The 57,671-nt window shown below is 46.2% G+C and carries 53 protein-coding genes (1 of these 53 running past the window's edge); 26 read left to right on the top strand and 27 right to left on the bottom strand.

All coding sequences use genetic code 11. The features are described from left to right. Nucleotides 1-409 carry the 5' portion of an elongation factor P gene (efp, locus tag F0231_RS18315; protein WP_126575776.1) on the bottom strand. 158 nt of this gene lie to the left of the window's left edge, so only the first 409 of its 567 coding nucleotides appear in the window; its start codon is at nt 407-409; its stop codon lies beyond the left edge, outside the window. Between the two features lie 32 nt (nt 410-441). On the opposite strand from efp, the gene epmB reads away from it, so the two are divergent. From epmB to F0231_RS18295, 4 genes are all read left to right on the top strand, one after another. After that, nucleotides 442-1,464 (top strand): EF-P beta-lysylation protein EpmB, encoded by a 1,023-nt coding sequence (gene epmB / locus F0231_RS18310; RefSeq protein ID WP_171761138.1) that lies wholly within the window; start codon nt 442-444, stop codon nt 1,462-1,464. A gap of 2 nt (nt 1,465-1,466) precedes the next feature. Then, nucleotides 1,467-1,955, top strand: coding sequence for a type II secretion system protein (locus F0231_RS18305; protein ID WP_171761137.1), 489 nt, complete (start codon nt 1,467-1,469; stop codon nt 1,953-1,955). 76 nt (nt 1,956-2,031) lie between these two features. After that, nucleotides 2,032-2,538, top strand: coding sequence for an MgtC/SapB family protein (locus tag F0231_RS18300; RefSeq protein WP_171761136.1), 507 nt, complete (start codon nt 2,032-2,034; stop codon nt 2,536-2,538). 173 nt (nt 2,539-2,711) lie between these two features. Beyond that, nucleotides 2,712-4,037 (top strand): anaerobic C4-dicarboxylate transporter, encoded by a 1,326-nt coding sequence (locus F0231_RS18295; RefSeq protein ID WP_171761135.1) that lies wholly within the window; start codon nt 2,712-2,714, stop codon nt 4,035-4,037. 83 nt (nt 4,038-4,120) lie between these two features. Here the strand turns inward: F0231_RS18295 and pfkA are convergent, their stop codons facing one another. The 3 genes from pfkA to F0231_RS18280 all read right to left on the bottom strand — a co-directional run bounded on the left by pfkA (nt 4,121) and on the right by F0231_RS18280 (nt 6,874). Further along, the gene (gene pfkA, locus F0231_RS18290) at nt 4,121-5,083 is read right to left on the bottom strand and encodes a 6-phosphofructokinase (RefSeq protein WP_171761134.1); all 963 of its coding nucleotides are present in this window, start codon (nt 5,081-5,083) and stop codon (nt 4,121-4,123) included. A gap of 270 nt (nt 5,084-5,353) precedes the next feature. Continuing rightward, entirely contained in the window at nt 5,354-6,262 is a 909-nt protein-coding gene (gene fieF / locus F0231_RS18285) for a CDF family cation-efflux transporter FieF (RefSeq protein ID WP_171761133.1), read from the bottom strand. Between the two features lie 108 nt (nt 6,263-6,370). Further along, complete coding sequence (locus F0231_RS18280; protein WP_171761132.1) at nt 6,371-6,874, bottom strand: CpxP family protein; 504 nt, start codon at nt 6,872-6,874, stop codon at nt 6,371-6,373. Between the two features lie 189 nt (nt 6,875-7,063). On the opposite strand from F0231_RS18280, the gene F0231_RS18275 reads away from it, so the two are divergent. The 4 genes from F0231_RS18275 (at nt 7,064) to trmL (ending at nt 10,407) form a co-directional block, all read left to right on the top strand. Next, nucleotides 7,064-7,756 (top strand): response regulator, encoded by a 693-nt coding sequence (locus F0231_RS18275; protein ID WP_171761131.1) that lies wholly within the window; start codon nt 7,064-7,066, stop codon nt 7,754-7,756. Further along, complete coding sequence (gene cpxA / locus F0231_RS18270) at nt 7,756-9,141, top strand: envelope stress sensor histidine kinase CpxA (RefSeq protein WP_171761130.1); 1,386 nt, start codon at nt 7,756-7,758, stop codon at nt 9,139-9,141. The genes F0231_RS18275 and cpxA overlap by 1 nt, the downstream gene beginning before the upstream one ends. Before the next feature lie 74 nt (nt 9,142-9,215). Then, a complete protein-coding gene (locus tag F0231_RS18265; protein WP_171761129.1) occupies nt 9,216-9,833 on the top strand; it encodes a superoxide dismutase in 618 nt (205 codons plus the stop codon). Nucleotides 9,834-9,930: 97 nt separating this feature from the next. Next, entirely contained in the window at nt 9,931-10,407 is a 477-nt protein-coding gene (trmL, locus tag F0231_RS18260) for a tRNA (uridine(34)/cytosine(34)/5-carboxymethylaminomethyluridine(34)-2'-O)-methyltransferase TrmL (protein ID WP_171761128.1), read from the top strand. A gap of 68 nt (nt 10,408-10,475) precedes the next feature. Here the strand turns inward: trmL and trpS are convergent, their stop codons facing one another. The 12 genes from trpS to pilM all read right to left on the bottom strand — a co-directional run bounded on the left by trpS (nt 10,476) and on the right by pilM (nt 21,799). Further along, the gene (trpS, locus tag F0231_RS18255) at nt 10,476-11,513 is read right to left on the bottom strand and encodes a tryptophan--tRNA ligase (RefSeq protein WP_171761127.1); all 1,038 of its coding nucleotides are present in this window, start codon (nt 11,511-11,513) and stop codon (nt 10,476-10,478) included. Nucleotides 11,514-11,644: 131 nt separating this feature from the next. Then, nucleotides 11,645-12,325: a phosphoglycolate phosphatase gene (locus F0231_RS18250; RefSeq protein ID WP_171761126.1), complete on the bottom strand. Its 681-nt coding sequence runs from the start codon at nt 12,323-12,325 to the stop codon at nt 11,645-11,647. Between the two features lie 4 nt (nt 12,326-12,329). Continuing rightward, the gene (gene rpe, locus F0231_RS18245) at nt 12,330-13,001 is read right to left on the bottom strand and encodes a ribulose-phosphate 3-epimerase (protein ID WP_171761125.1); all 672 of its coding nucleotides are present in this window, start codon (nt 12,999-13,001) and stop codon (nt 12,330-12,332) included. 105 nt (nt 13,002-13,106) lie between these two features. After that, a complete protein-coding gene (locus F0231_RS18240; RefSeq protein ID WP_171761124.1) occupies nt 13,107-13,934 on the bottom strand; it encodes a Dam family site-specific DNA-(adenine-N6)-methyltransferase in 828 nt (275 codons plus the stop codon). A 93-nt stretch (nt 13,935-14,027) separates the two neighbouring features. Further along, a complete protein-coding gene (locus tag F0231_RS18235) occupies nt 14,028-15,539 on the bottom strand; it encodes an SPOR domain-containing protein (RefSeq protein WP_171761123.1) in 1,512 nt (503 codons plus the stop codon). Nucleotides 15,540-15,634: 95 nt separating this feature from the next. Next, entirely contained in the window at nt 15,635-16,723 is a 1,089-nt protein-coding gene (aroB, locus tag F0231_RS18230) for a 3-dehydroquinate synthase (protein ID WP_171761122.1), read from the bottom strand. Nucleotides 16,724-16,748: 25 nt separating this feature from the next. Then, nucleotides 16,749-17,267, bottom strand: coding sequence for a shikimate kinase AroK (gene aroK / locus F0231_RS18225; protein WP_171761121.1), 519 nt, complete (start codon nt 17,265-17,267; stop codon nt 16,749-16,751). A gap of 176 nt (nt 17,268-17,443) precedes the next feature. Further along, nucleotides 17,444-19,126, bottom strand: coding sequence for a type IV pilus secretin PilQ (locus tag F0231_RS18220; protein ID WP_171761120.1), 1,683 nt, complete (start codon nt 19,124-19,126; stop codon nt 17,444-17,446). Between the two features lie 24 nt (nt 19,127-19,150). Then, nucleotides 19,151-19,666 (bottom strand): pilus assembly protein PilP, encoded by a 516-nt coding sequence (locus F0231_RS18215; RefSeq protein WP_171761119.1) that lies wholly within the window; start codon nt 19,664-19,666, stop codon nt 19,151-19,153. Further along, nucleotides 19,656-20,246 carry a type 4a pilus biogenesis protein PilO gene (locus F0231_RS18210; protein WP_171761118.1) on the bottom strand — a complete coding sequence of 197 codons (591 nt, stop codon included), beginning with the start codon at nt 20,244-20,246 and terminating at the stop codon, nt 19,656-19,658. Before F0231_RS18210 ends, F0231_RS18215 begins: the two co-directional genes overlap by 11 nt. Next, complete coding sequence (locus F0231_RS18205) at nt 20,239-20,814, bottom strand: PilN domain-containing protein (RefSeq protein WP_171761117.1); 576 nt, start codon at nt 20,812-20,814, stop codon at nt 20,239-20,241. The genes F0231_RS18210 and F0231_RS18205 overlap by 8 nt, the downstream gene beginning before the upstream one ends. Further along, nucleotides 20,804-21,799 (bottom strand): type IV pilus assembly protein PilM, encoded by a 996-nt coding sequence (gene pilM / locus F0231_RS18200; protein WP_171761116.1) that lies wholly within the window; start codon nt 21,797-21,799, stop codon nt 20,804-20,806. The genes F0231_RS18205 and pilM overlap by 11 nt, the downstream gene beginning before the upstream one ends. Before the next feature lie 139 nt (nt 21,800-21,938). Between pilM and F0231_RS18195 the strand changes: the two genes are divergently transcribed. After that, nucleotides 21,939-24,455: a PBP1A family penicillin-binding protein gene (locus F0231_RS18195; protein ID WP_171761115.1), complete on the top strand. Its 2,517-nt coding sequence runs from the start codon at nt 21,939-21,941 to the stop codon at nt 24,453-24,455. 69 nt (nt 24,456-24,524) lie between these two features. On the opposite strand, the gene oxyR is transcribed toward F0231_RS18195, so the two are convergent. Beyond that, on the bottom strand, nt 24,525-25,415 hold the full coding sequence (gene oxyR, locus F0231_RS18190) for a DNA-binding transcriptional regulator OxyR (protein WP_171761114.1): 891 nt from the start codon (nt 25,413-25,415) through the stop codon (nt 24,525-24,527). A 164-nt stretch (nt 25,416-25,579) separates the two neighbouring features. On the opposite strand from oxyR, the gene F0231_RS18185 reads away from it, so the two are divergent. Then, entirely contained in the window at nt 25,580-26,308 is a 729-nt protein-coding gene (locus F0231_RS18185; RefSeq protein ID WP_171761113.1) for a redoxin family protein, read from the top strand. 72 nt (nt 26,309-26,380) lie between these two features. Here F0231_RS18185 and F0231_RS18180 read toward each other — a convergent pair whose 3' ends face one another. After that, a complete protein-coding gene (locus F0231_RS18180; protein WP_171761112.1) occupies nt 26,381-26,743 on the bottom strand; it encodes a RidA family protein in 363 nt (120 codons plus the stop codon). A 65-nt stretch (nt 26,744-26,808) separates the two neighbouring features. Here F0231_RS18180 and F0231_RS18175 point away from each other — a divergent pair, with 65 nt between their 5' ends. After that, nucleotides 26,809-27,066, top strand: a complete 258-nt coding sequence (locus F0231_RS18175; protein ID WP_171761111.1) for a DUF3624 domain-containing protein — start codon at nt 26,809-26,811, stop codon at nt 27,064-27,066. A 197-nt stretch (nt 27,067-27,263) separates the two neighbouring features. Here the strand turns inward: F0231_RS18175 and argH are convergent, their stop codons facing one another. From argH to argC, 4 genes are all read right to left on the bottom strand, one after another. Then, nucleotides 27,264-29,138 carry an argininosuccinate lyase gene (gene argH / locus F0231_RS18170; RefSeq protein ID WP_171761110.1) on the bottom strand — a complete coding sequence of 625 codons (1,875 nt, stop codon included), beginning with the start codon at nt 29,136-29,138 and terminating at the stop codon, nt 27,264-27,266. Nucleotides 29,139-29,384: 246 nt separating this feature from the next. Next, nucleotides 29,385-30,599 (bottom strand): argininosuccinate synthase, encoded by a 1,215-nt coding sequence (locus F0231_RS18165; RefSeq protein ID WP_171761109.1) that lies wholly within the window; start codon nt 30,597-30,599, stop codon nt 29,385-29,387. A gap of 115 nt (nt 30,600-30,714) precedes the next feature. Continuing rightward, on the bottom strand, nt 30,715-31,506 hold the full coding sequence (gene argB, locus F0231_RS18160) for an acetylglutamate kinase (RefSeq protein ID WP_171761108.1): 792 nt from the start codon (nt 31,504-31,506) through the stop codon (nt 30,715-30,717). A gap of 22 nt (nt 31,507-31,528) precedes the next feature. Then, on the bottom strand, nt 31,529-32,533 hold the full coding sequence (argC, locus tag F0231_RS18155) for an N-acetyl-gamma-glutamyl-phosphate reductase (RefSeq protein WP_171761107.1): 1,005 nt from the start codon (nt 32,531-32,533) through the stop codon (nt 31,529-31,531). A gap of 155 nt (nt 32,534-32,688) precedes the next feature. Here argC and argE point away from each other — a divergent pair, with 155 nt between their 5' ends. Next, nucleotides 32,689-33,825: an acetylornithine deacetylase gene (argE, locus tag F0231_RS18150; RefSeq protein ID WP_171761106.1), complete on the top strand. Its 1,137-nt coding sequence runs from the start codon at nt 32,689-32,691 to the stop codon at nt 33,823-33,825. 70 nt (nt 33,826-33,895) lie between these two features. Here argE and F0231_RS18145 read toward each other — a convergent pair whose 3' ends face one another. After that, nucleotides 33,896-37,324: a hybrid sensor histidine kinase/response regulator gene (locus F0231_RS18145; protein ID WP_171761105.1), complete on the bottom strand. Its 3,429-nt coding sequence runs from the start codon at nt 37,322-37,324 to the stop codon at nt 33,896-33,898. Between the two features lie 94 nt (nt 37,325-37,418). Next, nucleotides 37,419-38,603 (bottom strand): 3-phenylpropionate MFS transporter, encoded by a 1,185-nt coding sequence (locus F0231_RS18140; protein ID WP_171761147.1) that lies wholly within the window; start codon nt 38,601-38,603, stop codon nt 37,419-37,421. Nucleotides 38,604-38,800: 197 nt separating this feature from the next. Between F0231_RS18140 and F0231_RS18135 the strand changes: the two genes are divergently transcribed. From F0231_RS18135 to F0231_RS18085, 11 genes are all read left to right on the top strand, one after another. Beyond that, the gene (locus F0231_RS18135; RefSeq protein WP_171761104.1) at nt 38,801-40,627 is read left to right on the top strand and encodes a DUF294 nucleotidyltransferase-like domain-containing protein; all 1,827 of its coding nucleotides are present in this window, start codon (nt 38,801-38,803) and stop codon (nt 40,625-40,627) included. A 9-nt stretch (nt 40,628-40,636) separates the two neighbouring features. After that, nucleotides 40,637-41,269 (top strand): 3'-5' exonuclease, encoded by a 633-nt coding sequence (locus tag F0231_RS18130; RefSeq protein WP_171761103.1) that lies wholly within the window; start codon nt 40,637-40,639, stop codon nt 41,267-41,269. Between the two features lie 198 nt (nt 41,270-41,467). After that, on the top strand, nt 41,468-43,417 hold the full coding sequence (acs, locus tag F0231_RS18125) for an acetate--CoA ligase (protein WP_171761102.1): 1,950 nt from the start codon (nt 41,468-41,470) through the stop codon (nt 43,415-43,417). 303 nt (nt 43,418-43,720) lie between these two features. Beyond that, nucleotides 43,721-44,170 carry a type II 3-dehydroquinate dehydratase gene (gene aroQ / locus F0231_RS18120; RefSeq protein ID WP_171761101.1) on the top strand — a complete coding sequence of 150 codons (450 nt, stop codon included), beginning with the start codon at nt 43,721-43,723 and terminating at the stop codon, nt 44,168-44,170. 60 nt (nt 44,171-44,230) lie between these two features. Next, nucleotides 44,231-44,692, top strand: a complete 462-nt coding sequence (gene accB / locus F0231_RS18115; protein ID WP_171761100.1) for an acetyl-CoA carboxylase biotin carboxyl carrier protein — start codon at nt 44,231-44,233, stop codon at nt 44,690-44,692. Between the two features lie 15 nt (nt 44,693-44,707). Continuing rightward, nucleotides 44,708-46,051 (top strand): acetyl-CoA carboxylase biotin carboxylase subunit, encoded by a 1,344-nt coding sequence (accC, locus tag F0231_RS18110; protein ID WP_171761099.1) that lies wholly within the window; start codon nt 44,708-44,710, stop codon nt 46,049-46,051. A 204-nt stretch (nt 46,052-46,255) separates the two neighbouring features. After that, the gene (locus tag F0231_RS18105) at nt 46,256-47,620 is read left to right on the top strand and encodes a DUF4397 domain-containing protein (RefSeq protein ID WP_171761098.1); all 1,365 of its coding nucleotides are present in this window, start codon (nt 46,256-46,258) and stop codon (nt 47,618-47,620) included. 150 nt (nt 47,621-47,770) lie between these two features. Then, a complete protein-coding gene (gene prmA / locus F0231_RS18100; protein ID WP_171761097.1) occupies nt 47,771-48,658 on the top strand; it encodes a 50S ribosomal protein L11 methyltransferase in 888 nt (295 codons plus the stop codon). A gap of 139 nt (nt 48,659-48,797) precedes the next feature. Next, nucleotides 48,798-49,766 (top strand): tRNA dihydrouridine synthase DusB, encoded by a 969-nt coding sequence (gene dusB, locus F0231_RS18095; RefSeq protein WP_171761096.1) that lies wholly within the window; start codon nt 48,798-48,800, stop codon nt 49,764-49,766. A 23-nt stretch (nt 49,767-49,789) separates the two neighbouring features. Further along, complete coding sequence (fis, locus tag F0231_RS18090; RefSeq protein WP_000462885.1) at nt 49,790-50,086, top strand: DNA-binding transcriptional regulator Fis; 297 nt, start codon at nt 49,790-49,792, stop codon at nt 50,084-50,086. A gap of 191 nt (nt 50,087-50,277) precedes the next feature. Continuing rightward, nucleotides 50,278-51,255 carry a GGDEF domain-containing protein gene (locus F0231_RS18085; RefSeq protein ID WP_171761095.1) on the top strand — a complete coding sequence of 326 codons (978 nt, stop codon included), beginning with the start codon at nt 50,278-50,280 and terminating at the stop codon, nt 51,253-51,255. A 12-nt stretch (nt 51,256-51,267) separates the two neighbouring features. Here F0231_RS18085 and zntR read toward each other — a convergent pair whose 3' ends face one another. After that, nucleotides 51,268-51,699, bottom strand: coding sequence for a Zn(2+)-responsive transcriptional regulator (zntR, locus tag F0231_RS18080; RefSeq protein WP_171761094.1), 432 nt, complete (start codon nt 51,697-51,699; stop codon nt 51,268-51,270). Between the two features lie 284 nt (nt 51,700-51,983). Here zntR and purH point away from each other — a divergent pair, with 284 nt between their 5' ends. Both purH and purD read left to right on the top strand, forming a co-directional pair. Beyond that, nucleotides 51,984-53,576, top strand: coding sequence for a bifunctional phosphoribosylaminoimidazolecarboxamide formyltransferase/IMP cyclohydrolase (gene purH, locus F0231_RS18075; RefSeq protein ID WP_171761093.1), 1,593 nt, complete (start codon nt 51,984-51,986; stop codon nt 53,574-53,576). 86 nt (nt 53,577-53,662) lie between these two features. After that, nucleotides 53,663-54,952 (top strand): phosphoribosylamine--glycine ligase, encoded by a 1,290-nt coding sequence (gene purD / locus F0231_RS18070; RefSeq protein WP_171761092.1) that lies wholly within the window; start codon nt 53,663-53,665, stop codon nt 54,950-54,952. 99 nt (nt 54,953-55,051) lie between these two features. Here purD and F0231_RS18065 read toward each other — a convergent pair whose 3' ends face one another. After that, the gene (locus F0231_RS18065) at nt 55,052-55,744 is read right to left on the bottom strand and encodes a DUF1481 domain-containing protein (RefSeq protein WP_171761146.1); all 693 of its coding nucleotides are present in this window, start codon (nt 55,742-55,744) and stop codon (nt 55,052-55,054) included. Nucleotides 55,745-55,832: 88 nt separating this feature from the next. Next, nucleotides 55,833-56,105 carry a nucleoid-associated protein HU-alpha gene (gene hupA, locus F0231_RS18060; RefSeq protein WP_171761091.1) on the bottom strand — a complete coding sequence of 91 codons (273 nt, stop codon included), beginning with the start codon at nt 56,103-56,105 and terminating at the stop codon, nt 55,833-55,835. A gap of 330 nt (nt 56,106-56,435) precedes the next feature. Between hupA and F0231_RS18055 the strand changes: the two genes are divergently transcribed. Further along, the gene (locus F0231_RS18055) at nt 56,436-57,545 is read left to right on the top strand and encodes a CNNM domain-containing protein (RefSeq protein ID WP_171761090.1); all 1,110 of its coding nucleotides are present in this window, start codon (nt 56,436-56,438) and stop codon (nt 57,543-57,545) included. Nucleotides 57,546-57,671 lie beyond the last annotated feature (126 nt).

The following is a 57,671-nucleotide window of genomic DNA, read 5'->3' as shown; positions in this document are numbered from 1 at the left end:
CTGTTACTTCTAGCTCAACGAAGTTTGGTGGCGTAACGGCAATTGGATTATCGTTCCAAAGTGTCAGCATACACGTGTTGTTTTCTACCAACCATTTTGCATTGTCACCGACCGCTTTAGCATCTGCAGCAATCTGTTCAAATGTTTCATTGTTCATAAAGTGGTAGAATTCGCCGTCGTTATATAGATAATCTAGGTCGGTATCCATTACGTCTGCAACTTCAAAAGATTCACCAGACTTAAAGGTTTTCTCTAGCACTTTACCAGAAAGAAGTTTACGAATTTTTACGCGGTTGAATGCTTGGCCTTTACCTGGTTTAACGTATTCGTTTTCCAAGATAACGCAAGGCTCGCTATCAAGCATTAGTTTTAGACCGCCTTTAAATTCATTGGTGCTAACAGTAGCCATTTTTTCCTCTTACATTCTTAGAGCTAAATTCAATGCCGCACATCATAACCCGAAAAGTTGTTTCTGTTGAGCAAAACTGGCTCAAACAGCTAGCGAATGGGATCTCGGATCCTGCAAAACTGCTGGAACAACTTGAAATTGATCCTTCACCTTGGCAAAACGGATTTGAAGCTCGCAAACTTTTTGCACAGCGTGTTCCGCAAAGTTTTGTCGATCGAATGGAAAAAGGCAATCCTTACGATCCTCTTTTACGACAGGTTTTGCCGCTAAGTGAAGAGTTCGAGGTACACTCAGGCTACAGTAACGATCCACTGGAAGAGCAAAACAATGCCATTCCAGGTTTGCTCCACAAGTATCACAATCGCGCTTTGATGATTGTAAAAGGCGGCTGTGCGATCAACTGTCGCTATTGTTTCCGTCGCCACTTTCCATACGATGAAAACAAAGGCTCCAAGTCTACTTGGCGTCAAAGCCTAGATTACGTTGCAGAGCACCCAGAGATCGATGAGATCATTTTGTCTGGCGGCGATCCTTTAATGGCCAAAGATGACGAACTTCGCTGGTTAGTTGATCACATTGCCGATATTCCTCATGTAAAGCGCCTACGCATTCATTCTAGATTGCCCGTCGTTATTCCTGCGCGCATTACTGACGAGCTGGTTGAACTGCTTCAAACAACACGTCTTCAAGCCATTTTGGTCACGCATATCAATCACGCTCAAGAGATCAATCAAGAATTGCGAGATAGTTTGGCGAAGCTAAGAAGTATTGGTGTTACTCTTCTAAATCAGGGAGTTATGCTAAAAGATGTCAACGACAGCGTCGAGGCTCAGATAGCACTAAGCCAAGCCCTGTTTGATGCTGGCGTCCTACCCTATTACTTACACGTACTCGATAAAGTACAAGGCGCCACTCACTTCTACATTTCTGACCAGCAAGCAAAACAGATCATGGCCGGAGTGATGGCAAAGGTATCTGGCTACTTAGTGCCTAAGCTGACTCGTGAAATTGGTGGCAGAACCAGCAAGACCCCATTGGATTTACACTTAGAATAATTATGAAAACTAAAGGCTTTACCCTCATTGAACTGGTCATCGTCATCGTCATTCTTGGCATTCTTGCTGTCACGGCACTACCAAGATTCATTGATCTACAAACCGATGCCCGCATCTCCGCCCTTCAAGGTTTCCTCGGGGCAATGCAAGGAGCGAATGACCAGTTGATCGGTGTTAGCTCTGTTCAAGGGTTAGATACCGTTGCAAGTTCTTCTGTCATCGTTGAAGGTGAGACCGTCGCCATCGCATTTGGTTATGCGCGCGCAGACAATGCTAACGCCTGGTCACGCATTCTCGAAGCCAACATTGAAGACAGTACTTGGGGCAATGATAACGCTGACTGGTACTTCAACAATGACGATGCAGGAGACAGTATCATCAACTTTATGCCAAGAAGCCGCCGCACTTTACGTGAGCGTTGTTTCCTAACCTATAATGAAGCAACATCAACTGCTCCCCCTAGCTATATTCTCACTACTGACGGCTGTTAATTTATCCTCAAGACAAAAATCTTTTGTTCGATAGCACGGTCTATTATCTGCATACTCCGACGTTTTGGAGGTCACGATGCAACCAAATACGCAACTTACTATCGAACAACTTCTCGATCTTGGCCCTTTCAGTTGGGCTGCCCTACTTTGCTGCGCCATTAATGGCATTTTAGTTGGTGTCGAACGTCAGACACGGGGTAAACCTGTTGGGATTCGCACCTCTATACTGGTCATTTCTGGTACATACTTCTTTATGTCGATGGCAGTATCACTATCACCTAACACACTTGACCAAGCCCGTGTTCTTGGCCAGATCATCACTGGCGTGGGCTTTTTAGGTGCCGGTGTGATGATGACGCTTGATGGCAAAATTCATGGGGTGACGTCAGCGGCAGTCATTTGGGTGCTTGCAGCGTTAGGTATGATGATTGGCTTAGGCTACCTGCAACAATCGGTCGTGATTACTGTGTTGACCTTAACGGTATTGCTGGGCGTCGACAAAGCAGAGAATCGCATTAAATCACTGCGCCGTGGCGTGCATCAAAAGTTTCAAAGCCGAAAAATATCTCGTACAAAACCATGATCCATTCGGCGAATTTGAAACACCGATAAGAGATACAAACCCGCTTCTTGATGCGGAGCAAAGAAGCGGTCGATAGGCTACGAGATTAACAAGATACCATTGAGCTATCACGTTTAAAATCGACCACTTTGGTTAACATAATCAGCATCTTAACTACCTTGTGGGGTTTGATTATGTTCTACGTACATATGCTCCTACTGCTGACGGTGATCTTTATTGGTATTCGTCACGGAGGCATTGCTTTTGGTTTACTCGGTGGTCTAGGCGTATCGGTTCTAGCGTTTGTCTTTGGTATCGCGCCAGGATCGCCGCCTATCAGCGTCATGCTGATCATTCTTGCGGTTGTCGCGGCCTCTGCAACACTCGAAGCAACCGGAGGCCTCAAGCTACTGGTTAAGTTTGCGGAGCGTCTTTTACGTAAACACCCAAGCCAAATCGTCTTCCTTGGTCCATTGTGTACCTACTCTTTAACAGTACTTGTTGGTACAGGCCATTCCGTTTACCCTCTATTGCCTGTGATTTACGATGTCGCTTACAAGAAAGGCATTCGTCCAGAGCGTCCTATGGCTATGGCAACAGTGGCATCACAAATGGGTATCACCGCCAGCCCTATCGCAGCTGCAGCGGCAGTCGTGATGGCAACAGCGGCTGACAACAGCCTAGACATTGGCTTGGTCAACGTCTTGCTAGTGACCATTCCTGCAACGCTTATTGGTGTACTCGTTGGCTGTCTTTGGAGCCTAAAACGCGGTAAAGAGCTGGATCAAGACCAAGCCTTTATTGAACGTTGCCAAGATCCTGAGTTCAAGGCACAGCTTATTGATGCAACCAGCGATGACGAAGAAGATCAGGCGCACGAAGGCATCGCTAAGAAAGGGTTAACTATCTTCCTTGCTGGTATCGCAACAGTTATCTTTGTCGCGATGTTTGGTAAAGATTTAGGCCTACTGCCGGAAGGCGTGAAGATGTCGGTAGCCATTCAGTTCTTGATGCTCTCGGTGGGTGCGTTGATTTTGTTGACGACCAAGGTTGAACCGAAAAAGATTGTTCATAGTAATGTCTTTATTGCGGGCATGACAGCGGTCATCATCATTTTTGGTATCGCTTGGATGAGTGACACCATCATTGGCTTCCATAAGCCTTACTTGATCAGTCTTGTCAGTGATTTAGTTGCCGCGCACCCATGGACGTTCGCCATTGCCATGTTTGTTGTGTCGGTATTCTTAAAAAGCCAAGCAGCAGTGCTTACCATCATGCTACCGCTAGGGTTTGCGATGGGAATTCCTGCTCCTGTGCTTATTGGTGTATTACCGGCGTGTTATGCGTACTTCTTCTTCCCATTCTACCCAAGTGATCTCGCGGCCATTACTTTCGACCGCTCTGGGACCACTCAAATCGGTAAGTACGTACTAAACCATAGTTTCTTGCTACCTGGTTTTATTGGTGTGATTACCGCTACAACTGTTGGTTATGTTCTCTCAACCATGATGGTCAATTAACACTAAGCACATAACACCAACCAAAACGAAAAAAGCCAGTTGGGTGACCAACTGGCTTTTTAATGTCTAATCTAGATGAGTGCTTAGAACAACTCTTCTGCAACCTTGAATAGATCATCACGAGAAGGGTTTTGCATCTCGTTAATACATTCGATGATATCGTGGTGAACCAGCTGTTCTTTCTGGATACCAACACAACGACCACCTTGACCTTCTAGAAGTAGGTGAACAGCGTAGTTACCCATGCGAGATGCTAGGACACGGTCAAAGGCTGTTGGACGACCACCACGTTGGATGTGACCAAGAACCGTTGCACGAGTTTCACGACCTGTTGCAGTTTCAATCTCTTTCGCGAGTTCGTTCGCGTCCATCATAAGTTCAGTCAGAGCGATGATCGCGTGCTTTTTACCTTTAGCGATGCCATCTTGGATATTGCCAATCAGCTTCTCTTTGTCTAGACCCGTTTCTGGAGTAATGATGTACTCACAACCACCAGCGATTGCTGACATAAGAGTTAGATCACCACAGTGACGGCCCATGATCTCAACGATAGAGATACGCTGGTGAGAAGAAGACGTGTCACGCAGACGGTCGATGTTATCGATAACTGTGTTCAGTGCAGTTAGATAACCGATAGTGTAGTCAGTACCTGCGATATCGTTATCGATAGTGCCCGGTAGACCGATACATGGGTAGCCCATTTCAGTCAGTTTAAGTGCGCCCATGTAAGAACCGTCACCACCAACAACCACTAGCGCTTCGATGCCGTGCTTCTTCAGGTTTTCGATCGCTTTCTGGCGAACTTCAACTTCTTTGAACTCTGGGAAACGTGCCGAGCCAAGGAAAGTACCGCCTCGGTTGATCACGTCAGATACGCTTGAACGATCAAGTTTCTTGATGCGATCTTCGTAAAGACCTAAGTAACCGTCAAATACACCGTACACTTCTAGACCTTTAGAAAGTGCTGTACGAACAACACCACGCACTGCTGCGTTCATACCTGGTGCATCACCACCACTTGTCAAAACACCGATCTTTTTAATCATGCTCACCCTCGATTTTTGGGAATCTTATTTCAATTTTTACGTCAGCAAGTTTCAAAGAAACTCACCCACTTAATTCCTATAACTGCGCAATATGTTACCTTTCCTAACAAGGAATACTACTTTTATTTGCACGAAATTATGTAACTTTTCTACTTATGTAAGAGTATTACAGCTTTGCGAATTCACTTAATTGATACACGTCAGGATCACAGTTAAAAGTCACAACGTTGAAAAGATAGTCAATAAGTTGCGATTTGTCGTAGCTTTCCCTTACCAATCTTGAGACTTCTGTACTTTCTCAGCGCCTAAGACGACCGAATAAGGATCTTGATGGATCAGTACATCGGAATCCGGGAACAACTCAAGTAGATTGTCTTCCACTTCATCAGAGATTCGATGCGCCTCAATTAAACGCATATTATCTTCCAATTCTAGATGCAGTTGAATAAAACGTGTTGGCCCAGACATTCGCGTACGAAGCTGGTGCACACCTAACACCCCTTCGACTTTTAAGCACGTCTCTCGAATCACTTTCAACTCACTGTCTGGAAGTTTTCTATCAAGTAGAGTTTGTGTCGCTTCTTGCACCATTTTAAACGCGCTATACAAAATATAGACACCAATGCCAACGGCAAACACCGCGTCTGCTTGGGTAATACCAAACCAGCTCAGACCAAGGGCTAACATAATCGCCGCATTCATGTAGAGGTCAGATTGATAGTGCAAAGAGTCTGCAGCAATAGCTTGGCTGCCCGTTTTCTTGACGACGTGCTTTTGAAATCGAACGAGTGCGTAGGTAACCGCGATAGCAAACAAACTCACGTAAACACCGTATTCTGGTGACTGCAGATCGTGAGGTCTAAAGTAACGCTCAACACCATTTAGAATCAGGAAGACCGCAGAACCTGAGATAAACATTGCCTGCGCTAAGGCCGCTAAAGATTCTGCTTTCCCGTGCCCAAAGGTGTGCTCTCTATCGGCAGGTTGCAGTGAATAGCGAACCACAACAAGATTGACCAAGGACGCAGCAATATCGAGCATGGAATCAATCAAAGAAGCCAGCAAGCTGACCGAGCCAGTGACCCACCAAGCTCCCACCTTCACAACCAGTAGAAGAGTCGCCACTAATGTCGCGGTCCATGCCGCCATCGTTACCAGACGTGCGTATTCCTGTTTCATTGATATCGCTTTATTTTTCAAACACGCTTTTAGTATAACGCCTCTGAGATTGAATAAAAATGACACAAAAAAGGCGACCATTTGGCCGCCTTACTAGAGATTGATTTTTTACTTGTCAGCTAAACGCTTTTGCATCTTTTCTGCACACTTGTCAGCACGCTCTTGAGAAAGCTCTACAAATTTCTCTTTTTGCTCAGGAGTCAAAATACTTAGCATTTGGTGCTGCTTCTCTAGCATCTTCACTTTACGCTCAGTTTGTTTTTCTACCATCGCTTTTGCCAGCTCGTTTGCGGCTGCTTGGTCAAAGTTATCCGCTAGCACTAGCTCTTGCACTTTCGCTTTTTGCGCTTGCATTTCAGCATGGCGAGCTTCGAAGTTCTCTTTAAAGTTTGCCTTCATTTCTGCCTTGCCCGCTTCACGCATCTCTTTAAGCTGATCTTTTTGTGCATCCGTTAGGTCAAGCTTGCGCAGAACTTTATGGTTGAAACCACCGCCACACTCGCCGTGACCGCCTTTCTTACCGTCTTTCCCACCGAATGCAAAAGCACTTGCTGTACCAAGAGTTAGAGGAACTACCACAGCCGCCAATACTAATTTCTTTGCTAATTTCATAATCATACCTTTCACTTAATCTATTGGATTGTGCTGCGGTTCTCTGCAGCGCTTGAGTATAGAATACGACCTGCTATGTAAAGTGACGTCTAGAGAGCGTAAAGAATCGTAAAGAGCAACATTGACGCTAAATCTCTGGTTCAATTAGCAGTAATATAACGGTAACCAAATTGCGTAGAGACTTTTGTTATGCCACATATTCTATTGATTGATGATGACACCGAGTTGACGAGCCTTCTAAAGGAAGTGCTGTCGTTTGAGGGGTTTGATGTTTCAGAGGCAAACAATGGTGAAGAGGGACTTGAACTATTAACTGACGACATTGACCTGATTCTGCTCGATGTGATGATGCCAAAACTCAACGGCATGGAGACACTAAAACGCCTGAGAGAATCATGGGAAACACCTGTATTGATGTTAACCGCCAAAGGTGAAGAGATTGATCGAGTGATCGGGCTAGAACTCGGTGCTGACGACTACTTACCTAAACCTTTTAGCGATCGTGAGTTACTGGCACGCATCCGCGCTATTCTGCGTCGCACAGCAAGCAACAACACTAAACCCGCGAAACACTCAGACTGTATTGAATACCAAGACATTCAGGTGTACCCAGGTAAGCAAGAAGCCTATTGCCAAGGCGAACTAATGGATCTCACCTCAACTGAATTTGCATTGCTGAGCCACTTTATCCAAAACCCAGGCGAGACGATAACCAAAGAAGCACTAAGCCTTGATGTCCTTGGTAAACGTCTAGCGGCATTTGACCGTGCGATTGATATGCATGTCTCGAATCTGCGCAAAAAAATTCCAGAACGTGATGATGGCAAATCGCGTATTAAGACCATTCGTGGTCGTGGTTACCTTCTCGTCGAGGAGGATTAATGCGCTTACCGAAAATCACTAGCTTGTATGGCCGCATTTTTGCCATCTTTTGGTTTACGATGTTTTTGGTGCTGGTTGCCGTATTATCTTTGCCACATCTTGATCCAAGAAAAGCACGCGACATTCCCGCTGATCACTATGATCGCTTGCAGGAATTAAAGTCCAACATCGAACGCAAGTATCAAAATGAAGATAACCTTGCCAAAGTGCTTTATCGATTAGAAGGCCCAAAGCGCTCTCCAAAAGATCCTCGCCCTCGCTTTTTCGTCACCGACTTGGATGGCAATATCCTCACCACTCAAGACCGAAAAAACTACAAGTATCGAGCACTGCAAAACTTCATCACCAGTGTTGAGGTGCCCGGCCAACCGCAACAAAAACTTTACGGACACTATATGGTGGCAGGCCCGATTCCGGTCACACTCGCCAAAGAAGATTTGCTGCTTTATGTCGGCGTGAAGTGGAACCAACCACCGCCGTTTTTACTGCGCATGTTTGATCGACCATTCCAACTCTTGTTTGCAGTCATGTTTGTCAGCACACCGCTACTCTTGTGGTTAGCTTGGGCACTCAGCCAACCTGCACGTAAACTAGAACGTGCGGCGAAGCGTGTTGCCAAGGGAGAGTTTGTCGTCGACCCTGAGTTAGAGAAAGGTACCAGTGAGTTCCGTCAAGCAGGGGCAAGCTTTAACCAAATGGTCGAAGCGGTGAATCAGATGATTTCAGGGCAGCAACGGCTACTGTCGGACATCTCTCACGAATTACGCTCTCCCTTAACTCGTTTACGCATGGCAAATGCTCTAGCCACTCGTAAGCAAGGTGAAAGTCCAGAGCTGACTCGAATTGATACCGAAGCCCAACGTTTAGAGCAGATGATTGGTGAGCTGTTGGAGCTCTCTCGTATGCAGGTCGATAGCCACCTAACGCGAGAAGAACAACCTATGGCAAGCCTATGGGAAGCGATTCTTTCTGATGCGCAATTTGAAGCCGAGCAGATGGCAAAAAACCTCACCTTCAATTCGATTCCTGAAGGGGTGATTTCTGGCAATCCAAAGCTACTGATGAGTGCCGTGGATAACATTGTTCGCAACGCCATTTACTACGGTAAAGATCAAATCGAAGTTACTTTCACTGAGTCACACCAGCAAGTAATGATCGCGGTCGATGATAATGGTGAAGGCGTCCCTGATCATGAGTTAGAGGCTATCTTCCGCCCGTTCTATCGCGTTTCAACCGCCCGAGACAGACACAGTGGTGGGACAGGGCTAGGTCTAACAATTACCGACAGTGCTATTCGTCAACATAGCGGTAGTATCACAGCCAAACGTAGCAAGCTTGGTGGATTAAGAGTCGAAATCACGTTACCACTGAGCAATGATAAATAACCATACAAAATAGACAGTTGATAATGGATCTCATTATCATTTAAAGTAAATCCTTCAATTACGGAGGATTTACTATGTCTCATACGTTTCCAGAACTTCCTTACGCTTACGATGCTCTTGAGCCGTACATCGATGCAAAAACCATGGAAGTCCACTACAGCAAACACCATCGCACTTACTTCGATAAGTTTGTAAACGCAGTTAAAGGCAGTGACTTGGAGTCTGCCTCGTTAGAGGAGATCTTCGCGAATATCTCTCAGCACTCTCCTGCTGTGCGCAATAATGGTGGTGGTTACTATAACCATGTTCTTTACTGGAATTGCATGACCCCGAACGGTGGCGGAGCACCAGATGGTGACTTAGGACAAGCTATTGTTGACACATTTGGCAGCTTTAAGCAGTTTCAAGAGCTCTTTACTGAAGCGGCAATCAATACCTTTGGTTCAGGCTTCGCTTGGCTTGTCGTTAAAGACGGTGCATTGCACATTGCTTCGACCAGCAATCAAGATAACCCCCTAATGGATGTTTCAACAGTACAAGGGGAGCCGATCTTAGCTCTCGATGTTTGGGAACACGCCTACTACATCAGCTATCAAAACCGCCGACCAGATTATATTGACGCTTGGTGGAATGTGGTTAACTGGGATGCTGTCAGCGAGAATTACGCCGTCGCACTAGCCCAAGGGAAATAAAATTCAACACAAAAACTCACAACGTCAGGCTTGGCGGTTTTCAGAAGCCGCCTTATACTTTCCCGCTCTATTCATTCTAAGATAAGAAAGCTGAATCATGTTTGATATCGCCCTTTACGAGCCCGAGATTGCCCCTAACACAGGAAATATTATTCGCCTTTGTGCTAACTGTGGTGCGAACTTACATTTGATTGAGCCACTAGGGTTTGATTTAGAAGAGAAAAAAGTACGTCGAGCAGGCCTCGACTACCATGATCTTGCCCGCGTTACGCGCCATAAAAATTACCAAGCTTTTGTTGAGTACCTAGAAAAAGAGCGTGGGGATTACCGCATTTTCGCCTGCACAACTAAGACGACAGGCCATCACGTTGATGCAAACTTCAAGAAAGGTGATGTCCTGCTATTTGGCCCAGAAACTCGCGGCTTACCTGCAGAGCTAATTGATAGCATGCCAATGGAGCAACGTATCCGTATTCCAATGATGCCAGATGCTCGCAGCTTAAACCTTTCCAATGCGGTCGCAATCATAGCTTTCGAGGCATGGCGTCAAATGGGCTTTGAAGGCGCGCAGTAACAAGTATCTAAATATAAAAAAACGGACTCAAGCGAGTCCGTTTTTTATATTTTCTTAAAGCGCTAAATCTATGGGCGAGCAACAAAGCCAACTGCTTCGTATGCTTTCTTTAGCGTCTCTGCTGCGCGAGCTGATGCCTTCTCCGCACCCTGCTTCATCACTTGATCCATGTAAGCACGGTCAGCTCGGATACGGTGGTATTCCGATTGGATAGGCTCTAGCATCTCAACGATCGCTTGACCAACATCTTTCTTAAATGGACCGTACATTTCAACGCCTTGGTACTTCGCTTCGATCTCTTCAAAGCTCATGCCCGTTGCTGCTGAATACAGACCCATTAGGTTAGAAATACCCGCTTTGTTATCCCAATCATGTGCGATACGTGGTGGTGTCTCAGCATCTGTCTGAGCTTTGTTAATCTTTTTGATGATTGACTTAGGCTCTTCAAGCAGAGTGATAACGTTCTTACGGTTATCGTCTGACTTAGACATCTTCTTCGTTGCATCTTGCAGGCTCATAACACGCGCATTCACAGTAGGAATGTACGGCTCTGGTACTTGGAAGATTGGTTGCTCTGGCGAGTAGATGTTGTTGAAACGGTTTGCGATATCACGCGCTAACTCTAGGTGCTGTTTCTGATCGCTACCCACTGGCACTTGGTGCGCGCCGTAAAGAAGAATGTCAGCGGCCATCAGTACTGGGTAATCAAACAGACCCACGTTTACATCACCAAATTGGCTAGATGAATCTTTTGAGTAACGCGCAGATTTGTCTTTAAACTGAGTCATACGGCCCAGTTCACCCATCTGGGTGTAACAGTTAAGAAGCCAACCAAGTTGAGCATGCTCTGGTACATGTGACTGAACAAATAGCGTGCTCTTTTGCGGATCAACACCAACAGCGAGACAAATTGCGAGTGCATCTAGAGTCGCTTCATGCAGTGCTTTCGGGTCTTGGCGAACCGTAATCGCATGAAGGTCTACTACACAGTATTGGCAATCGTAGTCGTCTTGCATCTGCTGCCATTGACGTAGAGCACCCAAGTAGTTACCGATACTTAGTTCACCTGATGGTTGAACACCACTCAATACAATGGGTTTGCTCATGGGAATAATTCCTTTGACTTCTTATTACGAATAAATGAAAAAAACCGTGTGAACACAGGTAGTCATTACCTCATCACACGGTTTACTCAGTGTACTCATTAACGAGTATTTTGAAAGATCTTTTGTTGCGATTACGCTGAAACAGCGACAGCTTCGACTAAATCTGCGATGGTATCTGCGACATAATCAGGGTTGGACGCAGAAATAGGCTCACCATGGTTGTAGCCGTATGTCAGGCCAAACGAATGACAACCTGCGTTTTTCGCCGCTTTGATGTCATTGCTTGAGTCACCCACCATCATCATTTCATCAGCTTGGCAGTGATGTTTTTCTAGCAACCAGTTGAGTGCCATCGGGTTCGGTTTCTTCTCAGGGAAGGTGTCACCACCAATCACATCGACAAAATACTTATCGATACCGTGCTTAGCCAAAACTTCAGGCACAAACTTCGATGGCTTGTTGGTCACAAGCGCCATGGTAAAACCCGCTTTGTGTAGCTCTGCTAAAGTCTCTTTCACCGCAGGGTATAGGTGGCTAAGTTTGTGGCCACTTTTTTCGTAGTAGTCATCAAACAGCACTCGTGCTTTTGCGTGCAACTCTGGGTCGAGGTTTGGAGAGAGTGTCAAACTGCGGCTAAGCGCTCGACCAATAAGAATATCAGCCCCATTGCCTACATAGTCACGAACTTGTTCTTCAGTGACGGCTGGGTAACCTAATGCCTGCACAGCTTGGTCAGCCGCAACGGCTAAGTCTGGCACGCTGTCGAGTAGCGTACCGTCTAAATCAAAAGCGATTAATTTAATGTTGCTCATCGACTTACTTCACCTTTGCCAATTCTGCGCGCATTTGGTCGATCACTTCTTTGTAATCTGGCTGGTTGAAGATAGCAGAGCCTGCAACAAACATATCCGCACCCGCTTCTGCGATCTCTTTGATATTGTCCACTTTCACACCGCCGTCGATTTCTAGGCGAATATCGCGGCCTGATTCGTCGATCAACTTACGTACAGCACGCAGCTTATCAAGCGTCTTAGGGATGAACGACTGACCACCAAATCCAGGGTTTACCGACATCAGAAGGATCATGTCAACTTTATCGATGATGTACTCAAGGTGAGCAAGTGGTGTCGCTGGGTTTAGTACTACACCTGCTTTACAGCCGTGCTCTTTGATCAGTTGTAGAGTACGATCAACGTGCTCTGATGCTTCAATGTGGAACGTGATCATAGATGCACCCGCTTTAGCAAAATCAGGGATGATGCGGTCAACAGGCTTTACCATTAGGTGAACATCGATAGGTGCTGTGATGCCGTAATCACGTAGTGCCTGACAAATTGGCGCACCGAAAGTTAGGTTAGGTACGTAGTGGTTGTCCATTACGTCAAAGTGAACCACATCGGCACCTGCTGCGAGTACTTTTTCTACGTCTTCGCCAAGACGAGCCATATCTGCAGACAAAATCGATGGAGCGATAAGGAAATCTTTCATACCTGACCTCTAGTATTAGTTGGCATCATTGCACACTGAAGAATCTTTGCGCGCAATTCTACCTAAGCTAAAGGTCAGAAGATAGGGAGAGGGGATGAAATGTCGCTATTTGTCGTCGGTAGGTTTGAATAGTGCTAGAAGTTCATCAACCTTGTTGCGCCCTGCTCCATTTCGGCTAATGGTTCTCTTCACCTTGACCACATTTAGCTCTGCGCCATGATACAAACGGCGAGTCAGAGTCGTATCGTGATTTGAAATAAGCACTGGGATACCACGCTCTAGCGCAGCACGCTCTGCGACATCAGCCAGTGCAGCTTGGTCATCAAGAGAGAAGCCGTTACCCGCATAAGAGGTAAAGTTTGCAGTTGTTGAAAGCGGTGCATAAGGCGGATCGCAATAGACCACACTGCCTTTGCGTGCGCGCTTAAAAGTATCGGTATACCCTTCACACACGAACGTCGCTTTTTTCGCTTTCTCGGCAAAGAACTCTAACTCGGCTTCTGGGAAGTACGGCTTTTTGTAAGAACCAAATGGGACATTAAAGCCGCCCTTTTTGTTGTAACGGCACAAGCCATTAAAGCCAAAGCGGTTCATATAAAGAAAAGCCAGCGAGCGGTACATCACATCATCAGTTGCATTGAACTGAGTGCGAACATCGAGATACGCTTCTTTGCGGTTATTCTCAGGGCAGAACCAACGTTTTGCTTCCGAGATATAGGCTTGAGGGTCCTCTTTGAGCAGGTTATAGAGATTAATCAAATCTGGGTTGATATCAGCCAGCAGATACTGCTCATAGTCAGTATTCAGAAATACAGAACCAGCACCAACGAACGGCTCCACCAGCTTACGAGCTTCTGGCAAGTGACGCTGGATATCTTCGACAAGTCCGTATTTTCCACCTGCCCATTTCAGGAAGGCACGCTGCTTCTTCATCTACTGCTCTATCTATCAACCATAAATTAAGGCTGCGGAATGTAACATATTTTGTAATTAATCTCAGACTATTTTCTGGCGGCTAAGAGAAATCTAGTTGTCTTGGCTTCCACGTTCAATTTCACGTTGAACTTGATTGAGAGATTTAGCCCATGGCTCTAGATTTTGTAGCGTATCAGGCAGTGCTTGAACCGCGTCTCGAGCCACTTGAATGGTTGGGTAGTTTTGGTAGGTCACAATATACCAATCAACGTCATTGCGAACCGTTGGGTAGATGAATACGTCATTTGCAAGATCGTACTGTTCAATAAACAGCTGAACTTCTTCAAGTGAGTTAACCGCCGCTAGCTGCAACGTGTAACTCCGAGGTGAGAAGCTTTTTAACTCATCTTTAGTAAACGAGAAGGTAATCACGGTAGGTTGATTCTCTTGAGGAGCCTCTTGTACCTCCGCTTCAACCTGATCAGGACTAGTGTTGCTATCCGTTTCGCTCACTGGCTGAGCCGACTGATCGATAACCTGCTCAATGTTGCTAGTATCAACACTTTCCGCTTTGCCATCCATCAGTGCATCAACCACATCGGAAGTAATGACGACTCGCTGAGTATCAATTTTCGAATTGCCGACACTGGATACATTTTCTGTCACATCAGGTGGCAGAGCTTGTGAGTCGTCTTCAGCGTTTTCTAAAGTCGGGTCGACCACCACTTCTGGGTTGATGATCACGACGTTCTCACCATTTGAAACGGTCTCGTCAGGCAGAGTAGGAATCACGGTTTGTTCAATAGATTCTGTTATCTGTTGCGCTTTATCATCTGGAGATGGTTGCATCATCATCCAGTAATAGCCCCCACCGATGAGTACCAGTAAGGTAATCACCAATAGAGCAATATTGATCGGAGAACCCACAATTGAGCGGATAATGATCCTTTTTTCCACTTTATAATCCCCTAAAGCCATGATCTCACCTGGTCGGCGAGCGACAGTACGATATGCATTACGCACTCGTTTTTCCATATCATCTTCGACAAATCGAATCACCAATTGTTCAAAAAATCGATCGGCCTCAGCTTGGCTAAGTGTTTCAATTTCAAGATCAATCGGCTTATGTTCCTGCCCGTAACTGAGGCGAGTCAGCAGAGCATCTAAACTGCTTGGTTGAGCGAAAAGCAAGACATTGACTGTCCAGCCTGGATTAACCTGAGCTTCCAGCACCAGCATCCAAAGCTCAGAGATAAACGACTCAGTCAAACGGTGAGCATCATCAATGGCGATGACCACATCGCACACCTCTCCATCCATCAAGCGAGTGAAAGATTCCACAAGAGAGTCTGCAGGGTTAAATAATGGCTCTGAGATTAACTGAGTGAGGATGGTTGAACGTCGTTGTTCATCCCCTTGATTGGGGTAACACATCAGTAAGGATTGGTTTTTGTCCTGAGCCCAAGACTCCAAATAGTGCTGCGCCAGCCACGTTTTACCCGCCCCTTGCGCTCCGGCAATGGTAACTAGGTTAGAACCGAAGTTGGTAAGTAACTGTAAACGCTCTAATAGCTCTATCTGAGAATCTAGCTCCAACATACGAGGAGCATGCGTCAAGCTCATTTCCGAAATCCTAATAAAAATGCGTACAGCACCAATTTACCTAAGCTCAATGAACACTCGATAGCAAGGTAAATTGGTACTACAAACCCAATGATTTAAACAGTGCGGGCGAAGTCGATGGCTTGTTCGATAATCGACTCAGGCACACCTTTTACCACTTCAGCCGTACCAATACTGGTTGGTAGAACCAAGCGAAGCTCACCCGAAAGCACCTTCTTGTCACGCATCATGTGCTTCATGAAGTCTGCGAATGACATCTGCTCTGGAGTGTGAACGGGTAGATTTGCTCTCTTCAGTATAGAGAGAATTCGCTCAACTTGCTCTTCAGTGATAAGTCCTTGAAGCTGCGCTGTTTTCGCTGCCATGATCGTACCCGAAGAAACCGCTTCGCCGTGTAACCAATTACCATAACCTAGCTCAGCTTCAATCGCATGACCAAATGTATGACCTAGGTTCAGCAATGCGCGAATTCCTGACTCTTTTTCGTCTTGAGCGACCACTTCAGCCTTAATTTCACAACAGCGGGCAATCGCATACGTCAGAGCTTGCTCATCAAGTTGGTACAGTTTATCGAGGTTTTCTTCTAACCAAACAAAGAACGCTTGATCGTAGATGATGCCATACTTGATCACTTCTGCGATGCCTGCCGCGAACTCACGCTCAGGTAGCGTCTTCAAACAATCGGTATCGATGATCACCGCTTTAGGTTGGTAGAAGGCACCAATCATGTTCTTGCCTAGCGGGTGGTTAACCGCGGTTTTACCACCAACAGACGAGTCCACCTGAGAAAGCAACGTCGTTGGGATCTGAATAAAATCGACACCACGCTGATAACACGCGGCCGAAAAACCAACCAAATCACCAATCACACCACCGCCAAGCGCAATCACAACGACATCACGCGCAAAGTTACCTTCAAGTAGGTAGCTCATTACCGTGTTAAACGTTTCTAGTGATTTGTACTGCTCGCCATCAGGCAGTTCAAGCAGAGAAGCTTCGCAACCTAACTGGTCAAGAAGGGAGAGGATTTTATCAGCATAAATCGGAGCAACCGTGACATTAGAAATCACAACCACTTTTTGTTTTGCTGACAAGAAAGAAAGGTGGGCCGGATCAGTAAATAATCCGGCGCCAATTGAGATTGGATAGCTACGTTCGCCTAGGCTGACCGTAATCCGTTCCATGGGTATTCTCCAATTGCTAAAAGTCTTAACGTTCTTCTAGCATTTTTACGATCTGGTTGGCTACCACTTTTGCACTTTGATCGTCTGTACGTACTGTGTAATCCGCAATTTCTTCGTAAAGTGGGTTACGTTCTCCAGCTAGAGACTCTAACACTTCACGTGGATCATCAGTTTGTAGTAATGGGCGCTTCTTGTCGCGGTTTGTACGAGCAAGTTGCTTTTCAATTGTTGTTTCTAGGTAAACAACAATGCCACGCGCAGAAAGACGGTTGCGGTTTTCTTTGCTCTTAATTGAACCACCACCTGTAGCAAGTACGATACCTTGCTCTTCAGTTAGGTCATTAATCACAGATTCTTCGCGCTTGCGGAAACCATCTTCGCCTTCAACATCAAATACCCAAGCGATATCTGCGCCAGTGCGTTCTTCAATAACGGTATCAGAATCAACAAACTCCATGTGAAGTTGTTGAGCTAGGTGTCTACCGATTGTGCTCTTGCCGGCACCCATAGGGCCAACAAGGAAAATATTGCGTTTCTCAGCCATGTTTAGCAGTAATTTACAACGTTAATTCAATGACATCGCCACAAGAAAAGCCGATTAGGAATCAGCAATGGAGATGCTTGTGGCACCGTTTCCTCACAGATAGATCGTGATAAGACCCGAAATTATCTAGATAAGGTGCCATTAATGCAAATTTATTTTTTCACCAAATGGAATTATTACTGAATTACCACTTTTGGTGTAACAAAAATCAGCAGCTCACTCTTACCCATTTGTTGATAAGTTCGTTTAAAAAGTGCCCCTAAAACAGGCAGATCGCCAAGCAGTGGCACCTTATCGACCGCATCAGTCACACTGTGTTGGAAAATTCCCCCAAGAACTACCGTTTCGCCATTATTGACCAGTACTTGTGTCCCGATGCGCTGTGTATTAATCGCTACCGCTTCACCAGTGCCTGTCTTAACGATATCTCCTGGTCTATCTTGGGTAACACTCAGATCCAACACTAAACGATTGTCAGGGGTGATTTGTGGGGTCACTTTGAGACTGAGTACTGCTTTTTTAAATGCAACACTTGTTGCCCCACTAGAAGACGATTCAAGATATGGAATTTCGGTACCCTGCTCAATATAAGCGGGCTTTTTATTGGTGGTAATCAATCGTGGGCTAGAAATGACTTCAGCCTTTGATTCTCGCTGTAATGCCGAAAGCTCGAGGTCCAATAGCATATCGGATCCCAATTTAGCGACTTGAAAGGCGATGGTTGATGCGTTGGCTGACGTGGCCGCCAGATTCACATTGAGCATATCGTCAATCGGCACAAACCCATACACATTGTCTTCGATACTACCGCCAATTGAAGTACTGCCGTTGGTATTACTGTAACCCCAACGAACCCCTAACTCATCCAAGTTACCTTCGTTGACCGTCACAATACGTGCTTCAATCTGTACCTGCTTCACGGGCACATCTAGTGAATCTACGATTTCTCGAATGACATCAATGTTCTCTTGCAGATCACGAATCAGAAGTGCATTGGTTCGTTCATCAACACTCAGCGAACCTCGCTCAGACAGCATACTTAATGCTCCATCACCTCCAATCATATCGGCGATTTCAGACGCTTTAGCAAATTTCACTTTGACGATCTGCGAGCTGAGGTCACCAAGCTCTTCTTCCAAACGCGCTTTCTCTAAGATCTGCTGCTCTTGCGCATCTAACTCAGCTTTAGGCGCAACAAGTACGACATTGCCATCGACTCGTTTATCAAGACCTTTCACTTGCAGGATAATGTCCAATACTTGCTGCCAAGGCACGCCATCGAGGCGCAGGGTTAAGTTACCTGACACCGAATCTGAAACCACCAAGTTAAAATCGTTATAGTCAGCAATCAGCTGTAGTACGTTTCGTACTGGGATATCTTGGAAGTTGATGGAGATCTTCTTACCTTCTTTTTCTAAGATGCTTTTTTGCTTGGGTGCTTGTTGTTCTTTTACGGGCTTCACGACCACTTCTAGATAGGTGCCATTCAAGCTGTAGTCAAAGCTGTACTCCCCTTTTACCGCCGCAATGAGCAGTGCGCTGGGCTGCTTACGAAACACTTCGATCGATTCAACATTGGTCGCAAAGTCCTTCACATCGATAAGATATAGCTTGTCTTCAGGTACCTGAGTATTGAGAAGCTCAATACTTAACCCCTCTTGAGCTCTTTGTAGGTCAACTGCCACTCTGGGGTTTTCCAGTTGAACAATAATTTTTGCGTTTTGGTCTTTGTCTACCCGAAAGTCGATACTCTTTAGTAAGTTGGGGGCATTCTCCTCGGCTACAGCTAACACGGACACGCAAGCACAACATAGAACAAGTACCCCTTGCCTCAACCCGTTTATTAATCCATTAATCATTGTTCCATCTCAACCTTTAACATCTTACTTTAGAGCCAACTTAACGTTGCGCTTATTCCAACACCCCAATCCATCTGGCAGGGTTTCATTAATCTTTAAATACTTATCGGTGACTCGGGTAATCTTGCCGTTGTTCACCCCAATGTATTGGCCCGCATTGACCTTCACCACGGTGCCCGAGGGTGTTTGAACCAAAGCTGACACTTTTCCATTGCTGCTCATGACGCCTTTGAGTCTTAATTTACTTAGCGGATAACGTTCGAGTTTGCCGCTTTTGCGACGGTTAGTAGGCTGCCAACAATCCTTCTTCACTTTAGGCTGATTGACCACCAGAGCCGCTTGAGGCAAGACAAAAGGTTCACGTTGCTCGTGAGCAAGATATTGAGATGTCTGAAAATCAATCACTGGTGCTAGATCAATCACATCTTTACGAGCTCGCTTCTCTACATCGGCCACATAGCTATCCAATGACTCTTCATTCGCTTTACAACCAAAAAATACAGGCAGGAAAAAAAGGAGGTACGGCCATTTATTGCTCATCTTGCACCTCTGGCTTGAATTGGTAGGTGTAAGCACGCACCCTAAAATGCAAGGTGCTACTTTCTAAGCTCACTCGTTGCCAATAGACATCGTCGAAATTGATGATCCTAGGTAGCTCGGCAATCGCTTGAGTAAAACTGCCAATGTTGTGGTAGTCCCCCGTCAATTCGATATTCAAAGGGAGGCGGTAAAGGAACTCTTGATTCTGCTTTTTCCCCCAATCTATGCGGGTAAAGGTCAGCGAGTTTTTGAGCCCCACTTCATTCACAGAGGCCAACATGCTCGCAAGCTCTTTCGCCACGGGTAATTGGCGAGAAAGGTAATCGTAGCGCTCGGATAGCTCATCAAGCTGAGCTTGCAGTTTCGGCAGTGTCGCGACCTTATTGGCCTTAATCGCCAAGGTCGCCTTTAAGTTTCGTTCTTCCTGCTTGAGCACATCGATAGTCTCTATCTGGGGTTTTAGGTAGAACCAATACCCCGCCCCTTGAAGCAGAGCCACTAATAAAAAAATCACCAGCAATTGAGGAATCAAAGGCCATTCAGGGATCTCTTCAATGTCCAAATCTGTGTAACTAGCCATTCTGCTCTCCTTTTTTTACTGTCGAAGAGGCGAACACAAACGAAACATTAAACACCTGAAACTTTTTGCCGAAGCGTATTTTTCCATGCACGATGGAGTGCATTTCGACGTTTTTAAGTTGAGCAGATTTCTCTAAGTTATCGAGCATGGTTGCAAGCCGAGAGGTGGTATCGCTGATACCTGCGATCTCGATTCGTTGGCCATTCATCTTTATCTTGTCGACATAAACACCGTCAGGGATGAGTAGAGGAACTGCATTCATAAAATCGGTAGTTTTATTGCGGTTGACCTGCAGTTGCTCCACCACGGAGAGCCTCGTCAGTAAGGCCTTATGTTCCTGTTCGACCTTTTTAAGGGCGTGAATCTGTTTATCGAGCTGCCCGATATAGGATTTAAGGTAGCTGATACGAGAGTATTGCTGTTGGGACTGCTGCTCAAGATAGTTGCCCGCTATCCACTGCAAGCCAAACGCTAACAAGGCACCCAATAGCACCAATTGAAGGAAGCGCTTCTTATGGCGCGCTCTCAGCTCATCTCGCCACGGAAGAAGGTTAACGTTATGCAGCATGTTTATGCTCCAACCAATTTAACCCTCTCAATGCTAGCCCAACGGCGGTGCTGTAAGCATAATGATGACGGCCATCGCTATTAGATTTGACTCTTTTTTGCTCTAGGAGGCTTAACGGATCAAACAACTCACAAGGAAGGTTTAGTCTGCGGCTTATCTCTTCCGCCAACATAGGTGTCATCGCTCCGCCGCCGCATAACCAAATCCCCTCGATAGCGGAGCCATGTAAGGAAGCGAAAAGCTGCAATTGACGTTGAAGCTTTTCAATCAAGGCTCGAATAAATTGTTCGGTTGAATCGTGTATCAACGCACTGTCATATTTAAGCTGTTCAATTGTTTGAGTACCAAGAGGAATGTCTTTGCAAAAGGGGGCTTTATCATAGAAATCGATACACAAGCACGACTGGCTTAGCCCTACTTCAAGCATTACCCAGTTCTGTTTCTGATACTTCTGAGCGGCTAACTGCCATACCTGAGTTAATCCATGGGCTTGTACGTCCATCAAAACCGTTTGATACCCGGCCTTCTCAACCGCTTGTACACGACTCTCGATCAAATCTTTCTTAGTAGCGTAAACCTGATAGCTAGTCATACTTTGGCTAGCCGTTGAATCATCCAACGCCACAAAATCTAAAGTAAGTTCTTCAATAGGAAACGGAGATTGATGAGAGAAAGCTTGGAAGATCGCAAACTCTTTTTCTTGTCCTTCTAAATCCCTATCTATCTGTAATACTTTACTTATTACAGCGTTATCTGGGACAGCCAAAGAAACTTTGCGGCTAAATCTAGGTAGACCCTTTCTTAGTTCTTTGAGTTTCTTTACAATTTTCTGATAATTTAACATGTGGTTATCAGAGAAAATGTCCGATTCAATAGGCAACTCTTGATAACCTACAAGCGCATATGTGCCTTTGTATGGCTTGAGTACCACCGCTTTAATGCTGTGGTGCCCGATATCAATGCCTGTAACTAGTGATTTACCCATTTAGCTTGGCTCCGTACTTTTTGCTTTGCTCATAGGTTTAAATTGATGGTTAAATAAACGCATAAAAGTTGAGCTAGATTTTTTAGCTTAAAGTACAAGGGTTTGCATAAAGTGAACCCATTCAATCAGGGAATCTACGGTGAAGTTCATAAAGCGACTGTTTATATTCACATTGATTTGCATAATTCTTGGAGTCGGTACAATTTTCGGCTTCTATCTTTATGTGAAGCCCGAGCTACCAGATGTAGCCACACTCAGAGACGTTGAACTGCAAACTCCGATGCAGGTCTTTAGCCAAGACGGCAAGCTTATTTCTCAATTTGGTGAAAAGCGCCGTATCCCAGTTGCTTATGATGAGATTCCACGCCACTTGGTCGAAGCTCTAATTGCTACAGAAGATAGCCGTTTCTATGACCACCCAGGTATTGACCCAATCGGTATTACCCGTGCTGCCGTCGTTGTCGCGATGTCAGGATCTGCGAAGCAGGGCGCAAGTACCATTACTCAGCAGCTAGCGCGTAACTTCTTCCTCTCAAATGAGAAGAAGATCATGCGTAAAATCAAAGAGATCTTCATTGCTATCCATATTGAGCAACTGCTCTCAAAGCAAGAGATCATGGAACTGTATGTAAATAAGATCTTCTTAGGCTACCGTTCATACGGCTTTGGCGCGGCCGCTCAGACCTACTTTGGTAAAGAGCTAAAAGATCTCTCACTGAGCCAGGTGGCAACACTTGCTGGTATGCCTAAAGCGCCATCGACGATGAACCCAATCTACTCGATCGAGCGTGCAACGAACCGCCGTAATGTCGTTCTGCTACGTATGTTGGACGAGAAATACATCACTCAACAAGAGTACGATGAAGCACGCGCTGAAGAGATTATTTCCCGTTATCACGGCGCGGAAATCGAGCTTAGAGCACCCTATGTTGCAGAGCTCGCTCGTGCTTGGATGGTGTCACGCTACGGTGAAGATGCTTACACTTCTGGTATGAATATCTACACTACTGTCGATTCTAAACTGCAAAATGCAGCGAATGAGTCTGCAGTAAACAACCTGCTTTCTTACGATGAGCGTCATGGTTACCGCGGTGCTGAAAAGGTACTTTGGAAATCGGGTCAAGCTGTCTTCGATGAACAGAAGATCGAGAAAACGCTGAATAAAGTGCCAACTTACGGCAAACTCAAGCCCGCTGTTGTGACTAAAGTTGATAACAAACAAGCGACCGTTTGGGTGAAAGGTGAAGGTGTTCAAACTATCGATTGGGACGGCATTAAATGGGCCAGAAAATTCCTAACCGATGACCGCCAAGGCCCTGCTCCAAAACATGCCAAAGATGTATTGGCAGAGGGCGAGCAAATTTGGGTACGCCAAGTTGAGACAGCTGTCGAAGGCGAAGAGAATCAATTTGCATGGCACTTGAGCCAAGTTCCTAACGCAAACACCGCTTTCGTTGCGATGAACCCAGAAAATGGTGCAGTACTGTCGTTAGTTGGCGGCTTTAACTTTATCCATAATAAGTTCAACCGTGCGACACAATCTGTTCGTCAGGTTGGTTCGAGTATCAAGCCATTCATCTATTCTGCAGCAATTGATCAAGGCTTAACCCTAGCAACATTAATTAATGATGCACCGATCAACCAGTGGGATAAGAGCCAAGGTACGGCATGGCGACCAAAAAACTCGCCACCGACGTATACAGGTCCAACACGCCTTCGCATTGGTCTTGCTCAATCTAAAAACGTAATGGCTGTGCGTGTGTTACGTGACGTTGGCCTAGATGAGAGCCGTCAGTACCTTACTCGCTTTGGCTTCGACATCAACCAAGTTCCACGTTCAGAGACCATTGCCTTAGGTGCAGGTAGCTTGACGCCAATGAAAATGGCACAGGGTTACTCAGTATTCGCTAACGGTGGTTACTATGTTGAGCCTTTCTATATCAGTCGCGTAGAAGGCCCATACGGTGACCTAGAGTTTGAAGCAAAGCCTAAGAGTATCTGTCATCAGGATTGTCAGCAGCCAAGCACCATCAGCAACGAGTTTGCAGAGCAAGACATCGTTGACGAGTCAGAGCAGCCGCACTACGCGCCACAAGTGATTTCGGAGCAGACTGCGTTCCTAATGCGTGAAATGATGTACAGCAACGTGTGGGGTGGGGGTAATTGGCGTGAAGGCACTGGCTGGAACGGTACTGGCTGGCGAGCTCAAAAGCTTAAGCGTCGTGACATTGGTGGTAAAACCGGTACAACTAACGACTCGAAAGATGCTTGGTACAACGGTTATGGCCCAGGTATGGTCGCGGTTGCTTGGGTAGGTTTTGATGACCATAACCGTAAGTTAGGTCGCACTAAACCAAACAGTAACCTAGATAAGAATCAAATCTCTGGTGCAGAAGCTGGCGCTAAAACAGCTCAACCAGCATGGGTAGATTTCATGCATACGGCATTGGAAGGTGTCCCACAGCAAGAGAAACACATTCCTGAAAATATTGTTCGTGTTCGTATCGATCGAGATTCAGGCTTGCTGACCAATAAGTTTGATTCAAGCTCAATGTTCGAATACTTCCTAGATGGCACTCAGCCTACTGAGTATGTCTCTAGTGAAATTACAGACAGCATTTACACCTCAGAAGATGGGGATGAAGAGCTGTTCTAACTCGAACAAAAAGTAGCAAAAAGGCTGATGTTTCCCCATCAGCCTTTTTTATTTTTCAGTGCAGTAAGCTTAATAAATCTGTAGCTCATCTTGAATCGCTTGAGCAAGCTGCTCAAATCGACTGCGCAAAGGAGAACCTGGTCGGTAGGCTAAAACGATACTACGTGATGGCACTGGGTTCGTCGCTTTGACATAACAGACGCCATCTTTCTTCTTTTCTTTCGGCAAAGAGAGCTTTGGCAACAACGTAATACCAGCACCTGCGGCAACCATGTTACGCAGCGTCTCAAGACTCGTTGCTTTAAAGCGTTCATCATCTTTCGCGCCAGCAGCAAAACAGAAACCTAAAGCCTGATCACGTAAGCAGTGACCATCACCAAGGGCCAGTACCGTCTTGCCGTTGAGATCAAGCATGTCGACTTCTTCTAGCCCTGCCCACTCATGATCGCAAGGAACCGCGACACTTAATGGCTCGTTGTACACTTCTATCTCTTTAAACGCTGCCGTTTCAGCAACCGCTGCCAATACCAAACAGTCCAACTTGCCATCTTCAAGCTGACGAACTAACTGATGAGTTTGCGCTTCATGCAGATACAGCTCTAAATCAGGAAAGGACTCTTTCAACATCGGTACGATCTTCGGTAGCAAGTAAGGTCCCACCGTTGGGATAAAGCCGATGTGCATAGGGCCAACCATTTCACCGGCTTGCCCGCTAGCCATATCTTTAAATGTTTTGACCTCGGTGAGAATTCGCTTCGCTTGGTCCACCAGCTGCAAACCAGCATCGGTGAACAATACCCTACGGCTACTGCGCTCAAGCAAGGCGGTACCAATTTCATCCTCGAGCTTACGGATTTGACCACTCAACGTCGGTTGGCTAACAAAGCAAGCTTCCGCCGCTTTACGAAAGTGTTTGTGTTCAGCCAACGCGACTAAGTATTCAAAATCTCTGATATTCATTTTAGGCTCTCTTATCTCAGATAGAAAACATCTATCAAAACCATAGCATTAAACGATTAGAGCTATCAAAGGATTTCTTTAATAATAACTTCATCGAAACAGAGCACAGTCACTACACTGATAAGACTCAAAAACAAATTCAAAAAATAAAAAAGGAAATCACTATGTTTGCATCTAAAGAAGGTCAACACGTACCTCAAGTTACTTTCCCAACTCGCCAAGGTGACGCTTGGGTGAATGTAACAACAGACGAGCTATTCAAAGACAAGACCGTCATCGTATTTAGCTTGCCGGGTGCGTTCACACCTACCTGTTCATCAAGCCATCTACCTCGCTACAACGAGCTATTCTCAGTCTTTAAAGAGCACGGTGTGGATGAGATTCTATGTCTATCGGTAAACGATACGTTCGTAATGAATGCGTGGAAAGAGAACCAAGAAGCCGAGAACATTACCTTCATTCCTGACGGTAACGGCGAGTTCACTGATGGCATGGGTATGCTTGTTGACAAAGACGACCTAGGGTTTGGTAAACGTTCATGGCGCTACAGCATGCTGGTGAAAAACGGTGTGGTAGAGAAAATGTTCATCGAACCAAACGAGCCAGGCGACCCGTTCAAAGTTTCTGACGCTGACACTATGCTTAAGCACATTGCACCAGCATACAAAACACAAGAATCGATCACTGTATTCTCTAAACCAGGTTGTCCATTCTGTGTGAAAGCAAAACAAAACCTAATCGATCACGGCCTTCAGTATGAAGAGATTGTGTTAGGCAAAGATGCAACAACAGTGAGCCTACGTGCAATCACTGGCCGAGCGACTGTTCCTCAAGTCTTCATCGGTGGTAAGCACATCGGTGGTAGCGAAGAGCTAGAAACTTACTTAGGCTAATTGCGCGAGCAAAATCAGCCCAAACAAAAAAGGAAAGCGCGGTGCTTTCCTTTTTACTTTTCAATCAGAATATTAGCAACAACTGCTATTCTTCTCTGCTGCGATCACTGAGATCTCAACCAATAGAGCTTCACGCGCCATATCCGCTGTCACACAAGCACGAGCTGGAGCGTGGCCTTCAGGAACCCAAGCATCCCAAACCGCATTCATCTCTTGAAAGTCTTTCATATCTTTCAAGTAGATCGTCGCTGACAACATATGTTCTTTATCACTGCCAGCTTCAATAAGAAGCTCTTCCACTTTATCTAGCATGGTTTGAGTCTGCTCAGTGATGTCTTTTGTTGCATCAGCACACACTTGGCCACAAAGATAGATGGTACCATTGTGCTTAACAATGCGGCTCATGCGCTGCTTGGTCTGTTGACGTTCGATCATTTTTCTCACTTTTAAATTCGATTACGATACTCTATAGCAAGTAATGTTACCTAATTCGTATCACCATGACATGCCCTCACTGTAAAAATAACGGCTGGTTTTGGAAAAAAATCGGTCGCTGCCAACGCTGTATGAATCAACTCACTGTACTGTCAGTACTTTGTTGGGTGATATGGTGGTTTGTATTTAGAGATAGCCCGACGAGCATTGAGTCGATCGCGCTGGTAATGGCAGGTTTTGCCTTCAATGGCCTGCTATTTCTTCACTTATGGATGAGGTTTGTGATCTTGCCTTGGCGAAAACGCCACAGCCGAAAAGAATAAAAATCTTTGCTCAAAATAGTGGGGGCAAAGCGAGGCGGGAAAAAGAAAAAAGCCCCGTAACCAAATCTGGTCCGGGGCCTTCTTAGATTCTTCTAAGAAAAAGCAGTGGTACTTTAATAGACCCTGCCTTCCCTTATTAGTTCCCAAAAAACTTCGATCTTTTTTGATCTTTTTCTGAGTTCTTTTTATTCAACCAGTTACGCAACATTCACACGAGCGATCGACTGCTCGACTAAGTTCACTTCCAGCGCCACTTCATCACAAGCATGTTGACGTGGGCATTGGTCGCAATCTTTCAGCACTTTCTCAGGTAGAAGCGACTTCGATGTTGGCAAGAATGACTGCTTCATAAAGAACTCTGGAGTACGTGTCAATACAAAGACTTTCTTAATCGCCATTTCACGTGCTTTATCAACCAAGTATTGCACAATCGCACTGCCTTGCCCCTGACCTTGCCAGCCTGCTTCTATGCCCAGTGAGCGAATTTCTGCTAGCCCTGAGTCATAGACGTAGAGCGATGCACATCCAGTAACCTCACCATGGTGCTCTGCAACCGCAAAGGAGCCAATATCACGTACCAATTCACTGCGAGAGCGCGGTAAGTTTTCACCCATGTTGGCCCAGTAAGTCACCATACCTTCAAGCGATTCAATGTCAGTCAAACGTGCCGGACGGACATTCACAGCAGATGTATCACGCTTAGTCAAACGACCTTCCGCTTGTTCAACTGCATGTGCTACCTGCTTAGGTGAAACGCCACCCAATGCACTACGTTTTTCAAGACACGATTCAATCGTCAAAATGTCATACACATCTTCTTCAATCACCGGAGAAAACTCTTGCAACTCAGCAATAGAGAGCTCTTCAAGCGCGCAGCCTTTAGCAATAGCAGCAACTACGGTAACACCTACGATATGATGCGCTTCACGGAAAGGAATCCCTTTCGCGACTAAGTAGTCTGCGAGTTCAGTTGAGTTCGCGTAACCTTGCTTAGCCGCTTCTAGAGTACGTTCACCGTTTACTTTGATGCCATCAAAGCACAGTGCCGCCATCTCCATACAATCATTCCAAGTGTCCAGAGCATCAAACAGACCTTCTTTGTCCTCTTGCATGTCTTTGTTGTACGCAAGTGGCAGTGCTTTCACCGTCATCATCATACCCGCTAGCGAGCCATAAACACGGCCAGTCTTACCACGGATAAGCTCTAGTGCATCTGGGTTTTTCTTTTGCGGCATCAGTGATGAGCCTGACGTCACTGTGTCCGCTAACTCGATGAAGTTTGACTCACCAGAGTTATAGAAAATCATATCTTCCGCAAGACGAGATAGATGTAGCATTGAGATAGAAGCGATCGACATTAGCTCCATAACATGGTCACGATCGGATACAGAGTCTAGCGAGTTACGTGTTGCACGGCGGAAACCAAGATTGTGTGCCAGTTGCTCACGATCCATCGGGTAAGCGGTACCGGCAAGTGCACCCGAGCCCAGTGGGCAAGTATCAAGACGATAGATAGCATCACTTAGACGAGAATAGTCACGTTCGAACATTTCAACGTAAGCCAAACACCAGTGTGCAAAAGTGACTGGCTGGGCACGCTGTAAGTGCGTATAACCCGGAAGAACCGTACCTTGGTGCTCTTTCGCCACAGACACCATTTGTGCTTGCAGACGGTCAAGTGCCATAAGCAATTGTTGACCTTGCTGACGACACCACAGTTTTAGGTCAGTTGCCACCTGATCGTTACGTGAACGGCCAGTGTGCAGTTTTTTACCCAAATCGCCCACTTTGCCAATCAGCTGCTGTTCAACCCAAGAGTGAATATCTTCAGCGTCTGAACGTAGGATCTGATGCGGATCTTCCATCACTTCAAGCTTTAACTCGTTCAGTGCAAGCTCAAGTTTTTGCTGTTCTTCTTCGGTCAACACGTCTACAGACTGTAATGCCTTTGACCAAGCGATAGAACCTACGATATCTTGTTCAGCTAGTCGGTAATCGAAACGCAATGAGTCGTTAAAATCTTTGAATCTCGTATCTGCTGCTTGGGTAAATCTTCCACCCCATAATGCCATTGCGTATCTCCTGATTACCTATACTCACTATCGATAGTGAATTGCTGTTATTGCTTAGATTGACTCTGAATTGTATTCAGTATTTTATGATGGTTCAAAGTTACGGCAAATTAAATTAAAAATAAAGTATTAATTCACTTTTTTAACATATTTATTCATGAAAAGCGTTTAATCCCATTTGGAGAGACAAACAAAAAGCCCGCTTGCATACACAAGCGGGCTTTCTTATCTAAAATCTAGGTCAGATTATTTTTTCTGACTGTTTAGCGCACGGATGCGGCTAGATAGAGAGTAAAGGCGAATGAAGCCTTCAGCATGACTTTGGTCGTACACTTCGTCTTCACCAAAGGTTGCAAACTCTTCACAGTATAAGCTGTTATCTGAACGTTTCTGAGTCACAATTGCATGGCCTTTGTACAGTTTCACGACTACTTCACCATTCACATCTTGTGCTAGCTCTTCTGAAGCAGCAAGGATTGACTTACATAGTGGCGTGAACCAACGACCATCATAAACTAGGTGAGACGCTTTTACGCCGAGCTCTTCACGGAACTCAAACGCTGTTTTATCCAGAACAAGCTGCTCTACAGCACGTAGCGCTTCCATCATGATGGTGCCCCCTGGAGTTTCGTAACAACCACGAGACTTCATGCCTACCAGACGGTTCTCAACGATATCGATACGACCAACACCGTGCTTCACACCTTTCTCGTTTAAGTAAACCAGTGCGTTGTATGGCGTCATAGCTTCACCATCAACGGCAACAACGGCACCTTTCTCAACTTTCAGCGTAACGTATTCCGCTTCATTTGGAGCTTGCTCTGGATCGACTGTCCAAGCCCAGCAATCATCGTTTGGTGCATTCCATGTATCTTCTAGAACGCCACCCTCGGTCGAGATGTGCCATGCGTTAGCATCACGAGAGTAGATCTTAGTTAAAGATGCAGTACACGGAATGTTACGCTCAGCAAGGTAGTCTAGACACTCTTCACGGCTCACAAGATCCCATTCACGCCACGGTGCAATTACGTGTAGGTCTGGTGCTAGTGCTGCGAATGCGCCTTCAAAACGAACTTGGTCATTACCTTTACCAGTACAGCCGTGACATAGAGCGTCAGCACCTACTTTACGTGCTACTTCTACTTGAGCTTTAGCAATGATTGGACGCGCCATTGATGTACCCAGTAGGTATTTACCTTCGTAGTAAGCACCGGTTTTAAGCGTTGGGTAGATGTAATCTGCCACCATCTCTTCTTTAAGATCGGCGATGTAACACTCAGACGCCCCTGACGCTTTCGCTTTCTCTTCGATACCCGCTAGCTCTTCTTCACCCTGACCAACATCAGCAACGAAAGCCACTACTTCACAGTCATAGTTCTCTTTTAGCCATGGAATGATCACTGATGTATCTAGACCGCCAGAGTATGCGACAACTACTTTATTTACTTGAACTTTGCTCATTTTCTTTTCTCCAAAATCCCGGCGCTGCGCTTGGCGGTCAGTGCTACGGGTTACTTCCTATTAAATTCTATTTTGTTGGCTCTATGCGCTCCGCACTGAGCCGAAATACTTTGAGTTACAGTGGTAAAAACTGAGTACCGATACTCTCGCCCGCAAACAACTGAGTCAGTTTGTCTGGGTAACGCCACGTTGCTACTTCAATTGGTCGGCCTAAATCTTGTGCCGCTTCTAAAGCCGCATTTACTTTCACAATCATGCCGTCCGTAATGACCTGACCTGTGATCAAGTTTTGCGCTTCTTTTTCATCCAGTGATTTAATCAAGTGCCCTTTGCCATCCAGTACACCGCTCACATCAGATAAAAGAACCAACTCTGCGTCTAATGCGCCTGCAACTGCCACAGCCGCTTGGTCTGCATTCACATTCATCAGTTGACCTTGCGCTGTAAGGCCGATCGAGCTAATGATTGGCAAAGCACCCGTTTCTAAAACGGCCTGCAATACACTTGAATCACCTGGCGCCGCTTTTCCAACGGCACCCAGTTCAGGGTTTAGCTCTTCCACCTGACAAAGCCCACCATCGGCCAGGCTCAGACCAACAGCATTCAAACCATCTTTGATCGCTTGGCCTTGTAGTAGTTTGTTGGCCGTACCTGCTAATGCACCTGCAATAACAGGGATTTGGTCATAAGGAGTCACTCGCAAGCCATCTTTCTTTACTGTTTCCAGTTGTAGCTTCGCCATGAGATCGTCCACCAGATAACCACCTCCATGGACGATCACGATTCGTCGCTGAGCTTGTGCTTGATAGTTAGCAATTGCACCAAATACTTGGCTTAACGTCTCAGTACACGACAGTGCAGCACCGCCTAACTTAATCACTAATGGAGTTTGTTTGTTATCTGTCATCACTTATTCCTTCCCTGCTCAATTACACAAGAGCAGTTAGCTCTGGAAACCCGTAGTGGATGTTTACACATTGCATCGCTTGACTCGATGCACCTTTTAGTAAGTTATCAATCGCTGAAACAACGATGATGTGCTCACCTTGAACCTTCCAGCCAATATCGCAGAAAGGGGTATTTTCAACATTTTGTAGTGTCGGTAACTTTGAAGCCATTAAACGCACTGCACGCTTGCCTTGATAAGCCGCTTCAAACGCCGCTGAAATTTGTTCTTCCGTCACACCTGAGGCAAGCTTCATCGTAATCGTGGCCAGAATGCCACGCTTAAAGTTGCCGAGATGAGGTGTGAAGATCACGTCCGTACCCAGGTGAGATGCGATTTCTGGCTGATGACGGTGATTAAATACGCCGTAAGCTTGTAAGCTCACTTCGCAGAAGCTGTTGGTCATTGAAGCTTTTCTTCCTGCCCCTGACACACCACTGGTCGCATTGATCACTGGCCACTGATTAGAGTTAATCAGCCCTTGTTCAAGTAACGGTTTGATCGCTAACTGAGATGCCGTTGGGTAGCAACCAGGTACCGCAATTAATTGGCTTTGCTTGATACCTTCACTATTCCACTCTGCTAAACCGTAAGTGGCGTTATCTAGCCATGCCTCATGTTGATGCTCAAAACCGTAAAATTCGTTGTAGAAGCCTTCTTGCTTCACACGGAATGCACCGGACAAATCAAATACCTGACAGCCTTGTGCTAGAAAAATTGGTGCAAGATCATGGCTGACCTCATGCGCAGTAGCTAAGAAGATGACATCGCTTTGCTGAGCGACTGCCTGTGGATCTTTGAGAGGCTCAACCGGTTGTTCAACCACACCCGCCAGTTTTCCATGCAGTTCTGAGATGCACTTTCCAGCATCTAGACTATTGGCGGAAACATACAAACCTGATAGCGTAAGCTCAGGGTGTTTATGGACCATTAGGGCCAACTCCGCTCCGGTATAACCGCTTGCACCTATGATTGTGGTTTTAAGCATCTCTGACATCCATCTCTTACTCAAAATTGCCACTGCAGATAGTGACTATAAATTTAATTTATTTTGCTTTTATTGGTTTTTTATTCAATAAAAGTGATTTAATATGTGTTTTACCTTCTTAGCCGAATTCTGTCAACAGGGAATGTAAACTAATTATGCAATTACCAAGTTTTCTTGAGGTCTACCAAGGCCTAATTTCCACCTCTTCTATTAGTTCTACAGACCCAAGTTGGGATGAAGGGAACGCCAAAGTCATTGAAAAACTAGCGACTTGGTTAAAAGACATCGGCTTTGAAGTGGAAGTCGAGCAGGTTGAGGAGGGTAAGCACAACCTCATCGCCAAAAAAGGCACCGGGGAAGGCGGACTGCTTTTAGCTGGCCACAGCGATACCGTTCCATTTGATGAAGGTCGTTGGAACTATAACCCTCATGCACTGACTGAAGATAACAATCGCTTCTATGGATTAGGTACTGCCGACATGAAAGGCTTCTTCGCTTTCATTATTGAAGCAGTAAAGAAGGTAGACTGGAGTAAACAAACCAAGCCGCTCTATGTGCTCGCAACCTGTGACGAAGAAACTACCATGCTGGGTGCTCGCCACTTTACCGAAAATGCACCGTTCAAACCGGATTACTGCATTATTGGTGAGCCCACTAGCTTAGTCCCTATTCGTGGCCATAAAGGTCATGTCGCGAACGCTGTGCGTGTAACCGGTAAATCAGGCCACTCTTCCGATCCTGCCTTAGGTGTGAACGCTATTGAGATCATGCATGAAGTCTTGTTTGCCTTAATGCAGCTGCGTGACAAGTTAGTCAAAGAGTACCATCACCCGGGTTTTGCTATCCCGAGTCCAACTTTAAACCTTGGTCATATCCATGGTGGTGACAGCGCAAACCGTATCTGTGGCTGTTGTGAGCTTCACTATGACGTGCGTCCTCTTCCCGGCATTAGTTTAGATGGGTTAGACAACATGCTACGCGGCGCATTAAAAGAGGTCGAAGCAAAATGGCCGGGCAGAATCGCGATTACGCCGCTGCATGAACCGATCCCAGGCTATGAGTGTCAACACGACCATCCGTTCATTGCAGGTGTAGAAGAGATATGCGGCATTGACTCAGAGACAGTGAACTATTGTACCGAGGCACCTTTCCTCCAGCAGCTTTGTCCAACATTGGTTCTTGGCCCAGGCTCTATCGACCAAGCCCACCAGCCAGATGAGTTCTTAGCTTTCGAGTTTATTGACCCAACCATCGACGTTTTGTCAAAAGCGATGAATAAGTACTGTTTTTAGGGGCTGCTAACCTTAGGAATAGATCCAGTGAGAAGGTGAGCCAATCGCAAACCTTCTCTACTATACCTATCTACACTCGATTCAATACTGCCCTCAATTTAAGAGGTTTCACTGGCTTGGGAATGAAGCTAAAGCCATTCGATTTTATTCCATCAAGCATGTCATCCGTTCGGTCTGCACTGATGATCACGCCAATAAAGCTATCGCCCAAACGCAAGCGACATTGTTGAAGCACTTCCAATCCAGTTCGACCGTTATCCAAGCGATAGTCAGAGAGGATCACATCGGGCACCCAAGTATCTTCAATGGCTTGCAACGAATTAACGAGATCAACTGCTGTACGTACATCACAGCCCCAACGCCCAAGCAAGTTCTCCATTCCGACTAAGATATCGTTTTCATTGTCCACGCACAGCACTTTAAGGTGGCTAAGATCGGACACAGCTGCAACGGGAACCGTTTTAACTGGAGCAATCGCTTGTTCACTGCGAGCAAGAGTAATGGAAAATACGCTGCCTTTGCTCGGCCAAGACCGCATCGTGATCTGGTGCCCTAACACATGAGCAATCCCCTTAGAAATGGCAAGCCCTAAACCTAAGCCTTGATCAGATCGCACTTGAGAGCCACGATTAAACTCTTCAAATATCTCTTGTTGTTTATCCTCATCAATGCCCATGCCGTTATCCCACACATCAATGCGAGCTTGGCCTGCAACACGTCTAACGCCAAGAACCACTTTACCTTTCGGACTATAGCGGAATGCGTTGGTTAAGAAGTTCTGTACCACTCGACGCAATAACTTAGGGTCAGATTGCACTAGTAGCTGACTTGGAATCATAGTGAACTCAATCCCCTGCTGTTTCGCCAGCGCACTGAATTCAGCATTGAGGTTTGCCAGTACATCGTTGATCGCAAACCCGTGCACATTGACATCAAGCTTGCCTGACTCCAAACGCGAGATATCAAGCAGATCGCCAATCAAGTCTTCCGCAGCTCCTAAGGCACTTTCAATATGATGGGATAAACGCTGGGTTTCACTGTCTTTTGCCACTTCTGACAGTGAAGACGCAAACAGGCGTGCCGCATTCAGCGGTTGCATCAAGTCGTGACTTACTGCGGCAAGGAATCGTGATTTAGATTGCGATTCATGTTCGGAGCGCTGGGTCGCATTGACCAACTTTTTATTGAGTTGTTCGAGCTCTTGCGTCCGTTCTTTTACACGCTCTTCTAGGGATTCATTGGCGTCTTTTAACGCTTGCTCAGCATCTCGGAACACCGTAATGTCAGTAAAGCTCATTACGAAACCGCCCCCTGGCATTGGGTTACCTTGCACTTCAATCACTCGGCCGTCAGGGCGAACGCGGGAAGAGGTATGGCGAGTGCCTTGCTCTAAGTGGAATACTCGGCGACGCACATGCTCTTCAGGGTCACCTGGGCCACATAAACCTTGCTCAGCGTTGTGTCTGATGACATCAGCAATCGGCCTGCCCACCTGAATCAACCCAGTAGGAAAGGTAAACAGCTCTAGATAACGTTGGTTCCAAGCCACCAGTCTCAACTGCTTATCAACCACCGCGATCCCTTGACCAATATGCTCAATTGCCCCTTGAAGAAGGCCACGGCTGAAATCGTACAGCTCAGAGGCCTCATCAACGATGGTCGCCACCTCTTCCAGTTGCATGTTTCTGCCTTGCAACGCAGAAGTAAGGACTAACTTCGCCGACGAAGCGCCAAACACACCAGCAAGCACACGCTCAGTATGACGAATCAAGGTTGAAGGGGCTTGCTGATTGGGCAGTAACGTCTCCCTTTGCTGCTCCCAATACTGCCTAAACGCACTGCGCACTCTCTGTCGCCCAACAAAGCGAGAGGCAAGCATCTCTAGCTCACCCACGGTCACTCTGCTTTGATAAAGACTGATGTTTTCACTCTCAGGCAGCGGCGTACCCACAAACGACGCCGACTGTAAGCGTTCACTTAGGCTTGCCCGAGTAAATAGAGAGACCACGACATAACAGAGCGTATTGAGCGTAACACTGAGCACGATACCCCAATCAGAGTTCTTTACTTCCCAACTCTGCAATAGCTCTGGCGGTGTAATTAGCCACAGCAGCAAGTTACTTTCCGCGCTGCCAGCCAACATATCCGTTTGGCTCATTAAGGTGATGAGCCACAAAGTGAATCCGACTGCAAGGCCAACATAGACCCCTTTACGATTCCCTTGTCGCCAGTACATTCCGCCAATTAATGCAGGCGCAAATTGAGTGATTGCCGCAAACGAGAGAAAACCAATGGCAGAGAGTGAGTGAATACTTCCAAACGCCTGATAGAAGCCCCATGCCCCAAGCAGGAGTAACAGAATCAAACCACGACGAATAACGAGCAACAATCCGGAGAAATGACGATGATTACGCTGCGATAAACGCATTCTTCGAAGAAGCAATGGCATGACGAGATCGTTGGAAACCATGATGGCCAATGCTATCGTCGAAACAATCACCATCCCACTCGCCGCCGAGGTGCCGCCTAGAAACGCTAACAAAGCAATATCTTGTGCCCCGACTGCCATTGGTAGACTGATCACATAAGTGTCAGGACTGGCCTCAGTCAACAACCCTTGTCCAACCCATGCGATCGGCAGAACGAATACACCCATCAGTATGAGATAGAGAGGGAACAACCAACGCGCAGTATGTAAGTCTTGTGCACGCTCGTTTTCCACCACCATGGTATGGAACTGACGAGGTAAGCAGACTATCGCTAACATGGTCAGAACCGTATGGATTAATAAGGTAGGTAAGTTGGGGGATTGATAGGTTTGACTTGCGATCTCAGACAATTCTACGTCACTGCGATTGATCGCTAAAAAGAGGATAAAGAAACCTACAGCGAGAAACGCCACCAGCTTAACAATCGACTCAAAAGCAATCGCCATCATCATGCCACGATGGTGCTCTGTGTTATCGATATGACGCGTACCAAATAACATGGTAAAGATTGCCAAGGCCCCAACCACAAACCATGACACATCAAACATTGAGCCTTCAAACTGGGTCGGAAGCTCTGGGGAAATAATCTCCAACCCCATCGTAATGCCACGCAGTTGCAAAGCGATATAAGGCAAGATCCCAGCAACGGCAATCAAGGTCACCACCACCGCAAGACCTTGAGATTTACCATAACGCGCAGCAATAAAGTCAGCGATTGAAGTGATATGTTCCCGCTTCGCTGTGATGATCAGCCGAGCCAGTACACGCCAACCCAAAGTAAAAACAAGGATAGGTGCAATATAGATAGGCAGGAATGCCCAAGGGTTATTGCTGGCCTGACCTACGGTGCCATAGAAAGTCCAAGAGGTGCAGTACACAGCAATCGACAAGCTGTAAATCCAAGGTCGCCATTTAGCCAACCAAGACTGACGTTTATCACCATACCATGCGATCAAAAACAACAACCCGAGGTACATCAGTGAAACGGTGATCACTAACCAGCTCTGCATCCGATATCCTTATCTTGAGCGAAAACAAAAAAGCCTCTCCGATTGGAGAGGCTTCATTTAACTAACTCAAGGTAAGGAACTCAATCAGATAGGGTTAATTCTGTGCTTTAGGCTCCGCTTTGACACTTTCAGTTACAGCCGATGATTGAGGGTCTACTTTTATGAATAGCGCCATCACACCCATAGCAGCCATCGCCCAGAATACATTCGCTCCATAGTTTTCATAGCCCCAACCACTCAATGTGGTCATTAGCGCGATGAAAGCACCAAGTGGAATGGCGTTGTAGAGGGCTTGTAGTGCCACCATTTTGCGTTGTTCTGAGTGCTGAATATATTGAATCGCTGCGATATGAGCCATCGCAAAAGTCACACCGTGAAGCAGTTGAATCATCACGAGTGCAAACAGAGCCGTTGTTGATGCAGTCAGCCCCCAACGAGCAGCAACGCCCAACGCAGCAACGACAAACATCGCGCGCAGTGTCCATCCCGAGAATAGGCGTTTACTCAACGCAAACACAGCGACTTCCGCAACCACACCTAAGCTCCATAGGTATCCGATGATATCTTCTGAATACCCTGCTTCTTTCCAGTAAATCGAACTAAAACTGTAGTAAGCGGCGTGACTGCCTTGAATTAAAGCCACGAGCGCTAGGAACTTAACCACTGGAGCTTCACGCAATAACTCTGACAGCTTAGGACGCTCAGTATCTTCCTCTTGCATGGTCACAGGCATCGGGTTGGTATTACGCATGCCCAGAATTAAAGAGACCAGTACCCCAGCAAGTGCCGTGTACAGAATCATATCACTGCCATAGTTCGCCACTAAAAAGCCAACCACAGTTGAACCTGCGATGAAAGCAATCGAACCCCAAAGTCGTGTGCGACCATAGTCGAGCATTTTCAAGCGCGCGTAGTAGTTCGCCATCGCATCTGATAGCGGAACAATAGGCCCACAACAAAGATTGAATAGCACGGTTGCGAGTGCCATCAGCCAGAAGCTGCCGCCAGTAAAAAAGTGGAAACCGACAAACAACAGCGAGGCAAAACTTAACCATCGCAACGCTGGCATCAAATGTTCGACTTTATGCAAGCGCGGCGTCAGCACCATGTTCGCCACGCAACGCGTCGCGAAACCAATCCCCACAAGCACGCCAATGTCGGTTGCAGATACACCCTGCTCTTCAAACCACAAAGCCCAGAAAGGTAGGTAAACACCGTAAGCAAAAAAGAAACCGACAAAGTACTGAGATATCCAGCTATAAGGAGAAGGGGTGAGCATCATGACCTCTGAATGCAATAACGTAAGCGGCGATATTATCGTTTGCTTGACGCAGAATAAAAAGGGAAGAATCTCCGCTTTAACTTTCCGCATTGCAATTTCGCTACACCAGTTCAGCCACCTTCGACCAAAGTCGTCTGGAAGAAAAATCAAAATAACGCACACTGAATGGATAAACGTTGTCTAGGTAGGCCGCTATGCCAGATAAATTCAACATGCATTCCCCCCCTTTTGATCGCTTAGATGCTCAGCAGCAAAACCGACTGCGTAGCTCACTCGATGTGGCTTACTTTCGTGCCAAAGAGACCTTACTCACCCCAGGAGCGGCGAGTCAGCATCTGCATATTTTGATAAAAGGCGCGGTAGAAGAGCGCTCAGACAACGATGGCGAAATCTTTGCTCACTACGCTAACGATGACCTGTTTGATGTGCGAGCTCTATTTGAAGAGACGATCAAACATCGTTACGTCGCACTTGAAGACACCTTGAGCTATTTGCTGCCGAAGTCTGTTTTCCTTGAGTTATACAACGAGAATGGCCAGTTTGCCGCTTACTTTGATAACAACTTAGCGCGGCGCCAAGAACTCATAGAAGCGGCGCAGCAGCAACAAAACCTAGCCGAATTCATTCTGACCAAAGTCGACAAGCAGATTTATCATCCACCTATGGTGCTCTCACCTGATCAGCCTTTAAATGAGGTCACACAGACACTTAAACAGAAAGGAATCGACTCTGCACTGGTGCGATTAAACGACAATGACATTCGGTTAATTGACGATTTACACTCACTGCCCTACGGCATCATCACACGAACCAATATGCTCCATGCGGTCATGCTCGACGGTCACCCCCTAGACACCCCTGTCGGCAAGATCGCGACGTTTCCTGTGGTCCACGTCGAGGATGGTGAGTTCCTTTTCAATGCCATGATCAAAATGACCCGTCACCGGGTTAAACGAGTCATGGTTGCTGATGGTAAAGAAGCTGTTGGCATGCTCGACATGACACAAATCCTCAGTGCTTTCTCAACGCATTCACATGTTTTGACCCTGAGTATTGCGCGCTCTTCCAGTGTCGAAGAGTTGGCGCTGGCTTCCAACCGTCAGCGTCAATTGGTCGAGAGCTTGCTCAACAATGGCATTCGTACTCGCTTTATCATGGAATTGATTTCCGCGGTAAATGAACAAATCATTGAGAAAGCCTTTGAACTGATTGTTCCTCCCGCCCTTCACGACCACTGCTGTCTGGTCGTTTTAGGCTCAGAAGGGCGTGGAGAACAGATCTTAAAAACCGATCAAGACAACGCGCTTATCATCAAAGATGGACTACATTGGCATCAGTGTGAATCTGTCATGGAGCAACTGACCCATACGCTGCAACAGTTAGGCTATCCACTTTGTCCTGGCAATGTGATGGTGAATAACCCCAAATGGGTCAAGACACAGAGTGAGTGGAAGAGCACGATTAGCCAATGGTCTAAACCAAACTCCGCCGAACAAGTGATGGATCTCGCCATCTTTACTGATGCACACGCAGTCGCTGGAAATACCGCATTACTTGAGCCAATCCGTGCTCACCTCAAGCAAACTATGCTCAATAATATGCTCGCACTGCAAGATTTCTCGCGCCCCGCTTTGCAATTTTCCTTGCCACTGACTTTGTTCGGCAACGTGAAAAAAGACAAGGAAGGCGTTGATGTTAAAAGCGGTGGGATCTTCCCTATTGTGCATGGCATTCGCACGTTGGCGTTGGAATACGGTCTTGACGAGAAGAACACCTTCGAGCGAATTGAAGCATTGAGACAGAAGAAGATACTCGAACCGGAAACAGCCGATAACCTCAGTGAGGCTTTAAAGCTCTTGTTTAAACTGCGACTCAATCAACAGCTCTCGAATCAGCACAGTCACAATCGCATCGACTTAAAGCAAATCGAACGCACTGAACGAGACTTGCTCCGACATAGCCTACATGTGGTGAAAAAGTTTAAGCAGTTCTTGGGCTATCATTATCAGATAAGAGACTAAGGCTGCGGTATGAACTGGATACAACGCCGCTATTGGCATTACAAACTCAAAGGATCGCCCTATCAGGCACTGTTTGCGACGGTGACAAAAGGTGAATATGTTTCGCTAGACTGCGAAACCACCAGTTTAGACCCTAACCGAGCGGAGCTTGTGACTATTGCTGCAACCAAAATTATCGACAATCGCATTATCACCAGTAAGCCTTTTGAAGTAAGACTAAGAGCCCCGCAATCACTGGATTCTGGATCAGTCAAAATCCATCATATTCGTCATCAAGACTTAGTGGATGGCATAGATGAAAAGCAAGCGCTCATCCAGTTGTTAGACTTTATCGGCAATCGCCCTTTAGTCGGCTATCACATCCGCTATGACAAAAAAATCCTCGACCTTGCCTGCCGCAAACAGCTCGGCTTTCCGTTACCGAACCCCTTAATCGAGGTCAGCCAAATCTATCATGACAAGTTGGAAAGGCACCTGCCGAATGCGTATTTCGACCTAAGTTTAGATGCGATTTGTAAGCACCTTGACCTGCCAATGCAGAACAAGCACGATGCACTCCAAGACGCCATTTCAGCCGCACTGGTCTTTGTTCGACTGACAAAAGGTGATCTTCCTAGTCTAAATCTGCCCTACAACCGTTAGACCAAGCTTAGATCTAACTCTCAATTTCAAACATATCGCCCTAATATTTAAGCAGATTCCCCTCTCTCATCCTAAAGTCTAATTGTCGAATCAACGCCCGTGATTGAAAGTTACAGGTACAGGGATTTTGTACAACGTTAGTTGTTTTAAACGGACACTTGCTCAATTCATGTCGGATGGAGCACAAGGAGATAAGCAATGAGTGAAGCCCATATTTATCCGGTAAAAGAGAACATCAAAAAGAACACACACGCGGATAACGATACTTACCAAGCCATGTACCAGCAGTCTGTGACTGATCCTATCGGCTTTTGGAGTGAACACGGCAAGATTGTCGACTGGATGAAACCTTTCACTCAAGTTAAGAACACCTCTTTCGATACTGGTCACGTTGATATCCGTTGGTTTGAAGACGGTACGCTCAACGTGTCAGCAAACTGTATTGACCGCCACCTTGCCGAACGTGGTGACGAAGTTGCGATTATTTGGGAAGGTGACGATCCCAATGACGACGCAACACTGACATTTAAAGAACTGCACAAAGAAGTGTGTGAGTTTTCGAATGCTCTAAAAGAACAAGGCGTTCGCAAAGGCGATGTGGTTTGCCTTTATATGCCTATGGTCACCGAAGCCGCTGTAGCTATGCTGGCTTGTACCCGCATTGGTGCGGTACATACTGTTGTATTCGGTGGCTTCTCACCGGAAGCACTTTCAGGCCGAATCATCGATTCAGACGCTAAAGTCGTGATTACTGCTGACGAAGGTGTACGTGGTGGCCGTGCAGTTCCGCTGAAGAAAAACGTTGATGAAGCATTGACTAACCCTGAAGTGAAGACCATCGAAAAAGTCATCGTCATGAAACGTACTGGCGGTGATATTGATTGGCATGAGCATCGTGATGTGTGGTGGCATGAAGCAACTGCTAACGTTTCTTCAGACTGCCCACCAGAAGAGATGAACGCTGAAGATCCACTCTTCATCCTTTACACTTCTGGCTCTACTGGTAAGCCAAAAGGCGTACTACACACCACAGGTGGTTACTTAGTCTACGCTGCTATGACGTTCAAATACGTATTCGATTACCAACCTGGTGAAACCTTCTGGTGTACCGCCGATGTGGGCTGGATTACTGGCCACACTTACCTAATCTATGGCCCTCTTGCTAATGGTGCGAAGACGATTCTATTTGAAGGTGTACCTAACTACCCAAGCACCAACCGCATGAGCCAAGTAGTGGATAAGCACCAAGTCAATATCCTCTACACTGCTCCAACGGCTATTCGTGCATTAATGGCAAAAGGTAATGAAGCTGTAGAAAATACCTCTCGTAGCAGCCTACGCATCATGGGCTCGGTAGGTGAACCAATTAACCCAGAAGCTTGGGAGTGGTACTACAAAACCATCGGTAATGAGAACTCACCAATTGTTGATACATGGTGGCAAACGGAAACTGGCGGTATCTTGATTGCTCCACTTCCAGGCGCAACAGATCTTAAACCAGGCTCAGCGACCCGCCCATTCTTCGGTGTTCAGCCAGCCCTAGTTGATAACATGGGTAATATCATTGAAGGCGCGACTGACGGTAACCTTGTTATCCTAGACTCTTGGCCAGGTCAAATGCGTACTGTTTATGGTGACCATGAGCGCTTTGAGCAGACTTATTTCTCGACGTTTAAAGGTATGTACTTCACTAGTGATGGTGCTCGTCGTGATGAAGATGGTTACTACTGGATCACCGGCCGTGTTGATGACGTACTAAACGTATCTGGCCACCGTATGGGTACTGCTGAAATTGAATCGGCACTGGTTGCACACGATAAGATTGCCGAAGCGGCGATTGTTGGCATCCCTCATGATATCAAAGGCCAAGCGATTTACGCGTACATTACGCTGAATGATGGCGAATTCCCAAGCGCTGAACTTCATGCTGAAGTGAAGAACTGGGTACGAAAAGAGATTGGCCCAATCGCAACACCAGATGTTCTGCACTGGACGGACTCTCTACCAAAAACTCGTTCAGGTAAGATCATGCGCCGTATCCTGCGTAAGATCGCAACGGGCGATACCAGCAACTTAGGTGATACTTCAACACTGGCTGATCCAAGCGTCGTTGATAAGCTGATTGCTGAAAAAGCAGAGTTAGCTTAATCAATCATTACACCCCGTTTTAAACGCTGTAAAGCCGTCACAATGTGGCGGCTTTTTCTATTTACCGTCCAAAGTACCTACCTTTAGCTACTCTCAATTGGTCAAAAAATGTTAGCTGTGTAACAAATTTTCCGTTTCAAACTGGGAGATTAGACCAGTAAATTGCTGCGATTTGCGCTGAATTAGCTATAATCTGGAGCAATCTTAAAGATTCAGCCTGTTTTTTGTAAAACATTCGCTCTGAATCAAGAATATTATGGGATAATTCCAGTTCATATCATGAAGTAGGAAGATGGCAGCATAATGACAGCAAAATCACGCATTCTTGTTCTAAATGGTCCAAATCTAAACCTGTTAGGTCTTCGCGAACCCGCGCATTACGGTTCGTCCACCTTACCGCAGATTGTCGAGACATTGACCCAACAAGCAAACGAAGCGGGAATTGAGCTACAACACCTGCAATCCAATCGTGAATATGAATTGATTGAAGCGATCCATGCTGCGTTCGGCAATGTCGATTTCATTATCATCAACCCGGCAGCATTTACGCATACTAGTGTGGCACTAAGAGATGCCCTACTTGGCGTTGCAATCCCATTTATCGAAGTACATTTGTCCAATGTGCACGCTCGTGAACCCTTCCGTCACCACTCTTATCTTTCGGATAAGGCTGAGGGCGTCATTTGTGGTTTAGGTGCACAAGGCTACGAATTCGCTCTGTCTGCAGCGATCAAAAAACTGCAGGCAAAGTAGTCAAACACTCTGCAGCTCATTAGGAGCTGTCTTATTCACAAGATAAAAGAGAAAGAAAAGATGGATATCCGTAAAATCAAGAAGCTTATCGAGTTAGTAGAAGAGTCTGGCATTGCTGAGCTAGAAATCTCTGAAGGTGAAGAGTCGGTACGCATCAGCCGTAACGGTACTGCGGCTCCTGTAGCACCAGTTCAATACGCAGCAGCACCTGCTCCTGTAGCGGCACCTGCAGCAGCGGCGGCACCTGCTCCTGCAGCAGCTGAAGCGGCGGCACCAGCAGCACCTGCGGGTCACCAAGTTCTTTCTCCAATGGTAGGTACTTTCTACCGTTCTCCAAGCCCAGACGCGAAATCATTCGTAGAGGTTGGTCAAAGCGTTAACGCTGGCGACACTCTATGTATCGTTGAAGCAATGAAGATGATGAACCAAATCGAAGCTGACAAGTCTGGTGTTGTAACAGCTATCCTAGTTGAAGACGGCCAACCAGTTGAATTCGACCAGCCACTTGTTGTTATCGAATAATAGAGGCTCTCTCTTATGCTAGATAAATTAGTCATCGCGAACCGAGGTGAAATCGCACTTCGTATCCTTCGCGCATGTAAAGAATTGGGCATCAAAACAGTTGCTGTTCACTCAACAGCTGACCGTGACCTAAAACACGTACTGCTTGCAGACGAAGCTATCTGTATCGGTCCTGCTCGTGGTATCGACAGCTACCTAAACATCCCTCGCATTATTTCAGCGGCGGAAGTAACAGGTGCAGTGGCTATCCACCCAGGCTACGGCTTCCTATCTGAAAATGCAGATTTTGCTGAGCAAGTTGAGCGCAGCGGTTTCATCTTTGTTGGCCCTAAAGCAGACACTATCCGCATGATGGGTGACAAAGTTTCTGCGATCACGGCGATGAAGAAAGCAGGCGTACCATGTGTACCTGGTTCTGACGGTCCTCTTGACGATGACGCTCAAGCAAACAAAGCACACGCTAAGCGCATTGGCTACCCTGTAATCATCAAAGCATCTGGTGGTGGCGGCGGTCGTGGTATGCGTGTTGTACGTAGCGAAGGTGAGCTCGTTGAAGCTATCGCTATGACACGTGCAGAAGCGAAAGCAGCATTCAACAACGACATGGTTTACATGGAAAAATTCCTTGAAAACCCTCGTCACGTTGAAGTTCAAGTTATTGCTGACGGCCAAGGCGGCGCTATTCACTTAGGTGAGCGTGACTGTTCAATGCAGCGTCGTCACCAAAAAGTTGTAGAAGAAGCTCCAGCACCAGGTATCACTGAAGAGATGCGTAAGTACATCGGTGAACGTTGTACACGTGCATGTCTAGAGATCGGTTACCGCGGCGCAGGTACGTTTGAGTTCCTATACGAAAACGGCGAATTCTACTTCATCGAAATGAATACGCGTATTCAGGTAGAACACCCAGTAACAGAGATGGTAACTGGCGTTGACCTAATCAAAGAGCAGCTTCGTGTTGCAGCAGGTCAGCCACTGTCGTTCACGCAAGATGACATCAAGATCCGCGGCCATGCGATTGAGTGTCGTATCAACGCGGAAGATCCTGAGCGCTTCCTACCTTCACCAGGTAAGATCGAACGTTTCCACGCACCAGGCGGCATGGGCGTACGTTGGGAATCTCACATCTACACGGGCTACACAGTACCACCTCACTACGATTCAATGATCGGTAAGCTGATCACATTCGGTGAGAACCGTGACGTAGCGATTGCTCGTATGAAGAATGCTCTAGGTGAAATGATTGTTGAAGGCATCAAAGTGAACGTATCTCTTCAAGAGTCGATTATGAACGATGAAAACTTCCAGCACGGTGGAGCAAATATCCACTACCTAGAGAAGAAACTGGGTCTGCAATAATTTTACGATTGCACTCAAATTGATTCAAAATGCTCACTTCGGTGGGCATTTTTTATTATCACTTCTATCAAATTAAACTTTTGTTTTAGTTAATTTAAATCGATGATTTTAGATTTAACGGCCAAACATCCCCTTTTTTATATCTGATCCATCTTACAAAGCAGGCGTACCTGAGAGTGAAATTACTCGACAAGGAATCTCGTCATGCACCTCATCCACAAAACCATTGCAGCAACACTTATTGGAGGCACACTTGTTGCCTGTAACTCCGACTCTTTGACCTATTCACAGCTCCGCGTTTATCATGCCGCGCCTGATGCGCCAAAGGTCAACGTGTTGGTTGATGGCAAGACTGTACTCAGCGGCGTTGATTATCAACAAAGTTCCGGTGCTCTGCGCGTTAAAGCAGGGACACGCTCGATTCAAGTCGACGCGATTCTCGCCGACGGTTCAACGTCAACCGTAATTGGTCCTGCCGATTTCAACTTTGCCAACACCGACGAATACAACCTCGTTGCGACAGGTAAAGTGAGCTCTGACGGTTCTGATGGTAAGGGGTTTGGTCCGCAACTTAGTTCTCGCGAAGATGTATCTCCGAGCCAAGCTCGAGTCCAAGTCATGCACTCCGCACCAGATGCGCCGACCGTCGATGTGTTTATCACCGCTCCGGGAGCCGAGCTCTCTCTGGCTTCACCCTTCGCTGACGACGTTTCCTATTTAGGTGTTACCTCCGCCGTTGATGTCGCGGACGGCGACTATCAAGTCAGAATCACCGATCCAAATGATTCAACTACTGTGTTCTTTGACTCAGGTACGGTAAGCGTCCCTGCCGGTGCGGATTGGTTCGTCGCAGCAACCGATAATACTTCAGCGGGCGCTTCTCCTGTAACCCTATTGATCGACACTGGTGATTCTTCCCTTGTCGTTCAGGACGTTAACAGCGGCGCTGACATTCGCGTTGTGCATGGTATCTCTGATGCACCAGGAGTAGATGTTTACGTCGATGGCGTTGCCCCCGCAGCTTCAAGTCCACTTGAAAACCTCACGTTTAAAGCTCAAACCGATTACCTAGCATTAGACGCTGGCTCTACGGCGTTTACAGTGGCACAAACAGGGACCTCTACTTTTGTTGCCGACCTTGCTCTTACCACTGACTTAGCGGCGAACACCACATATACCGCGATCGCGATAGGTGATTTGGGCGATGGACTCAGCAATGACAAACTCTATGTTGTGGAAGACGATGTACGCAGAGTCACCACAGAAGCAAAATTGAGAGCAATTCATGCCTCTACCCTTGCTGGCACTGTCGATATTTATGTTAGTGCCGATGCAACTCCAAGTAACGATGATGTGATTCTAGAAGATATTGTCTATGAGGCTGACACTGGGCTACTACCTATCAGCCCAAGCGATGTTTATGTCATGATTACGCCAGCCAACAACAGCAGTGTCATTGCAGTCGGTCCTGTACTACTCAACCTCACTGGTGGCTCAATCACGACACTTGTCGCGGTTGATGACCCTAGTACAGGGTCAGGCGTAGGAGCACTTAGCCTCGATGATTAACTCTTCATACTATCGTTGAGCAAGCCCACCGACTCTATTCGGCGGGCTTTTGGGATCCTAATGTGAATGATGTAATTGGTGGGTAAATAACCTTAAAACCTGCTAAACTCTGCGCCAAATCACATCAATCAATGTAAAGAGCTCATACTCATGCCTTGGATTCAAATCAAACTCAACGCGACCAATGATAACGCTGAACAGATCGGCGATATGTTAATGGAAGAAACTGGCGCACTGTCTGTCACCTTTTTAGATGCGCACGATACCCCTGTATTTGAGCCGTTACCTGGTGAAACGCGCTTGTGGGGTGATACTGATATCCTCGCGCTTTATGACGCAGAAGCAGACACCAACTTTATTATCGAGCAGACCAAACTAAGTAATCTGCTTCCTGAAGGTTTCGCTTACAAAGTTGAACAGCTTGAAGACAAAGATTGGGAACGTGAATGGATGGATAACTTCCACCCAATGAAGTTCGGTGAACGTCTTTGGATTTGCCCAAGCTGGCGTGAAATCCCTGAACCAGACGCGGTCAACGTAATGCTGGATCCTGGCCTCGCTTTCGGTACAGGTACTCACCCAACAACAGCACTGTGTTTAGAATGGCTTGAAGGCCTAGACCTGTCAGGAAAAACCGTTATCGACTTTGGTTGTGGCTCTGGCATCCTTGCGATCGCTGCGATCAAACTAGGCGCAGAAAAAGTCATCGGGATCGACATTGATCCTCAAGCACTGATTGCCTCAAAAGATAACGCTGAACGCAATGGCGTCGCTGAACAGTTAGAAGTATTCCTACCTCAAAAGCAACCTGAAGGCCTAATCGCTGATGTCGTTGTTGCGAATATTTTGGCAGGCCCTTTACGCGAGCTCTCTTCAATTATTAAATCACTGGTTAAGCCAAATGGCGCTTTAGCTATGTCTGGTGTTTTAGATACTCAAGCAGAAGATGTTGCCAACTATTACCGTGATGAGCTTCACATTGATCCTATCAAAGAGCAAAGTGAATGGTGTCGCATCTCTGGTCGCAAGCAAGGCTAGACAAGACTTTGCGAGATAATTGACTGATTTTTGGGCATTTTGCGAAAACAATTTGTAAATGCTCAAATATTAGTCTTTTCACAGCGCTAAAAAATGCGTAAAATGCGCGCCCTTGCTCGGTTAGAACTGTGAAGACGTTTTGAAAATCGGAAACCACCAACTTAAGAATAATCTCATCGTTGCCCCTATGGCAGGTGTGACTGATAGACCGTTCCGTGAGTTGTGTCTCCGCTATGGTGCTGGTATGGCCGTCAGTGAAATGATGTCGTCAAATCCAAAACTATGGAAAACGTCAAAGTCGAAGCAACGCATGGTACATGAAGGCGAATCGGGCATTCGTTCTGTACAAATTGCGGGAGCCGACCCACAGCTTATGGCCGACGCTGCTCAGTTTAGTGTTGAAAACGGTGCGCAAATCATCGACATCAACATGGGTTGTCCAGCAAAGAAAGTGAATAAGAAGCTAGCGGGCTCTGCACTACTTCAGTACCCAAATATCATTGAAGATATTCTAAAGGCTGTTGTGAATGCAGTGGATGTCCCTGTGACACTAAAGACTCGTACTGGCTGGGATACAGATAATAAAAACTGTGTCCAAATCGCTAAGTTAGCCGAAGACTGCGGCATACAAGCTTTAGCCTTACACGGGCGAACCAAAGCCTGTATGTACAAAGGTGAGGCCGAATACGACAGCATTAAAGCGGTCAAGGAAGCGATCTCTATTCCGGTTATTGCTAACGGTGATATCGATAGCCCAGAGAAAGCAAAATTTGTCCTAGAGTACACTGGGGCAGACGCTTTAATGATTGGACGCCCTGCCCAAGGTCGTCCGTGGATTTTTCAGGAAATCCAACACTTTTTGGAAAACGGCACCACGATGCCTGATCTTCCGTACTCGGAAGTGAAAGACATCCTGCTTGGTCATGTGAATGCTCTGCATGATTTTTATGGAGAGTATCTAGGTCCGCGAATCGCGCGTAAGCACGTAGGCTGGTACTTAAAAGAACATGAACAAGCGAGTGAGTTTCGCCGTACCTTCAACGCAATCGACGCAGCTGAGCTGCAACTTGAGGCGTTAGAAGGTTATTTTGATAACGTTGCATCATAATTAAGAGAAGAGCTAGACCGAATATGTTCGAACAAAATCTGACTTCAGAAGCATTAACAGTAACTACAGTAACGTCGCAAGACCAGATTACACAAAAGCCTTTGCGTGACTCTGTTAAAGCATCTCTTAAAAACTACTTGGCACAACTTAACGGTCAAGAAGTAACAGAACTATACGAATTAGTTCTAGCTGAAGTTGAACAGCCACTACTAGATACTATCATGCAGTACACTCGCGGTAACCAAACTCGCGCAGCAACTATGATGGGTATCAACCGCGGTACTCTTCGCAAGAAACTTAAGAAATACGGCATGAACTAATCGTTCATTCGAATATCTTATTTTCAAAAGCCGGGCTCACAATTGTGGGCCCGGCTTTTTATTTACTGCTTATATTGTTACCAGCAATGTCAGGTGAACAAATATTCACCATTGTGTGATCTATTGCGATTGCGCAAATTTATAAGAAATCGATATAATGCTCAATTACGTTAACGTCTAGGCGCCTTTACATGGTTAATATGCAAAGAGAAGAATGGCTTAGCCTCTTATTACAAGAGCAGCCAGATCGCTTGATGGTCCTAAATCCTGAGGGACAAATCATTGAGTGCTTTGCAGATAAAAACCAAACTGCCTGTTGTTCATACAAACCACAATATCAACACCTTGCAGATCTTAAGCCCACGTCTCTTGCTCAGCTGCTTCTAAAGCATTTTCACAATGCCTTACAAAGTGGCAAGCCTAGCCGATTCCGTTATTCTCTTACTCCCACTCAACTACTTGATGCTTCCATCGATCAATTGCAAGCATGGGGTGATCACGAGCAACGCTGGTTTGAAGCAACCTTTAAAGCACTCACGCTTTCTAACGGGACACGCTACGTGTTGTGGCAAGAACGCGAGATCACTCAAGCTTACCTTCATGAAGCAGAACTCAAGAAACAAGCTGAGACTGATGAGCTAACGGGTGTGTTGAATCGCCGCGCCTTTTTACAAGGACTCGAGCGAGAGTTTGATAAACCTAAGCAACCTTTGTTAGCCTGTTTGATGGTGGATATCGACCACTTTAAAGAGATAAACGACCAAGTCGGTCATTTATCAGGGGATGAAGTCATCACTCAAGTTGCTCACATTTGCCAAGGCTCTGTAAGGTCTTGTGATTATATTGGACGACTGGGTGGAGAAGAATTTGGCGTGGTTCTAACCCACACTACCGCGATTCAAGCTTACGATATCGCTGAGCGAATTCGCCAGTCGATAGAATCAACACCATGCAGAGTCGATAACCACATCATTTACCCAACGGTAAGTATCGGTATTGCAGAGTTAACTAACCTGACAAGCTCAGTAAGAGAATTGTTGGTTCAAGCTGACAAAGCGATGTACTACTCGAAGCAAACGGGGCGAAATCAAGTCACCTTGTATTACCCTACCCTGCCTGAAATCAAAAGCAGCGAAAACCTCAAGGCCAACATACGTAAAGCCTCTTAGGTTCTGTTGACCCTAGTTACAACAAGAATCCTGATGCTCTTCGTCGCTGGCTAAAGCGCCTAAAATCGAACAGTGGCTCGCATCATCGTCAATATCACCACAACATGCATCATTAATCTTCTTCAGTGCGGTTCGAATTCGCGTTAGCTCATTAATCTTGTCATCGATAACATTTAACTTAGCCGTAGTGATCGCTTTCACCTCTGCACAGCTATGCTCTGTCGCTTCCAGTTTTATCTCCAGCAGCTCTCGGATCTCATCCAAACTCAGCCCAAGATCTTTAGCTTTAAGAATGAAACTCACCTGATTCTGATTTTCTTCATTATAAAGACGATAACCAGATTCACTGCGCCCCGCGGGGTTGATGAGTTGGTTTTTCTCGTAGAATCGTAGTGTATCTGCCGTCACTTTACAGCGTTTAGCCAGTTCGCCTATCTGAAACATAACTTTTCCTATTAACTGTTTCGTTACTTTTATCGAGTAAAGCTGAGTTTTTTGCAATTATTTTGCGATGCCAAACGATTGCGCGAGCTTTTTTGTAATAAATTAGTTAGAATGTGCGCCATCAAACTCAGAGACTGTTTTTACACCAGTGTTTACTGGAAAGGTCTTTACCAAAACTGGCCAATATCTTACTCCTAGACTGAGATTTAAGAGTAAGAACAAGTTCACTTTTGGCAAATATCTTTATCTTTCATATTAACTCTGTGACTTTGAGGAATTGAAGCATGACTAACGCTCGTCCTATTCGCCGCGCTCTAATCAGCGTATCAGACAAAACTGGTATCGTTGAGTTTGCACAAGCTCTAGCTAACCGTGGCGTTGATATTCTATCAACTGGTGGTACGGCTCGCCTACTGGCAGAAAAAGGCATCTCTGTAACTGAGGTATCAGATTACACTGGTTTCCCAGAAATGATGGACGGTCGTGTTAAGACTCTTCACCCGAAAGTACACGGTGGTGTCCTAGGTCGTCGTGGCCAAGATGATGACGTGATGGAAACTCACGGTATCAACCCTATCGATATGGTTGTGGTTAACCTATACCCATTCGCAGAAACCGTTGCTAAAGAAGGCTGTACGCTTGCTGACGCTGTTGAGAACATCGACATCGGTGGCCCAACAATGGTTCGCTCAGCGGCGAAAAACCACAAAGACGTAACTATCGTTGTTAACGCTGGCGACTACGACCGCGTTATCGCAGAAATGGACGAAAACGAGAAATCTCTTACTCTAGAGACTCGCTTCGACCTAGCTATCGCAGCATTCGAGCACACTGCCTCTTACGACGGCATGATCGCAAACTACTTCGGCACTATGGTTCCTAGCTACGGCGAGAACAAAGAAGGTGACGAAGAGTCTAAATTCCCTCGCACGTTCAACCAACAGTTCAAGAAGAAGCAAGATATGCGCTACGGTGAAAACAGCCACCAAGCAGCAGCATTCTACGTTGAAGCAAACCCTGAAGAAGCATCAGTATCTACTGCTCGCCAAATCCAAGGTAAAGCACTTTCTTACAACAACATCGCTGACACAGACGCTGCACTTGAGTGTGTGAAAGAGTTTGACGAGCCAGCATGTGTCATCGTTAAGCACGCCAACCCATGTGGTGTAGCACTAGGTGAAGACATCCTAGAAGCTTACGACCGTGCGTTCAAAACAGACCCAACGTCAGCATTTGGCGGCATCATCGCATTCAACCGCGAACTAGACGCAGCAACAGCAACGGCTATCACTGAGCGTCAATTCGTTGAAGTCATCATCGCGCCATCAGTTTCTGCTGAAGCGGTAGAAATCGTAGCAGCTAAGAAAAACCTTCGCCTACTTGAGTGTGGTGAGTGGACAACTAAAACGACTGGCTTTGACGTAAAACGCGTTAACGGTGGCCTACTGGTTCAGGATCGTGACCAAGGCATGGTAACTCTCGATGACCTTAAAGTGGTTTCTAAGCGTCAACCAACAGCAGAAGAGCTAAAAGACGCATTGTTCTGCTGGAAAGTAGCGAAGTACGTAAAATCTAACGCGATCGTTTACTCGAAAGGTGACATGACTATCGGTGTGGGCGCAGGCCAAATGAGCCGCGTTTACTCTGCCAAGATCGCAGGTATCAAAGCTGCAGACGAAGGTCTACAGGTTGAAGGTTGTGTGATGGCATCAGATGCATTCTTCCCATTCCGTGACGGTATCGACGCGGCGGCTGAAGCTGGAATCAAGTGTGTTATCCAACCAGGTGGCTCTATGCGTGATGACGAAGTGATCGCTGCAGCAGATGAGCATGGCATGGCGATGATCTTTACGGGTATGCGTCACTTTAATCATTAATAATCACTTGGTTTCTAAACCCTAGAAACAATTCAAAGCCTCGAGTTGCTCTCGAGGCTTAAGCAATTTAAGTTAAGGATTTTACAATGCGAGTTCTTATTATTGGTGCCGGCGGTCGTGAGCACGCACTAGGCTGGAAAGCAGCACAAAACCCAAATGTTGAAACAGTATTCGTTGCTCCAGGTAATGCAGGTACTGCTCTTGAGCCTAAGCTAGAGAACGTAGCAATCGGCGTTGAAGATATTGAAGCGCTTGTAGCGTTTGCAAAAGAAAAAGCGATTGAACTGACTATCGTCGGCCCTGAAGCGCCACTCGTTATCGGTGTGGTTGATGCTTTCCGTGAAGCTGGTCTGCCAATCTTTGGCCCAACAGAAGCAGCAGCACAGCTAGAAGGCTCAAAGGCGTTCACTAAAGATTTCCTAGCTCGTCACGACATCCCAACAGGTGCTTACGCGAACTTCACTGAGATTGAGCCAGCTATCGCTTACGTTCGTGAGCAAGGGGCTCCTATCGTAGTTAAAGCTGACGGTCTTGCTGCGGGTAAAGGCGTTATCGTTGCGATGACCCTAGAAGAAGCAGAAGACGCAATCAAAGACATGCTAGCAGGCAACGCATTTGGCGAAGCTGGTAGCCGCGTAGTTATCGAAGAGTTCCTAGAAGGCGAAGAAGCAAGCTTCATCGTGATGGTTGACGGCTCTAGCGTACTGCCTATGGCCACCAGCCAAGACCACAAACGTGTCGGCGACAAAGATACTGGCCCTAACACTGGCGGTATGGGGGCTTACTCTCCAGCACCAGTGGTTACTCCTGAAATCCACAATCGTATTCTTGAAGAAGTTGTCTATCCAACGGTACGTGGTATGGACGCAGAAGGCGCACCATACACTGGTTTCCTTTACGCTGGCCTTATGATTGCAGCAGACGGTACTCCTAAAGTTATCGAATACAACTGTCGATTTGGCGACCCAGAAACGCAACCTATCATGATGCGTATGGAGTCAGACCTTGTCGAGCTATGCCTAATGGCAATCGATGAGAAGCTGGACGAAGCAGAATCAAAATGGGATCCACGCGCTTCTATCGGTGTTGTCCTAGCAGCAGGTGGCTACCCAGCAGATTACGCAAAAGGTGATGTTATCTCCCTACCGACAGACGAAGTTGAAGGTCAAAAGATCTTCCATGCAGGTACAGCAAATAACGAAGCGGGTGAAGTTGTGACTAACGGCGGTCGCGTTCTTTGTGCCACTGCGCTCGGTAACAGCGTATCTGAAGCGCAAGAGCAAGCATACGCACTAGCGAAGCAGGTTAGCTGGAATGGCATGTTCCACCGCAACGACATCGGCTACCGTGCAATTGCTCGTGAGCAAGAAAAGTAAATAACAATATCAGTTGGCTAAAATGCAAAAGGCTTGGTGTAAAAACCAAGCCTTTTCTTTTGAATGTTGTTAATCGCTCTTTAAGCCCAATCTTGACGTTTATTCTTCAATTAAGCTAGGGCGCTCAATACAATCGTAACTGTCGTCTGAGAGCATTAGAAGCTCTTCTACCACCACTTTATTACTACGTGTCGAACCAATAAATGCGGCATAACTATCTACTGCTGCAAGACGGTTAACCACAAAGCTTGGCAGTGTCGCGTTAAACTCAACTTGCTCATAGTTTTTACCTGAGCAAGTATCAAAGCTAGAACCATCCCAATATCCTTGAATCAGTCGGGTCCCATCACTACTCTGCTGCTTGGTCTTTTCGACGATATGCAGTGCTTCTTGTTTTAACCACGCAATCTTATCGGCTTTGAGTGGCAATACCTTCCCATCTAATCGATATTGCTGATAAACCGCGTCTTCGTTCTTGTTAAAGCGAACATGGATGCGATACGGCACTAACTCAGCACTTTTTAGTTGCTCCCCTTCACGAATCAACTCTCGTAGCTCTCCTTCACCCCAGCGATAGTCGGTCTTGTACCAACCATAATCTCCTGCTGTAACATGATCAGCAGCGGTATAAGGGAAAGTCAGGCGCTCTGTATACCAATAGAGGCTAATCGCATCACCCATCGTTTGACCGCCAGTGTAATTTGAGAACTGGTCAAGGTTGGGCGTAGACACGCTTGATGAGCAGCCAATCAGTAGAGAGGCGATTAGTGAAGGTAAGAATATTCTTTTCATAGTCATAAAATAAATATACGCCAAGATAGAGCTCTACCTTGGCGTATTATATCAATCTAGAGCTTAAAACTCTGAAAGCAGTACGAAATTATTTTACTGCGTCTTTCAGTGCTTTGCCTGATACGAATGCAGGAACGTTAGCTGCAGCGATTTGGATTTCGTCACCAGTTTTTGGGTTACGACCAGTACGTGCTGCACGGTGGTTAACTTTGAACGTACCAAAACCAATTAGTTGAACTTGGTCACCCTCTTTAAGTGCATCAGTCACACCTTCAAGAGTTGCTTCAAGAGCAGCTTTAGCTTGTGCTTTAGATAGATCTGCTTTCTCTGCGATAAAGTCGATTAATTGGGTCTTGTTCATTAGGTTTCCCTTCTCATATGTTATCGAATTCAACTCACTCTAAATCATAAATGCCCCATCTGGCAAAGGTTTGTAAGCGATCTTTCGCTTTCATGACGTACTTTTAACCATAATCTGAGCATTAACTCACAATTTGTTACTCTGTCAGTAATAGTTAATACTTGTTTTTAACCCCAATTGGCCTTATTTATAAACAAGCGAAAGCCCGTAAAGCCTGATACTGCGGGGCTTATAGCGAATATAAAATGCTCATTTCAATCATGCTCAGGTATGGAAAGTAGGCCTTTTCATGCAAAGTGAGAAGTGGGCATAAACCGATATAGGACACTTATGTTGTTGCTAACTATATACGTCACCGTAGCGATTGGCGTATCGTTTATTTGCTCCGTTTTAGAAGCGGTTCTTCTGAGTATCTCACCCAGTTACATTGCCCAGTTGCGCCAGCAAGGTCACCCTGCAGCAGAGCCACTAGCAAAGCTTAAAGCGGATATCGACCGCCCACTGGCTTCAATTTTGACCTTAAACACCATTGCTCACACGATTGGTGCTGCAAGTGCCGGTGCACAAGCTGCTGTCGTATTCGGTAGCGAGTGGTTAGGTGTATTCTCTGGTGTCCTCACTCTAGGCATTCTGGTGCTGTCTGAAATTGTTCCTAAAACGATAGGGGCAACGTACTGGCGTCAACTAGCGCCAAGCTCGGCACTTGTTCTACGTTGGATGGTCTGGGCTCTAACACCGTTTGTGTGGTTCTCAGAGCAAATCACAAAGCGTCTGGCTCGTGGTCACGAAGCGCCAAAAATGCGTGATGAGCTATCAGCAATGGCAATCCTAGCGAAAGAGAGTGGTGAGTTTGCAGAAGGAGAATCGAAGATTCTTAACAACCTGCTAGGCATTCAAGATGTGCCAGTAACTCAAGTGATGACGCCTCGCCCAGTCGTTTTCCGAGTGGATGCGGAAATGACAATCAATGAGTTTTTAAATGAGCACAAAGAGACTCCGTTCTCACGTCCACTGGTTTATAGCCAGTCGAAAGATAACATCATTGGTTTTGTTCACCGTCTAGAGCTGTTCAAACTTCAACAAGCTGGCAGCGGTGAGAAGCAACTTGGTGCCGTTATGCGCCCTGTACATGTACTGTTTAATACGATTGCCCTACCAAAAGCGTTTGAGCAGATGATGGCAAACCGTTTACAACTGGCGATGGTGGTCGATGAATACGGTACGATTCAAGGCATTTTGACCTTAGAAGACGTATTCGAACACCTAGTTGGTGAAGAGATTGTCGATGAAGCCGACCGAACCACAGACATGCAAGAGCTTGCGTTCGACCGCTGGGAAAAGTGGAAAGAGAAACATGGCGTTATCGAAAATCGCGATGACGACGATGAAGAGCTAGAAAAACCTTCAAGTACGGATGACTCGAAAGAGAACAAGTCATAACAACAATAAAGGGAGCCAAGGCTCTAATGCCGATCAGTTAAGGGTTAAATGATCGGTTGAACGATCCTTCCAAGGTGTCAAAATCCGAGTGTATTCCATGCACTCGGATTTTTTATGTTTCTAAGA

It is taken from the genome of Vibrio sp. RE86 (assembly GCF_013114545.1).
Taxonomy (GTDB): Bacteria; Pseudomonadota; Gammaproteobacteria; order Enterobacterales; family Vibrionaceae; genus Vibrio.
The sequence above is the reverse complement of the archived record's forward strand: the minus strand, read 5'-3'. Positions and strand labels throughout refer to the sequence as shown.

Bases quoted from the DNA above. Each gene is read 5' to 3' on its own strand.
- aroQ (WP_171761101.1), top strand. From the start codon at position 43,721: ATGACAGCAAAATCACGCATTCTTGTTCTAAATGGTCCAAATCTAAAC.
- argH (WP_171761110.1), bottom strand. From the start codon at position 29,138: ATGGCATTATGGGGTGGAAGATTTACCCAAGCAGCAGATACGAGATTC.
- purD (WP_171761092.1), top strand. From the start codon at position 53,663: ATGCGAGTTCTTATTATTGGTGCCGGCGGTCGTGAGCACGCACTAGGC.
- F0231_RS18085 (WP_171761095.1), top strand. From the start codon at position 50,278: ATGGTTAATATGCAAAGAGAAGAATGGCTTAGCCTCTTATTACAAGAG.
- F0231_RS18235 (WP_171761123.1), bottom strand. From the start codon at position 15,539: ATGAGCTTGACGCATGCTCCTCGTATGTTGGAGCTAGATTCTCAGATA.
- F0231_RS18220 (WP_171761120.1), bottom strand. From the start codon at position 19,126: ATGATTAATGGATTAATAAACGGGTTGAGGCAAGGGGTACTTGTTCTA.
- trpS (WP_171761127.1), bottom strand. From the start codon at position 11,513: ATGAGCAAACCCATTGTATTGAGTGGTGTTCAACCATCAGGTGAACTA.
- hupA (WP_171761091.1), bottom strand. From the start codon at position 56,105: ATGAACAAGACCCAATTAATCGACTTTATCGCAGAGAAAGCAGATCTA.
- F0231_RS18305 (WP_171761137.1), top strand. From the start codon at position 1,467: ATGAAAACTAAAGGCTTTACCCTCATTGAACTGGTCATCGTCATCGTC.
- accB (WP_171761100.1), top strand. From the start codon at position 44,231: ATGGATATCCGTAAAATCAAGAAGCTTATCGAGTTAGTAGAAGAGTCT.
- argC (WP_171761107.1), bottom strand. From the start codon at position 32,533: ATGCTTAAAACCACAATCATAGGTGCAAGCGGTTATACCGGAGCGGAG.
- F0231_RS18105 (WP_171761098.1), top strand. From the start codon at position 46,256: ATGCACCTCATCCACAAAACCATTGCAGCAACACTTATTGGAGGCACA.
- F0231_RS18300 (WP_171761136.1), top strand. From the start codon at position 2,032: ATGCAACCAAATACGCAACTTACTATCGAACAACTTCTCGATCTTGGC.
- F0231_RS18250 (WP_171761126.1), bottom strand. From the start codon at position 12,325: ATGAGCAACATTAAATTAATCGCTTTTGATTTAGACGGTACGCTACTC.
- zntR (WP_171761094.1), bottom strand. From the start codon at position 51,699: ATGTTTCAGATAGGCGAACTGGCTAAACGCTGTAAAGTGACGGCAGAT.
- F0231_RS18065 (WP_171761146.1), bottom strand. From the start codon at position 55,744: ATGAAAAGAATATTCTTACCTTCACTAATCGCCTCTCTACTGATTGGC.
- argE (WP_171761106.1), top strand. From the start codon at position 32,689: ATGCAATTACCAAGTTTTCTTGAGGTCTACCAAGGCCTAATTTCCACC.
- F0231_RS18275 (WP_171761131.1), top strand. From the start codon at position 7,064: ATGCCACATATTCTATTGATTGATGATGACACCGAGTTGACGAGCCTT.
- epmB (WP_171761138.1), top strand. From the start codon at position 442: ATGCCGCACATCATAACCCGAAAAGTTGTTTCTGTTGAGCAAAACTGG.
- F0231_RS18165 (WP_171761109.1), bottom strand. From the start codon at position 30,599: ATGAGCAAAGTTCAAGTAAATAAAGTAGTTGTCGCATACTCTGGCGGT.
- accC (WP_171761099.1), top strand. From the start codon at position 44,708: ATGCTAGATAAATTAGTCATCGCGAACCGAGGTGAAATCGCACTTCGT.
- F0231_RS18140 (WP_171761147.1), bottom strand. From the start codon at position 38,603: ATGCTCACCCCTTCTCCTTATAGCTGGATATCTCAGTACTTTGTCGGT.
- cpxA (WP_171761130.1), top strand. From the start codon at position 7,756: ATGCGCTTACCGAAAATCACTAGCTTGTATGGCCGCATTTTTGCCATC.
- oxyR (WP_171761114.1), bottom strand. From the start codon at position 25,415: ATGAATATCAGAGATTTTGAATACTTAGTCGCGTTGGCTGAACACAAA.
- F0231_RS18280 (WP_171761132.1), bottom strand. From the start codon at position 6,874: ATGAAATTAGCAAAGAAATTAGTATTGGCGGCTGTGGTAGTTCCTCTA.
- aroB (WP_171761122.1), bottom strand. From the start codon at position 16,723: ATGGAACGGATTACGGTCAGCCTAGGCGAACGTAGCTATCCAATCTCA.
- F0231_RS18240 (WP_171761124.1), bottom strand. From the start codon at position 13,934: ATGAAGAAGCAGCGTGCCTTCCTGAAATGGGCAGGTGGAAAATACGGA.
- F0231_RS18145 (WP_171761105.1), bottom strand. From the start codon at position 37,324: ATGCAGAGCTGGTTAGTGATCACCGTTTCACTGATGTACCTCGGGTTG.
- F0231_RS18265 (WP_171761129.1), top strand. From the start codon at position 9,216: ATGTCTCATACGTTTCCAGAACTTCCTTACGCTTACGATGCTCTTGAG.
- F0231_RS18175 (WP_171761111.1), top strand. From the start codon at position 26,809: ATGACATGCCCTCACTGTAAAAATAACGGCTGGTTTTGGAAAAAAATC.
- fis (WP_000462885.1), top strand. From the start codon at position 49,790: ATGTTCGAACAAAATCTGACTTCAGAAGCATTAACAGTAACTACAGTA.
- argB (WP_171761108.1), bottom strand. From the start codon at position 31,506: ATGACAGATAACAAACAAACTCCATTAGTGATTAAGTTAGGCGGTGCT.
- rpe (WP_171761125.1), bottom strand. From the start codon at position 13,001: ATGAAAGATTTCCTTATCGCTCCATCGATTTTGTCTGCAGATATGGCT.
- F0231_RS18205 (WP_171761117.1), bottom strand. From the start codon at position 20,814: ATGCTGCATAACGTTAACCTTCTTCCGTGGCGAGATGAGCTGAGAGCG.
- trmL (WP_171761128.1), top strand. From the start codon at position 9,931: ATGTTTGATATCGCCCTTTACGAGCCCGAGATTGCCCCTAACACAGGA.
- F0231_RS18295 (WP_171761135.1), top strand. From the start codon at position 2,712: ATGTTCTACGTACATATGCTCCTACTGCTGACGGTGATCTTTATTGGT.
- F0231_RS18130 (WP_171761103.1), top strand. From the start codon at position 40,637: ATGAACTGGATACAACGCCGCTATTGGCATTACAAACTCAAAGGATCG.
- F0231_RS18055 (WP_171761090.1), top strand. From the start codon at position 56,436: ATGTTGTTGCTAACTATATACGTCACCGTAGCGATTGGCGTATCGTTT.
- F0231_RS18185 (WP_171761113.1), top strand. From the start codon at position 25,580: ATGTTTGCATCTAAAGAAGGTCAACACGTACCTCAAGTTACTTTCCCA.
- F0231_RS18135 (WP_171761104.1), top strand. From the start codon at position 38,801: ATGCCAGATAAATTCAACATGCATTCCCCCCCTTTTGATCGCTTAGAT.
- aroK (WP_171761121.1), bottom strand. From the start codon at position 17,267: ATGGCTGAGAAACGCAATATTTTCCTTGTTGGCCCTATGGGTGCCGGC.
- acs (WP_171761102.1), top strand. From the start codon at position 41,468: ATGAGTGAAGCCCATATTTATCCGGTAAAAGAGAACATCAAAAAGAAC.
- purH (WP_171761093.1), top strand. From the start codon at position 51,984: ATGACTAACGCTCGTCCTATTCGCCGCGCTCTAATCAGCGTATCAGAC.
- fieF (WP_171761133.1), bottom strand. From the start codon at position 6,262: ATGAAACAGGAATACGCACGTCTGGTAACGATGGCGGCATGGACCGCG.
- pilM (WP_171761116.1), bottom strand. From the start codon at position 21,799: ATGGGTAAATCACTAGTTACAGGCATTGATATCGGGCACCACAGCATT.
- F0231_RS18180 (WP_171761112.1), bottom strand. From the start codon at position 26,743: ATGATCGAACGTCAACAGACCAAGCAGCGCATGAGCCGCATTGTTAAG.
- F0231_RS18210 (WP_171761118.1), bottom strand. From the start codon at position 20,246: ATGGCTAGTTACACAGATTTGGACATTGAAGAGATCCCTGAATGGCCT.
- pfkA (WP_171761134.1), bottom strand. From the start codon at position 5,083: ATGATTAAAAAGATCGGTGTTTTGACAAGTGGTGGTGATGCACCAGGT.
- F0231_RS18215 (WP_171761119.1), bottom strand. From the start codon at position 19,666: ATGAGCAATAAATGGCCGTACCTCCTTTTTTTCCTGCCTGTATTTTTT.
- prmA (WP_171761097.1), top strand. From the start codon at position 47,771: ATGCCTTGGATTCAAATCAAACTCAACGCGACCAATGATAACGCTGAA.